Raw genomic sequence first — 44,505 nt, 5'->3', positions numbered from 1 at the left:
CTGTTCCTGATCGCCGAGCGCCTGCGCAACCTGGGCAAATACACCTTTGCCGACGTGGTCTCCTACCGCCTGGAACAAACCCCGGTACGCCTGACCTCGGCCCTGGGCACCTTGACCGTGGCACTGATGTACCTGGTGGCGCAGATGGTCGGCGCGGGCAAGCTGATCGAGTTGCTGTTCGGCATCAGTTACCTCTACGCGGTGATGCTGGTCGGCGTGCTGATGGTGTTCTACGTGACCTTCGGTGGCATGCTCGCCACACCTGGGTGCAGATCATCAAGGCTGTGTTGCTGCTCTCGGGTACCAGTTTCATGGCGTTCATGGTGCTCAAGCATTTTGGCTTCAGCACCGAAGCGATGTTCAGCGCCGCCACGCAAGTGCACGCCAAGGGCACCGCGATCATGGCGCCGGGCGGGCTGCTGTCCAACCCCATCGACGCGATATCCCTGGGCCTTGGCATGATGTTCGGCACCGCCGGCCTGCCGCATATCCTGATGCGCTTCTTCACCGTGAGCGACGCCAAGGAAGCGCGCAAGAGCGTGTTCTACGCCACCGGCTTCATCGGCTACTTCTACCTGCTGCTGATTCTGGTGGGCTTCGGCGCCATCGTGATGGTCGGCACCGACCCGGCCTACCGCGACGTCAACGGCGCGATCATCGGCGGCGGCAACATGATCGCCGTGCACCTGGCGCAAGCCGTGGGTGGCAACCTGTTCCTGGGCTTCATCTCGGCCGTGGCCTTCGCCACCATCCTGGCGGTGGTCGCCGGCCTGGCCTTGTCCGGTGCCTCGGCGGTGTCCCACGACCTGTATGCCTGCGTGATCCGCAAGGGCCAGGCCAGCGAGAAAGAGGAGATGCGTGTATCGCGTATCGCCACCCTGGTGATCGGCGTGCTGGCGATCATCCTCGGGTTGATGTTCGAGTCGCAGAACATCGCGTTCCTCTCCGGGCTGGTGCTGGCGATCGCCGCGTCGGTGAATTTCCCGGTGCTGTTCCTCTCGATGTACTGGAAGGGCCTGACCACCCGCGGCGCGGTGATCGGCAGCATGAGCGGGCTGGTCTCGGCCATCGTGCTGCTGGTGCTGAGCCCGGCGGTGTGGGTCAACGTGCTGCACAACGAAAAAGCCCTGTTCCCCTACAGCAACCCGGCACTGTTCTCGATGAGCCTGGCGTTCCTGGGGGCGTGGCTGTTCTCGGTCACCGATACCTCGGCGCGGGCCGCCGAAGAGCGCGGCCGTTACCTGGCGCAGTTCATTCGCTCGATGACCGGGATCGGTGCCGCAGGCGCCAGCAAACACTGAAAACAACCACACGATTGTCGGGTATAAAAATAATGAACCACATTCGCCTTACACCGGCGTCGCTGCTGGCAAGCCTGGCCTTGCCGCTGGTCGCCACACCGGCCATGGCCGACTTCATCGGCGACAGCCATGCCAGGGTCGAGCTGCGCAACCACTACATCAACCGCGATTTCCGCCAGGACAACGCGCCGCAGTCCAAGGCCGAGGAATGGGCCCAGGGCTTCACCGCCAAGTTCGAGTCGGGCTTTACCGAAGGCCCGGTGGGTGTCGGTGTGGATGCCATGGGCCAACTGGGCATCAAGCTCGATTCCAGCCGCGACCGGCGCGGCACTGGCCTGTTGCCCTATGGGCGCAACAGCCTGGAGCCGGCCGACGACTACAGCGAACTGGGCCTGACCGCCAAGCTGCGCGCCTCCAAAAGCGTGCTGCGCCTGGGCACCCTGCAGCCGACATTGCCGGTGGTGGTGTACAACGACACGCGCCTGCTGGCCGCAAGCTTCCAGGGCGGCCTGCTGACCGGCCAGGAAATCGACGGCCTGACGGTCAATGCCGGGCGCCTGACCAAGGCCAACCTGCGTGATTCCTCCAGCCGTGACGACATCGGCTATGGCGCCGCCAGCAGCGATCGCTTCGACTTCGGCGGCGGCACCTATGCATTCACCCCGCAGCTGAACCTGACCTACTACTACGCCCAGCTCGAACAGATCTACCGTCAGCAGTTCGTCGGCCTGGTGCATACCCAGCCGCTGGGCGAAGGCCTGAGCCTGCGCAGCGACCTGCGCTACTTCGACAGCCGTGGCGATGGCGCCGAGCGGGCAGGGCGCATCGACAACCGCAACGCCAACGGCATGTTCACCCTGGCCAGCGGTGCACACAAAGTCAGTGCCACCTTCCAGCAGATGTCCGGCGACAGCGCCTTCCCGTTCCTCAACGGCGGCGACCCGTACACCGTCAACCTGGTGACCTACAACACCTACACCCGTGCCGGTATCGATTCGTGGCAACTGCGCTACGACTACGACTTCGTTGCGCTGGGCGTACCGGGCCTGACCTTCATGACCCGCTACACCGATGGCCGGCATGCCAGGACCGCGACGGTAGACAACGGCCGTGAGCGTGAGCGCGACACCGACATCACCTACGTGGTGCAGAGCGGCCCCTTAAAGAACGTCAGCCTACGCTGGCGCAACGTCACCTTTCGCTCGGGCAACGGGTTGACCACCGACCTGGACGAAAACCGCCTGATCATCGGCTACACCCTGGCGCTGTGGTAAGCGCGCCCCTTAAAAGAACCGGAGGACACCCCATGTCTGTTGCCCCAACCTTGCAAAGCTTCATCGCCGGCCGCTGGCTCGGCCAGCATGGCGCGCAACCCTTGCGCAGCGCCCTGGACGGGCATGTCCTGGCCTACAGCCATGAAGAGCGTCCCGACTTTGCCGAGGCCATCGAGCATGCTCGCCAGCAAGGCCTGAAGGCATTGATGGCGATGGACTTCCAGCAGCGTGCGGCGCGGCTCAAGGCGCTGGCACTGTACCTGGCCGAGCGCAAGGAGCAGCTTTACGCCCTGTCCCATCACAGCGGCGCGACCCGCGCCGACAGCTGGATCGACATCGAGGGTGGCAACGCCACGCTGTTCGCCTATGCCGGCATCGGCAGCCGCGAGCTGCCCTCGGGCAACCTGCTGCACGAAGGCCCGGCATTCCCGCTGGGCAAGCAGGGCACGTTCGCCGGCAGCCATATCCTGGTGCCGCGTGCGGGGCTTGCGGTGCACATCAACGCGTTCAACTTCCCGATCTGGGGCATGCTCGAGAAGTTCGCGCCGACCTTCCTGGCCGGTATGCCATGCATCGTCAAGCCGGCCACCTCCACCAGCTACCTGACCGAGGCGGTGGTGCGCCTGATGGACGCGTCCGGCCTGTTGCCGGTGGGCAGCCTGCAACTGGTGGTGGGGAGCACGGGCGATCTGCTCGACCGCCTGCAGGGTCAGGACGTGGTGACTTTCACCGGGTCTGCCGACACGGCGGCCAAGTTGCGCGTCAACCCGAACCTGATCCGCAACTCGGTGCCATTCACCGCCGAAGCCGACTCGCTGAACTGCGCCATCCTGGGCCCGGACGTGCAGCCGGATGATGCCGAGTTCGACCTGTACATCAAGGAAGTGGTGCGCGAGATGACCACCAAGGCGGGGCAGAAGTGCACCGCCATCCGCCGCGCCATCGTGCCGGCCAGGCACCTGGATGCCGTGGCCACGCGTTTGCGCGAGCGCCTGAGCAAGGTGGTGGTGGGCGACCCGTCGGTTGAGGGCGTGCGCATGGGCGCGCTGGCCTCGCACGACCAGCAGCGCGACGTGGGTGAGCGGGTGCGCAGCCTGCTGCAAAGCTGCGATCAGCTGTTTGGTGCCAGTGATGGGTTTGCGCCACGGGGCGAGGGCGTGGGGGAAGGTGCATTCTTTGCGCCGACCTTGCTGCACGCACGCGACCCGCATGCCGAGGGCGGCGCGCATGATATCGAGGCGTTCGGCCCGGTCAGTACGCTGATGGCGTATGACGACCTGGACGAAGCGCTGGCGCTGGCGGCACGTGGCAAGGGCAGCCTGGTAGCCAGCCTGGTAACCGCAGACCGCGAGGTAGCAGCCAAGGCGATCCCTGTCGCGGCGGCATGGCATGGCCGCCTGTTGATCCTGGACAGCGAGGCGGCGGTGGAGTCGACCGGGCACGGTTCGCCCCTGCCACAGCTCAAGCATGGCGGCCCTGGGCGCGCCGGTGGCGGTGAGGAGCTGGGCGGCCTGCGCGCGGTCAAGCATTACCTGCAGCGTGCAGCGGTGCAGGGTTCGCCGAGCATGCTGATGGCGGTGACCGGCGAGTATGTACGCGGTGCCCAGGTGTTCGAGAGCGACGTGCATCCGTTCCGTCGCCACTTCGAGGACCTGCGCATTGGCGAGTCGCTGCTGACCCATCGCCGCACGGTGACCGAGGCTGACCTGGTGAATTTCGGCTGCCTGTCGGGGGACCACTTCTACATGCACTTCGACGAGATTGCGGCAAAGCAGTCGCAGTTCGGCAAGCGCATCGCGCACGGGTATTTCGTGCTGTCGGCGGCGGCGGGGTTGTTTGTGTCGCCGGGGGAAGGGCCGGTACTGGCCAACTATGGGCTGGACACGTTGCGCTTCATCAGCCCGGTGGGTATTGGTGACACCATTCAGGCGCGCCTGACCTGCAAGCGCAAGATCGACCAGGGCAAATCCAGCCCGCTGGGGCAGCCCCAGGGGGTGGTGGCGTGGGATGTGGAGGTGACCAACCAGCTGGGTGAGCTGGTGGCCAGTTACGACATCCTGACCTTGGTGCTCAAGCGTCCGGTGTGACGGCGAGCGCTTTGCGCTCGTTCGCTGGCAAGCCAGCTCCCACAGGTAGTGCGCCGTCCTCAGGGGCTGCATTGTTCATGTGGGGGCTGGCTTGCCAGCGAAGGGGCCGGCCCACTGCACGCACCTGCTGCAATTTGTTGTGGTTATTTTTCTCATTGGTTGTACGATAACGTATCTCTAAATGAGACATCTGTCACACCACAATAAAAACAAGTGCCCGGCTGGACCGGGCCTATTGCACCAGGAAGGCGCTATGAAACTGCGTTACCGACTCGCGTTGATGGTTTTTTGTGCTGTGCTCGGTCTGCTGCTGATTGCCGGGTTCAGCTTGAGCGCGTTGCGCTCGAACATGGTGGAAAACAAGCGTAGCGAAATCTATACCGTGCTCAACCTGGCGGCGCAGCAGGTGGCGTACTTCCAGGACCTGGAGCAGCGCGGCACCCTCAGCCGTGAGGTGGCGCAGGCCAAGGCCATCGAAGCCCTGTCGAGCCTGCGTGACGGCAAGAAGACCTACCTGTGGGCGCGTACCGAGGGCGCTTTGGGCCTGGTCCATCCCAACCCCGACGTGATCGGCAAGGTCGATGTCGGCGTCACCCTGCCCGACGGGCGCAGCAAATGGCAGGGCTACCTGGATGGCCTGAAGAACACCCGCCTGGCGTATTTCGATGACCTGGCCAAGTATCCCGGTGCCGATCAGCCGGTGCCTAAAATCAACGGCATCGTCAAGATCGAGGGCTGGAACTGGTTGGTAGGCTTTGGCATTTTTGTCGATGACATCGATGCGGCGTTCTGGCGCCTGGCCTGGCAGATATTCGCGGTTGGCTTGCTGGTGGTGCTGGTGACCACGGTGCTGGCGGCCAGCCTGTCGCGGGGCATCTATCGCAGCCTGGGCGGTGAGCCGACGTACGCCACCGAGGTGGCGCGGGCCATTGCGGCGGGTGACCTGAGCCGGCCGGTGCAGGGCAGCTTTGGTGCGCAGAGCCTGTTGGCGGCGTTGGCGACCATGCAGGCCAGCCTGCGTGAGATGATCGTGTCCATCCAGAGCGGCTCGGTGCTGCTGGGCGAGGCTGCCAGCGGCCTGACCGGGCAGATGGGCCAGATCGACAGCGCTTCGCACAGGACCTCCGAGGCGACCACGGCAACAGCGGCGGCGATCGAGCAGATGTCGGTGACCATCGATCATATCTCCTTCAGTGCACGGGAGACCGAGACCAATTCTGCGCGCTCTTCGCAGTTGGCCGCCGAGGGCGAGCAACTGGTCAGCCAGGCGGCGGGGGCGATCCAGCAGGTGTCTGCGCAGGTGCAGGACGCGTCGTGCGCATTGCCGGGCTGGTCAAGCGCACCCATGAAATCGACGGCATCACCAGCGCTATCAGCAACATTGCCAGCCAGACCAACCTGCTGGCGCTCAATGCCGCCATAGAAGCGGCACGTGCCGGCGAATTCGGCCGCGGCTTCTCGGTGGTCGCCGACGAAGTGCGCAAGCTGTCGCGCCTGTCGGCCGAAACCGGCCAGTCGATGGATGCGAAAGTCGGCGAGATCAACCACGCGATCCAGTCCAGCATCGATGCCGCCACCGTGCTGGGCGCCGAGGAGCAGGCCAACCTGCAAGCGCTGGAGCAGGTACTCGATGAGGTGATCAGCGACCTGGGCACCAACCTTGATGCCCTCGACGGTGCTTCGCGTGCCTTGCAGCAGGACGCCCGCGCCACCCAGGCCGATATCCACGCGATCATGGTCGGCTTGCAGTTCCAGGACCGTGCCGACCAGATGCTCGATCACCTGCAGACCGACCTGCTGCAACTGCTCGACGCCCTGGCCCACGACGACACCCGCCTGCACGACCCACAGGCCTGGCTGCAGCAATTGCGCCAACGCTTTACCACGAGCGAAGAGCGGGCCGGCCACAGCCAGTCGACAAGCAACAGCGACGTGACCTTTTTCTAACTCCCGGAAGCCCTGAACATGGCCAAGACCATCCTCATCGTCGACGACTCTGCCTCGATGCGCCAACTTGTGAAAATCAGCCTTGCCAGCGCCGGTCATCAGATCATCGAAGCCTGCGACGGGCGCGACGCGCTGAAAAAGCTCACCGGCCAGAAGATCAACCTGGTGATCAGCGACGTGAACATGCCCAACCTCGATGGCATCGGCCTGGTCAAGGCACTCAAGGCCCGCAACGAGTACCGCTTTACCCCGATCATGATGCTGACCACCGAAAGCGAGCAGGCGAAAAAGGCCGAAGGCCAGGCTGCCGGCGCCAAGGCCTGGATCGTCAAGCCGTTCCAGCCGCAGCAGTTGCTCGCTGCGGTCGAAAAGCTGATTGGTTGACGGGCATGTTCAGCCTCGTCCCGGCCACCCCTGAAACGCCTGCCAGGTTGCGCCTGGACGGCGACCTGACCATCTATGAGGTGCGTGGGGCACGCGAGCAACTGCTGGCCTTGCTGCCCACCCAGCCCGTGCCCTGGCAACTGGACCTGGGCGGCCTGGACGAACTCGACAGCGCCGGCGTGCAACTGCTGCTGAGCCTGCAGAAAACCCTGTGCGCAAACGGCCACAGCGCCGAGGTGATCGCCCTGCCGGGCAACGCCCGTACGCTGCTGGAGCTGCTGCGCCTCCCCTCGTTATGCCCGGCCGGCCTGCCCGTGCCGTGCGAGGAGTAAGCATGTTCGACGCCGAACAATGGAGCCAGTTGCTACAGGGGTTTCTTGAAGAAGCCCGCGACCTGCTCAAGGAAGCCGAAGACAGCCTGCTGCACCTGGAAACCCGCCCCGACGACGAGGACGCGATCAATGCGCTGTTTCGTGCGGTGCATACGCTCAAGGGCTCGGCGGGGATCTTCTCGCTCGATCCGCTGGTAGCCCTGGCCCACCAGCTGGAAAACCTGCTGATGGGCGTGCGCGACGGGGTACGCACACTGGACGCGGCACTGACCTCGCTGATGTTGCAGTGCATGGACGAACTGGGCGTGATGCTCGACAGCATCGACCCGCAGTCGGCCAGCATGCCGCCACACACCGCGCGCCAGGCCGCGCTGTTGGCGGCACTGGCAGCGCAGCAGAGCACCCCGCCCGCAGTACCGGATCAACCGGTGCACGCCAGCCCGGTGAGCGGCGAACCGCTGACCTGGTACCTGTCGATTCGCTTCAGCAGCGAGTTGCTGAGCAATGGCTTCGACCCGGCAGCGTTTATCCGCTACCTGGCCCGGCTGGGCGAGATCCTCAGCCTGCAGACCCTCACCTGGGCGCTGCCCGACCTTGAAGCGCTGGACCCGGAAGCCTGCTACCTGGGCTTCGAACTGAGCCTGCGCAGCGATGCCAGCCGCGAGCAGCTGGAAGATGTGTTCAGCCTGGTGCAGGACTTCTGCACCCTGCGCCTGCAAGCCACGCAGGCACCTGATGAGCCCTCCACGGCCCCTTTGCCCGTGCCGACGCAAACGTTGGCGCCCCCGCCGGCACTCGCCCCCGCACCACCGGTACCGGCCGCACTGCCGCCCGCCACCAGCGACAGCCGCACGGCCCCCAGCAGCATGGTCAAGGTGGCGGCGCACAAGCTCGACGAACTCATCAACCTGGTGGGCGAGCTGGTCATCAGCACCGCCGGCGCTCAGATGCAGGCCTTGCGCAGCGCCCACGGCGCCTGTATCGAAAGCGTGCAGGCAGTACAGCAGCACGTCGAGCAGATCCGCGAGCGCGCGCTGAAGCTGCGCATGGTCGAGGTGGGCGAGACCTTCAACCGCTTCCACCGCGTGGTGCGTGATGTGAGCCAGGCGCTGGACAAGCAGATCGCACTGAGCATCCACGGTGGCGACACCGAACTGGACAAGACCCTGATCGATCGCATTGCCGACCCGCTGGTACACCTGGTGCGCAACGCCATCGACCATGGCATCGAAGCGCCTGCCGAGCGACGCGCGGCGGGCAAGCCGGAACAAGGCCAACTGCGCCTGAACGCCTACCACGACTCGGGCATGATCGTGCTGGAGATCCAGGATGACGGGCGCGGCCTGAACACCGCCAAAATCCGCGAGAAGGCCATCGCCCGCGGCATGCTCGACAGTGACACGCTGATCAGCGACCAGGATATCCACATGCTGATCTTCGAGGCCGGTTTCTCGACCGCCGAACAGGTGTCCAACCTGTCTGGCCGCGGCGTGGGCATGGACGTGGTGCGCAGCGCCATCGACCAGTTGCGCGGCGTGATCGAGATCGACTCAACGCCAGGGCTGGGCTGCACCTTCCGCATCCGCCTGCCGCTGACCCTGGCGATCATCGACGGCTTCCTGGTGAGCGTGGGGCCGGAGCACTTCGTGATCCCGCTGGACATGGTCACCGAATGCATGGAAGCGCCTGAAACCCAGGCCGAGCAGCACCACCTCAACCTGCGCGGCCGGCCGCTGCCGTGCATCGACCTGCAGCAGCATTTCGGCCTGCCACGCAGCGCCAGTACACGCCGCAACATCGTGGTGGTCAGCCAGGGCCGGCAGCACGCCGGGCTGATCGTCGATCAACTGCACGGCGAACTGCAAACCGTGATCAAGCCCCTGGGGCAACTGTTCCAGCACCTGAGCGGTATCAGCGGCTCGACCATCCTCGGCTCTGGCCAGGTGGCCCTGATCCTCGACATCCCCAGCCTCTTCCGCCAATCGCAGCACCGCGCCGAAGGCGAGACGCCGCACCTGTTGCCAAGCCCTTCCGGAGAATAACCATGCAAATGATCAGCAATATGAAGATAGGCGTGCGCCTGACCCTGGGTTTTCTGGTGGTGGTGGCGTTGACCGCGCTCATCGGGTTCATCGGCGTGCGCAACCTCAACCAGGTCAATGAGCTGTCGGACCGCATGTACGACTACGACGTGGTCGGCCTGAGCACCCTGCAAGAGGCCAATATCCAGCTGCTGGCGGCCAACCGTGCGGTACGCCAGAGCCTGCTGGCTACCTCCGTCGAGGAACGCGACCAGGCCGCCGCCACAGCACGCGCGTCGATGGAAAAGACCCGTGAGCTGCTGGTCAAGTCGCGCGAGTACTTCCTGACCAAGGATGGCCGCGCACAGGTGGAAAAAATCGAAGGCCCGCTGCAGGACTACATCAGCGTTGCCAACCAGTTGATGAACGTACACCGCCAGTCTGGCGAACTGCAGACCCTCACCGACGCGCTGGCACTGATGCCGAAAAATGTCGCAGCGGCAAACCTGGTGGACGAACTGCTGGGTGAAGCCAGCTCAGGCAAGCAGGCCCGCGCCGGCGAGGCCAACGCCGATATCACCGCCATTGCCGAAAGCTCGCGCCTGCAGATGATCGCCCTGGCCGCCGCCGCGACCTTGATCGGCATGCTCATCGGCGTACTGGTCACACGCAGCATCACCCGCCCGCTGGCCGGTGCGGTAGAAGCAGCAGACCGCATGGCCGCCGGTGACCTGAGCCAGGACCTGGTGGTGACGCGCAAGGACGAGACCGGCCAACTGCTGACCGCCATGCAGAACATGACCGTACGCCTGCGCAGTATCCTGGGTGACGTGCGCAGCGCCGCCGACGCGCTGTCGTCGGCCTCCGAGCAGGTCAGCTCGACCTCCCAGTCGCTGAGCCAGGCCGCCAACGAACAGGCCGCCAGCGTCGAGCAGACCAGTGCGTCGGTCGAAGAGATGTCGGCCTCCATCGCGCAGAACACCGAAAGCGCCAAGATCACCGACGGCATCGCCGGCAAGGCGGCCAACGACGCGGTACAAGGCGGTGGCGCCGTGGGCGACACCGTACTGGCCATGAAGCAGATCGCCGACAAGATCGGCATCATCGACGACATCGCCTACCAGACCAACCTGCTGGCCCTGAACGCGGCGATCGAAGCGGCGCGCGCCGGCGATCACGGCAAGGGCTTCGCGGTGGTGGCCGCCGAGGTGCGCAAGCTGGCCGAGCGCAGCCAGGTGGCCGCACAGGAGATCGGCCAGGTGGCCTCCAGCAGCGTGCGCCTGGCCGAACAGGCCGGCAGCCTGTTGAGCGAGATCGTACCGAACATCCAGAAGACCTCCGACCTGGTCCAGGAAATCACCGCCGCGTCGCAGGAGCAGAGCAGCGCCGCCGGCCAGATCAACATTGCCATGGGCCAGATGAACCAGATCACCCAGCAGAACGCCTCGGCCTCCGAAGAGCTGGCGGCCACCGCCGAAGAAATGAACGCCCAGGCGGGCCAGTTGCAGGAACTGATCGGCTTCTTCCGCTTCGAAGCACACAGCGCCAATGCCCGTCCGCTGCCACGCGTCGCGAGCTGCAAGGCGCCGCCTACAAGCCCACCCACAAGGCGCTGATCGATGAAGGCCAGTTCGTCAGCTTCAATTGAACGAGGCGCAGCCATGAACACGCTAGAACTTGCCACGCAGTCGCCGGACACGCCCGCCAGCATCCAGCACCTGACCTTTCGCGTGCGCCAGGCCGGCTACGCGCTGCCCATCGAGCTGGTGCGCGAGATCATCGAGTACGCCGAAATCACCCGCGTGCCGATGATGCCCGCCTACATCCACGGTGTGCTCAACCTGCGCGGCAATGTGGTGCCGGTACTGGACCTGGCCGCACGCTTCGGCATGGACCTGACCGTGGCCGGCAAGCGCACCTGTATCGTGATCATCGCCTTGCCGCTGGAAGACGGCGTGCAGCGCATCGGCCTGGTGGTGGACGCGGTGGACGCGGTGCTCGACATCGACCCGCGCGTGGTGGTGCCGGCGCCGCCGTTCGGCACCGGCATCCGCGCCGACTTCATTGCCGGCATGGCCCAGCAGGAACAAGGCTTCCTGATCATCCTGAACATGGCCCAGGTGCTCTCGCTGGAGGACATCCGTCACCTCAGCCAGGCGGCGAAGGTCTCCTGAGATGCCCTCGACCTTCAAACTGCCCGTGCTCGGCGAGCCAGAGTTTCGCCGCCTGCAGGCACTGATGAGCAGGGCCTCCGGCATTCACCTGGCAGACAACAAGCGCTCGCTGGTGGCCGGGCGCCTGATGAAGCGCTTGCGCCATCACCGTGTGGACAGCTACAGCGACTACCTGCACCTGATCGAGTTGCCTAACCACAGCCGTGAGCGGCGCCTGGTGATCGACCTGCTGACCACCAACGAGACGTACTTCTTCCGCGAGTTTGCGCATTTCGAGTTTCTTGGCCAGTGGCTGGAACGACGCCGGGGGCCGCTGCGGCTGTGGAGCGCAGCGTGCTCCTCGGGCGAGGAGCCCTACAGCATGGCCATGACGGTGGCCGAGCATGCCAGCGCCGGCGACTGGTCGATCCTGGCCAGCGACCTCAGCCAGAGCATGCTGGCGCTCGCCGAGCAGGGCATCTACGACATCGCCCAGGCGCGCTACTTTCCGCAGGACTGGATGCACCGCCACTGCCTGTGCGGGGTGGGCGACATGCACGGGCGAATGCGCGTGCAGGCGCATCTGCGGGCGCGGATAACCCTGCGCGAGATCAACCTGGTGCAAGCGTTGCCCGAAGGGCTGGGGCCGTTCGACGTGATTTTCCTACGCAATATCCTGATCTACTTCGACACCCAAGAAAAACAACGCATCGTGCAGCGCCTGGTCAGCCAGTTGCGCCCAGGCGGGCTGCTGTTCATCGGGCATGCCGAAAGCATCCACGGTTTCGACCTGCCGCTGCGGCTGGTGCACCCCTCGGTGTTCGAACGCACATGACCGAGCGCCCTGCTGCACCGATCCGGGTATTTATCGTCGACGACTCCGCGCTGGTACGCCAGGTACTCAACCAGTGCCTGAGCAGCCACCCGGGCATCCGCGTGATCGGCATGGCCGCCGACCCGCTGTACGCTATCGAAAAGATGCGCCGAGACTGGCCCGACGTACTGGTGCTGGACATCGAGATGCCGCGCATGGACGGGCTGACCTTCCTGCGCCAGATCATGGCCGAGCGCCCGACGCCGACCATCATCTGCTCGACCCTCACCGAGGCCGGCAACGACCTCAACCTGCAGGCACTGGCCGCCGGCGCCGTGGGCGTGTTTACCAAGGCGCGCCTTGGCCTGCGCCAAAGCCTGGAGAGCCTGGCCACAGGCTTGATCCGCAGCATCGAGGAGGCCGCCCGCACGCGGCCGGTCATGCTACCCGTGTCGCACGCAAAAGAAAAAACCAGTGCGCCGGCTGCAACTGTTATCAAAACCACCGATCGAATCGTTACACTTGGCTGCTCGACCGGAGGCACCCAGGCGCTGGAGTTCATCCTGCGCCAGTTGCCGCGTGATTGCCCGGGGATCGTGATCGTCCAGCACATGCCCGAGAAATTCACCGCCGACTTTGCCCGACGCCTCAACAGCCTCTGCCAAATCGAGGTACGCGAGGCCAGGCATCTGGATCGCGTGCACAGTGGCCTGGCGCTGCTCGCGCCCGGAGGCTTGCACATGCAGCTCAAACGCAGCGGTGCGCACTACCTGGTCGAAGTGCTCGACGGTCCCGCCGTCAACCGGCACAAACCTTCGGTCGATGTCCTGTTTCGCTCTGCTGCCCGGCACGCCGGGGGCAATGCGCTGGGCATCATCATGACCGGGATGGGCGATGACGCGCGCGTGGTTTGCTCAGCATGCGTGAGCACGGTGCTGTCACCGTGGCCCAGGACGAAGCCAGTTGCGTGGTGTTCGGCATGCCCAAGGAGGCGATACGGTTGGGCGGCGCCCAATCGGTTGAGCCGCTGGTCAGGCTGCCGGCGCTGATTGCCCACTTCGGCGATAACGTGCGTCACGGCTAGCCCGACACCGCCCCCTTATTTCGCGACACAGGCCAACCTATGCTTTGCCGATTACTCCTTGCAGACGAGTCGCCCCTGTTCAGAGCAGGTTTGCGCGCGCTGCTCGAACAAAAACAAGATTACGCAGTGGTGGGTGAAGCGAATGACGGCCTGAGTGCTGTCGAGCTTGCCGAACAGCTCAAGCCCGACATCATCATGCTCGACATGGCGCTGGACGCACTCGAAAGCGACGAGATCCTGCGCGAGCTGTGCCTGCGGGTGCCGGCGAGCATGGTGCTGATGCTCTCGGCGCGCTCGGAGCTGGAGTTCGTGATGAAGTGCCTGCAACAGGGCGCCCACGGCTTTCTGCTCAAAACCGCTACCGTGCTGGAGCTGGAGCTGGCCTTGCAGGCCCTGAAAAACGGCGGCCAGTACCTGTCGTCGGCGGTGTTGCCGCTGGTGATCGGTCAGGCGGTCAAGCACAGCCGCAAGCGGCATTCAGGCAACAGCAGCATGCAACTGACTGCGCGCCAGCTGGAGATCCTGCGCCTGATCGCCCGCGGCGAGTCGACCCGCTCGATTGCCGATGGCCTGGGCCTGAGCGTGAAGACCGTGGAAGCACATCGCTCGCAGATCATGCACCGCCTGCAGATTCACGACATACCGGGCCTGGTGCTGTTTGCGGTGCGCGAAGGGATCATCCGCATCAACGACTGAGGCGGCGCCTTTTCAGCCTTGCAGTGCCTGCAGGGCGCCTTGCAGGGCCACTGGCAGGCTGGCAGGCTGGCCGGACGCACGCTCGACGAACACCTGCACCATGCGCCCGGCCGCGCTGGGCTGGGCTTCGCCGACCTTGAACAGGGCCAGCTCGTACTCCACCGAGCTGCCGGCCACGCGCGCGACACGCAGGCCGACTTCGAGGCACTCGGGAAAGGCTGCCGAAGCGAAGAAATCACAGCCCGAACTGACCACGAACCCCACCACTTCCCCGTCTTGCGGGTCGAGACCGGCTTGCTCGATCAGGTAGCCCTGTACCGCGCTGTCGAAGAACGCATAGACCGTGGCGCTGGCGATATGGCCGTTGATGTCGTTGTCCTGCCAGCGGGTGAGCAGGGGGTGGAAGTGAGGGTAGTGGTGGCGTTCGGGGAGGTGGGTCATGGCGGGCCTGTACCGGGCGGAAAAGGTAGAGAAGCTTCCCACACTTGTGCTTCAACCGCCTCGTTGCGATTTGCTGTCGAGCCAACAAGGCTGACAACGCCGATCCATCAGGCGATGCTGCGTTGCAGCACATGCAGGAGCGGGCTTGCCGATGAAGACGCCGGGTGTAAACGGCCTCCCCCGCAATGAAAAAGCCGCCCATTCGGGCGGCTTTTTCTCAGCAGGCTGGCAACACCTTAGTGTTGTGGGCCGGCTGCCTTGATCGCGTCGGAAACGTCGAACTTCTTGAAGTTCTCGATGAACAGCGAGGCCAGGCCCTTGGCTGCTTCATCGTACGCCGCGCTGTCAGCCCAGGTGTTGCGCGGGTTGAGCAGGACGGTTTCAACGCCCGGTACCAGCTTCGGTACGTCCAGGTTGATGATGTCCAGGTGCTCGGTTTCGGCACCCACCAGCGCGCCACTCTGGATCGCTGCAATCACCGCGCGGGTGGTCGGGATGTTGAAGCGCTTGCCCACACCGTAGCCACCACCGGTCCAACCGGTGTTGACCAGGTACACCTTCGAACCGAAACCACGGATACGCTTGATCAGCAGCTCAGCGTACTCGCCCGCCGGACGCGGGAAGAACGGCGCGCCGAAGCAGGTGGAGAAGGTCGACTTGATGCCGCTGCCCGAACCCATTTCGGTCGAACCCACCAGCGCGGTGTAACCCGACAGGAAGTGGTAGGCAGCCTGCTCTTCGCTGAGGATCGACACCGGTGGCAGTACACCGGTCAGGTCGCAGGTCAGGAAGATGACGGCGTTCGGCTCGCCGCCCAGGTTTTTCTCGGAACGCTTGGCAACGTGCTCCAGCGGGTAGGCGGCACGGCTGTTCTGGGTCAGGCTGACATCGGCATAGTCAGCATGCTTGGCGTCGTCGATAACGACGTTTTCCAGCACTGCGCCGTGCTTGATGGCTTTCCAGATGACCGGCTCGTTCTTCTCCGACAGGTCGATGCACTTGGCATAGCAACCGCCTTCGATGTTGAACACCACGCCTTCACCCCAGCCGTGCTCGTCGTCACCGATCAGGTAACGGCTTTCGTCGGCCGACAGGGTGGTCTTGCCGGTACCCGACAGGCCGAAGAACAGCGTCACGTCGCCCGCTTCGCCAATGTTGGCGGCGCAGTGCATCGGCAGTACGTCGGCAGCCGGCAGCAGGAAGTTCTGCACCGAGAACATCGCCTTCTTCATCTCGCCGGCGTAACGCATGCCCGCGATCAGGACTTTCTTCTGGGCAAAGTTGAGGATCACGCAACCGTCGGAGTTGGTGCCGTCACGCTCTGGCACGCACTCGAAGTTGGCCACGTTGAGCACCTGCCACTCATCACGGCCCGCCGCGTTGTACTGCGCCGGGTTGATGAACAGGCAACGACCGAACAGGTTCTGCCAGGCGGTCTGGGTAGTCATGCGTACCGGCAGGTAGTGCTCGGCGGCCGCACCTACGTGGACGTAGGAAACGAAATGCTCTTGGGCGTTGTTGAACGCCTCGACGCGGTCCCACAGGGCATCGAACTTGTCGGCCGGGAACTTGCGGTTGATCGGGCCCCAGGCAATCGCGGCCGACGTGGACGGCTCGTCGACGATGAAACGGTCAACCGGCGAACGACCAGTACGGTGACCGGTTTTCACGACCAGCGCGCCAGTATCGGCCAGCTCGCCTTCACCGCGGTTCAGCGCTTCTTTTACCAGCTCATCGACGCTCAGGTCGGTGTACACGGTGTTTTTGGCTTGCGTCATGAGATTCCCCATCCGGCCTGCGGCCGAGTGCTCCAAACGTTTTGTAGTAGAGCTTTGAAAACTACTACAGCGAAAAAAGTGGCCGGATTATGCCAGAAACGCCCAAAAAAAGTAGGGCCCTCCTGTCAGAACGGCGTGTTTCCGGCGTTCGACAGGAGATTTACCTGAACTGAAACGTTTCAGTGACGAGTATCTGACGGCGAGTCAACCCCGCCTCCGGCGAACAATTGCGTGATATCGGTGCCATCGAACAGGTAGCGTTCGTTGCAGAACTGGCAATCGATCTCGACCTTGCCGCCGTGCTCGAGCAGCAGCTGCTGCGCGTCTTCCAGGCCCAGGCTGACCAGCGCATTGGCCGAGCGCTCGCGCGAGCAGCTGCAATGGAAGTGCAGCGACTGGATATCGAACAGGCGCAACGCCTCCTCGTGGTAAAGGCGGTGCAGGACCGTCTCGTTGTCCAGGCCCAGCAGCTCTTCGGCGGTCAGGGTGGTGGCCAGGGCGGTGACGTGCTGCCAGCTTTCAGCGCGCTCCTCGTCGTCCTTCTGGCGATCGGCCGGCAGCTGTTGCAGCAGCAGGCCACGGGCACGGCGGCCGTCGGCGTTGAGCCAGAAGCGTGTGCCGACCTGCTGCGACATCACGAAGTAGTTGGTAAAGCACTCCGACAGGTCCTTGCCATCCAGGTCCACGATGCCCTGGTAGCGCTGGCCACGGGTCGGGTCGATGGTCAACGCCAGCTGGCCATCTGGCATCAGGTCGGCGAGGCTCGCGCCCGCCTCGATCTGCGCGCCGTCATAACGTGCCAGGCCACGGATTTCGCGATCGCTGGAGCATTCGATCATCAACAAGGGGATCGGCCCTTGCGAGCGCGCCTGCAAGATCAGCAGGCCGTCGAATTTCAGCGCGCCCACCAACAGCGACGCCGCGGCCATCAGCTCGCCGAGCAGTTGCGCCACCGGCTGTGGGTAGGCATGTTTGGCCAGCACTTCGGCATAGCTGCGCTCCAGCGAAACCAGCTCGCCGCGCACATCGCGCTCGTCGAAAATGAAGCGTTGGGTGAAGTCGGTATCCGGCAAATCGTGCATGGCTTTGGCTTTCTGAAAAGGTGGCGGAACAAGCGCGTATTTTAGGGCTTAACCCGCGCTGTCGTGCAACTGGTGCAATTGGCGACGCTGTTTCTTGCTGGGCCGGCCGTCGGTACTGACGCCCAGGGCACCCGCCTTGCGCAGTGCCGCCGCCTGTTCGCGGCGCGCGACGCTCTGCGCGGTTTCTTCGTACAACGCCTGGGCTTCAGGGGCGCCACGCCGCACCACGGACAGCGCCTTGACCACCACGGTGCGCTCGTCGAAGCCGGTGCGCAAGACGAACTCGTCGCCCAGGCGCGGCTCCTTGCCAGGCTTGCAGCGCTCGCCGCGACAGTGCACCTTGCCACTTTCGATGGCAGCCTTGGCCAGGGCGCGGGTCTTGTAGAAGCGTGCCGCCCACAACCATTTGTCCAGGCGAACCTTGTCGTCCTCTTCCGGCTTTTGTGCCATAGCATTTCCCCGTTCCATTTCTTTCATGGAACTGTACTACCGTAACTGGCGGATGCAAAAAGTACGCAGCGTGCTTACAGTTCACCGACTTACTCGCAGGTTGTGCATTTTGAAGACATTTGACCATTTGAGCGTGATCGGCCTGCGCGAGTGGGTGGCCCTGCCCGACCTTGGCGTAGCCGGCCTGCGCGCCAAGATCGACACCGGCGCCAGCACCTCCAGCCTGCACGCCACCGAAGTGGAAACCTTCGAGCGCGACGGCGAGACCTGGGTACGTTTCAATGCGCACCTGGGTTCGGTGGTACAACTGCGCCACCGACGCTGTGAAGCGCCGCTGGTGACGATGAAGACCATCAAGAGCTCCAACGGCCACGCCCAGATCCGCTACGTGATCCGCACGCCACTGGCGTTGGGTGACCGGGTGTGGGAGGTTGAGTTCACCCTGGCCTGCCGCAAGGCCATGCGCTATCGCTTGCTACTCGGCTCCAAGGCCCTGGTGCACGGCCAACTGGTCGTCAACCCGGGCCTCAAATACGTTCAGGACAAGCCGGCATTCCCGGCCACCATTACCCCCTCCACAGGTGTTGCATGAAGATCGCTGTGCTGTCGCGGAACCCGCGTCTGTATTCCACTCGTCGTCTGGTCGAAGCCGGTACGCAACGAGGCCATGAAATGGTTGTGATCGATACCCTGCGCGCCTATATGAACATTGCCAGTCACAAACCGCAGATCCACTACCGCGGCCGGCCGTTGGAAGGCTTCGATGCGGTGATCCCGCGTATTGGCGCGTCGGTGACCTTCTACGGCTGTGCGGTACTGCGCCAGTTCGAGATGATGGGTGTGTTCCCGCTCAACGAATCGGTGGCCATCGCCCGCTCACGCGACAAGCTGCGCTCGCTGCAGCTGCTGTCGCGGCGTGGCATCGGCCTGCCAGTCACCGGCTTTGCGCACTCCCCCGACGACATTCCCGACCTGATCCAGATGGTCAACGGCGCACCGCTGGTGATCAAGGTGCTCGAAGGCACCCAGGGTATCGGCGTGGTGCTGTGCGAGACGACCAAGGCGGCCGAGTCGGTGATCGAGGCGTTCATGGGCCTCAAGCAGAACATCATGGTGCAGGAGTACATCAAGGAAGCCGGTGGCGCCGATATCCGCTGCTTCGTGGTCGGCGACAAGGTGATCGCCTCGATGAAACGTCAGGCCAAGCCCGGCGAGTTCCGCTCCAACCTGCACCGCGGCGGCACCGCCAGCCTGATCAAGGTCACCCCCGAAGAGCGCATGACCGCCATTCGCGCGGCCAAGGTCATGGGCCTGAGCGTGGCCGGGGTGGATATCCTGCGCTCCAACCATGGCCCGTTGGTGATGGAGGTCAACTCCTCGCCTGGCCTGGAAGGCATCGAGGTGACCACCGGCAAGGATGTTGCCGGGATGATCATCGAGCACCTGGAGAAGAACGGCGGGCCGAACCTGACCCGCACCAAGGGCAAGGGCTGACCGCCCAGGTGTGCCCTAGACCGCGTCGCGTGGCAGCAGCAGGCCCAGCGGCAAGCGCACCCGCGCCTCGATGCCGCCACCGGAACGGTTGCGCAGCTCGACATTGCCGCCGTGCTGGGCGGCAATGCGCTTGACGATCGCCAGCCCCAGGCCGGTGCCCTTGCCGCTGCGCGCCCGGTCGCCGCGGATGAACGGGTTGAAGATCGCCTCCAGCTCGCCCGGGTCGATGCCCGCACCGCGGTCGAGCACGCTCAGCACCACGTACGGCGCATTGCTGTCACCGGACACGTAGGCCGCCACCTCCACGCCCTTGCCGGCGTGGTGCAGGGCATTGCCGATCAGGTTGTTGAGCAGCCGCTTGACCGACACGCGCCGCAGCGGGAACGGCGGGATCGGCTCCAGGCACAGGCGTACCTGCTCTTCGGGCTGGTTGAACGGTGCAACCACCTCGCGCACCAGGTCGCCCAGGTCGACCTCCTCCACCGGCTCGTCACGGCCATCGCGGATAAACGCCAGGAACTGGTCGAGAATCGCGTCCATGTCTTCGATATCGCGCACCATGTCGTCGGTCAGGTCGCTTTCGTTGGCCAGCAGCGACAACGACAGGCGCAAGCGCGTCAGCGGGGTACGCAGGTCATGGGACACCCCCGCCAGCATCAGCTCGCGCTCACGCCCCGCCTGCTCGACGTCTTCAGCCATCTGGTTGAAGGCGCGGTACACCTCGGTCATTTCGCTCGGTGTATCGCTGATCGGCAGCCGCACGCTGCGCCCCTGCCCCAGTTGGCGGGCAGCGAACACCAGGCGCTTGAGCGGCTGGTTGAGCTGGCGCACGAAGATCCACGCCGAAGCGGTCGACAGCAGGCCGATGGCCAGGAACCAGCCCAGCACGTTCCAGATCTTCTGGCCACGCAACGGGTGCGGGTACAGCGGCACCTTCAGCCAGCCATCGCCCAGGCTCGGCGCCTGTACCCACAGCGCAGGCGGCGCATGGATGCGCAAGCGCACCTCGGTGTCCTCGCCCAGTTCGGCCTGCATCTGGCGCTGGTAGATCTCGCTGTAGGGCCAGTGCTGCTCACCCTCCGGCACGCCATCGCCGACCACCCGCTTCAACCCGGCGGCTTCGGCGATCTTCTCGCGGTTCTGCTCGTCGGCCGCCCAGTACGCGCGCAGGGTCAGCGCGACGCCGTGGCTGTACTGGCGGTCGACCAGCACGTCCTCGTTCATCAGCAGGTACACCAGGGTCAGCGCCTTGGAGAACAGCACCACGGCCAGCACCAGCCAGAGGGTGCGGGCGAAAAAGCTTTGGGGGAACCACAGTGGCGTTTTCATGGACGAGGGCTACACACTTGGCAGAAACGAGCGCGGCTCGCAGGCGTTGCGGATGCAGGCACAGGCTAAAGCAGGGCGACCCGAGGGCCGCCCTGCAGCTACCGACCGGTGCCTGCACGGGACATCACTTGCCGGCATTGCCGTCCGGCACGAAAACATAACCCACACCCCAGACGGTCTGGATGTAGCGCGGCTTGGACGGATCGGGCTCGATCATGCGGCGCAGACGCGAAATCTGCACGTCGATGGAACGCTCCAGCGCATCCCACTCGCGGCCACGGGCCAGGTTCATCAGCTTGTCGCGGGTCAGCGGCTCGCGGGCATGCATGACCAGCGCCTTGAGCACGGCGAACTCGCCGGTGGTGAGCATGTGCACTTCGTCGCCACGCTTGAGTTCGCGGGTGGCCAGCGACAGCGCGTAGTCGCCAAACGTGACGGTTTCGTCTTCGCTGCCCGGTGCACCCGGCACGATCGGTGCCTGGCGACGCAGCACGGCCTTGACCCGCGCCATCAGCTCATCGGGGTTGAACGGCTTGGCCAGGTAGTCGTCGGCGCCCAGCTCCAGGCCCTTGATGCGGCTGAGCTCGTCGCCCTTGGCGGTGAGCATGATGATCGGCACCTGGTTCTTCGCCGCGCGCAGGCGCTTGCAGGCGGTCAGGCCGTCTTCGCCGGGCAGCATCAGGTCGAGCACGATCAGGTTGAACACCTCACGTGCCAGCAGGCGGTCCATCTGTTCGGTATTGGGTACGGCGCGGGCACGATAGCCCTTGCTGGTGAAGAAACGCTCCAGCAGGCTGCTCAGGCCCGGGTCGTCATCGACGATAAGGATTTTCTCGCCTTCGGCGGGTTGTGCAGTGCTGCTCATGGGTAGCTCCTTTAATCACGGCGGGCATTATGGCTTAGCCGCCAATTGTCCGTGCCGTGTGCATTGTTAGCAGATTTTTCCCAAGGTGCCAGCGGCATCCCCCGACAGGCTGGCCTGCCGCTATCACCGCAAGCCCGGCACGCTGGGTATAATGCGCCGCTTTCATCCAGAGTCGCCCTGCTCAAGCGCCCTGCAGCGCCAGCCTGCGGCCTTTGCATTCACAATTTGTCAGGTGGTTTTATGGACAGCATCAACAGCCGCATCGCCGAGGAACTCGGTGTCCGCCCGCAACAGGTCGAAGCGGCCGTGGCTCTACTTGATGAAGGCTCCACGGTGCCTTTTATCGCCCGTTACCGTAAAGAAGTGACCGGCAGCCTGGACGACACCCAACTGCGCAACCTCGAAGAGCGCCTGCGCTACCTACGCGAACTCGACGAGCGTCGCACCAGCATCCTGGCCAGCATCGAGGAGCAAGGCAAGCTGACCCCGGAACTGGCCCGCGAGATCAAGCTGGCCGACACCAAGACGCGCCTCGAAGACCTCTACCTGCCGTACAAGCAGAAGCGCCGCACCAAGGGCCAGATCGCCCTGGAGGCCGGCCTGGGCGAGCTGCCGACAGCCTGTTCAACGACCCGCAACTGAGCCCGGAGACCGAAGCGGCGCGCTTCGTCGACGCCGAAAAGGGCGTGGCCGACGTCAAGGCGCGCTCGAAGGTGCCAAGTACATCCTCATGGAGCGCTTTGCCGAAGACGCCAGCCTGCTGGCCAAGCTGCGCAACTTCCTCAAGCAGGAAGCGGTGCTCAGTGCACGCCTGGTGGCCGGCAAGGAAGAGGAAGGGGCAAAGTTTCGCGACTACTTCGAACACGACGAACCGCTCAAGAGCGCGCCCTCGCACCGTGCCCTGGCGATTTTCCGCGGGCGCAACGAAGGCGTGCTGTCGGCCAGCCTCAAGGTCGGCGAAGAGTTGCCCGGCACCCTGCACCCGTGCGAAATGATGATCGGCGAGCACTTCGGCGTGAAAAACCAGAACCGCGCCGCCGACAAATGGCTGAGCGAGGTGGTGCGCTGGACCTGGAAGGTCAAGCTCTACACCCACCTGGAGACCGACCTGTTCGGCGAACTGCGCGACAACGCCGAAGGCGAAGCCATCAACGTGTTCGCGCACAACCTGCACGACCTGCTGCTGGCCGCGCCGGCCGGCCCGCGCACCACCCTGGGCCTGGACCCGGGCCTGCGCACCGGCTGCAAGGTGGCCGTGGTGGATGCCACCGGCAAGCTGCTCGACACCGCCACCGTGTACCCGCATGTACCGAAAAACCAGTGGGACCAGACCATCGCCGTGCTCGCGGCGCTGTGCGCCAAACACCAGGTGGAGCTGATCGCCATCGGCAACGGCACCGCCAGCCGCGAGACCGACAAGCTGGCGGCCGAGCTGATCAAGAAATACCCAGCCCTGAAAATGACCAAGATCATGGTCTCCGAAGCCGGCGCCTCGGTGTACTCGGCGTCCGAGCTGGCAGCGAAGGAGTTCCCCGACCTGGACGTCTCGATCCGCGGTGCGGTATCGATTGCCCGGCGCCTGCAGGACCCGCTGGCCGAGCTGGTCAAGATCGACCCCAAGTCCATCGGGGTCGGCCAGTACCAGCATGACGTGTCGCAGCTCAAGCTGGCACGCGGCCTGGACGCGGTGGTCGAGGACTGCGTGAACGCCGTGGGCGTCGACGTCAACACCGCCTCGGTGGCGCTGCTGGCACGCATCTCGGGCCTCAACGGCACCCTGGCGCAGAACATCGTCGCGCACCGCGACGCCAACGGCGCGTTCAAGACCCGCACCGCGCTGAAGAAGGTCAGCCGCCTGGGCGAAAAAACCTTCGAGCAGGCCGCCGGCTTCCTGCGCGTGATGAACGGCGACAACCCGCTGGACGCCTCGGCCGTGCACCCCGAAGCCTACCCGTTGGTGCAGCGCATCGCCGCCGACACCGACCGCGACATCCGTTCGCTGATCGGTGACAGTGGCTTCCTCAAGCGCCTGGACCCGAAAAAGTTCACCGACGCGACCTTCGGCCTGCCGACCGTGACCGACATCCTGCAAGAGCTGGACAAGCCCGGCCGCGACCCGCGCCCCGAGTTCAAGACCGCCGAGTTCCAGGAAGGCGTCGAAGACCTCAAGGACCTGCAACTGGGCATGGTGCTCGAAGGCGTGGTGACCAACGTCACCAACTTCGGTGCCTTTGTCGACATCGGCGTGCACCAGGACGGCCTGGTGCACATTTCGGCGCTGTCGGAGAAGTTCATCAAGGACCCGCGCGAAGCGGTCAAGGCCGGTGACGTGGTCAAGGTCAAGGTCATGGAAATCGACATCCCGCGCAAACGCGTGGGCCTGTCGATGCGCATGGGCGACACCCCCGGCGAGAAGATCGACGGTGCCCGTGGCAGCCGCCCCGGCTCCGCCCCGCGCCAGCCGCAGGCGCCACGGGTCAAGGACACCCCGGCACCGGCCAACAACGCCATGGCCTCGCTGTTCGCCAACGCCAAGCAACTGAAGAAAAAGTGATGGACGTGCCTGAAGACCTCGTCCAGAGCGCATTCAGCCACTTGCTCGGCTGCCGCCTGCAACGCCTCGACCAGGGCGTTGCCGAGGTGGCCCTGGCACTTGCGCCGCACCTGCGCAACCGTGGTGGCAAGCTGCACGGCGGGGCGATCTTCAGCCTGGTCGACATCGCCATGGGCCTGGCCTGCTCCAGCGCGCATGGTTTCGACCAGCAGAGCGTGACGGTGGAATGCAAGATCAACTACCTGCGCCCCGTCAGCGACGGCGAGGTGCTGTGCGTGGCCCGGGTGCTGCAGGCCGGGCGACGCATACTGGTGGTCGACGCCGATGTGCTCCAGGGCGACAAACTGATGGCCAGGGCGCAAGGCACCTTCGCCACGCTCTAGCCGCAAATACCCAATGTGCGGTACTTTCGGCAGTGCGCGGGCCCTGCCGGAACCCTGCGAAAACCAGGCGACCACGCCAGTTCCTCTGTCCACCCTTGTAGACCGTCATGTCCACCCCCATATTGGGGCGACTGACGCGTGAAGGAATCCATCTTGAGCGAACTTCTCAACCGCCGCCTGAGCCTGCTCGGCCAGGGCGACAACCTCTCCCTGCTCAAGCAGTGCCTGCACGGCATCGAGCGTGAATGCCTGCGCGTGACCGAAGACGGTCGTCTGGCCCAGACCCCGCACCCCGAAGCCCTCGGCGCGGCGCTGACCCATGCGCAGATCACCACCGACTATTCCGAGTCGCTGCTGGAGTTCATCACCCCGGCCCTGCCCGACCCGGCGCAGACCCTGGAAAGCCTCGAGAACATCCATCGCTTCGTCTATACCAAGCTGGGCACCGAGTACCTCTGGAGCCCGTCGATGCCCTGCCCGCTGCCGGCCGAGGAAGACATTCCGATCGCCTGGTACGGCAGCTCCAACATCGGCCAGCTCAAGTACGTGTACCGCAAGGGCCTGGCCCTGCGCTACGGCCGCACCATGCAATGCATCGCCGGTATCCACTACAATTTCTCGCTGCCAGAAGCACTCTGGCCGCTGCTGCGCCAGGCCGAAGGCCAGGCGGGCGACGACCGCGACTACCAGTCGTCGGCGTACATCGCGCTGATCCGCAATTTCCGCCGCTACAGCTGGCTGCTGATGTACCTGTTCGGTGCCTCGCCGGCGCTGGACGCGGGCTTCTTGCGCGGCCGCGCGCACCAGCTCGAGCAGTTCGACGCCGACACCCTGTACCTGCCGTATGCCACCAGCCTGCGCATGAGCGACCTGGGTTACCAGAGCAACGCCCAGGCCGGCCTCACGCCCTGCTACAACGACCTCAACAGCTACACCGACAGCCTGCGCAAGGCCGTGGCCACACCCTACGCGCCGTATGTCGAGGTCGGCACGCACAAGGATGGCGAGTGGGTGCAGTTGAACACCAACATCCTGCAGATCGAAAACGAGTACTACTCCAACATTCGCCCCAAGCGCGTGACCTACAGCGGCGAGCGGCCGATCCAGGCGCTGATGGCGCGCGGCATCCAGTACATCGAAGTGCGCTGCCTGGACATCAACCCGTTCCTGCCCACCGGCATCGACCTGCAGGAGGCACGCTTCCTCGACGCCTTCCTGCTGTTCTGTGCACTGCAAGACAGCCCGCTGCTGGGCAACGGCGAGTGCGGGCAGTGCACCAGCAACTTCCTCAGTGTGGTCAAGGAAGGCCGTCGACCAGGCCTTGAGCTGCAGCGTGACGGCCAGCCGGTGGCGCTCAGGCAATGGGCTGACGAGTTGCTGCAACGTATCGCGCCGCTGGCCGCACTGCTCGACCGCAGCCACACCGGCGACGAGCATGCCAAGGCCCTGGCGGCGCAAGCGGCCAAGGTCAGCGACCCGTCGCTGACACCGTCTGCCCAGGTGCTGGCGCGCATGACCGAGCACAAGCAGAGCTTCAGCCAGTTCTCCCTGCGTCAAAGCCAGGCGCATGCCGCGTTCTTCCGTGGCCAGCCGCTGAGCAACGAGGCGCAGCAACGCTTCGAGAACATGGCGCGCGAGTCGCTGGAGGCCCAGGCCACGCTGGAGCGCGAAGAGGACAAGGTCGACTTCGACCTGTTCGTCGGTGCGTACCAGGCCAGCATCCTGGCAATCAGCAACTGACATGACGCGTACCGCCCCACCCCGCAAACCGCGCGCGGCCAGCCAGGCGCGGATCGATTCGATCCTGCAGGCCGCCCGCGCGCTGCTGGCCAGCGAAGGCGTGGCCAGCCTGTCGATCTACAGCGTCGCCGAGCGTGCGCAGATCCCGCCGTCGTCGGTGTATCACTTCTTCGCCAGTGTACCGGCGTTGCTCGAAGCCCTGACTGCAGATGTGCACAGCGCGTTTCGCGCCTGCATCCAGGCGCCGATCGAGCCGGGCAGCCTGCAGCACTGGCGCGACCTGTCGCGGCTGGTGGAGCAGCGCATGCTGAGCATCTACAACCAGGATGCGGCGGCGCGCCAGCTGATCCTGGCGCAGCATGGGCTGAGTGAGGTGACGCAGGCCGACCGTCAGCACGATATCGAGCTGGGCGCGCTGATGCACAAGCTGTTTGCCGAGCATTTCCAGTTGCCGGTGCTGCCGGACGATGTGGATGTGTTTGCCCTGGCAATGGAGCTGGGCGACCGCGTGTATGCGCGTTCGGTGCAGCTGCATGGGCAGATCACGCCGCGCATGGCGGAGGAAGGGATGCGGGTGTTCGATGCGTATCTGGGGTTGTACCTGCCGCCATTCTTGCCTAAACGCTGACGGCCCTTTCGCTGGCAAGCCAGCTCCCACAGGTACCCCACTGCTCTGAAGATCAGTGATTAGCCTGTGGGAGCTGGCTTGCCAGCGAAGCCTTGCCAGGGGTTTCAGAGCTTGGCGATGGACACTTCGGTCGATTTCACGAAGGCAATCACTTCACTGCCGATGGTCAGCTCCAGCTCCTTGACCGAACGGGTGGTGATCACCGAGGTGACGATGCCCGAAGCGGTCTGCACATCGATTTCCGACAATACCGGGCCTTCCAGGATTTCTTTCACGGTGCCTTTGAACTGGTTGCGTACGTTGATCGCTTTGATGGTCATCTGCAGGTTTCCTTGTAGAGGCTAAAGATCAGTGGGCCCAACGCAGTTGCGTAGGCAAAGGTGCTACAGGCTCGGGCTCGGGCGGCGTGCCCGGTACCGACAGGACTCGGTTCAATACTTCGGTTTCCAGTGCCGCCAGGCGGTGTGAGCCGCGCGCACGCGGGCGTGGCAGGTCGACCAGCAGGTCCAGGCCGATCTCGCCGTCCTCGATCAGGATTACCCGATCGGCCACCGCCACCGCTTCGCTGACGTCATGGGTCACCAGCAACACGGTGAAGCCATGCTTGCGCCACAGGTTCTCGATCAGTTGCTGCATCTCGATGCGCGTCAGCGCATCCAGCGCGCCCAGTGGCTCATCCAGCAGCAACAGGCGTGGCTGGTGAATCAGCGCACGGGCCAGGGCCACACGCTGCTTCTGGCCACCGGACAACGCCGCCGGCCATTCATTGGCACGGTCGGCCAGGCCCACCGCCTCCAGCGCCTGCAAGGCACGCTCGCGCCAGTTGCCGGTGAGCCCCAGGCCGACGTTGTCGATGACCTTCTTCCAGGGCAGCAGGCGCGCCTCCTGGAACATCAGGCGGGTGTCTTCGCGGGCATCGCTCAGCGCCGCGGAACCGGCCCGCAGCTCACCGCCGCTGGGCTGGTCGAGGCCGGCCAGCAGGCGCAGCAAGGTGCTCTTGCCGCAGCCGCTACGGCCGACGATGGCGACGAACTGGCCCGCCGGGATGTGCAGATCGATATCGCGCAACACCTGACGTTGGCCAAAGGTCTTTTGCAGCGTGTGCACGGCCAGCGGTATTCCGCGCAGCAGCCGTGGCGGTTGTTCCTTGAGTACGGTCATGCGCCGTCTCCTTTGACTACCTGATAAGCCGGGTGCCAGCGCAGCCACACCCGTTCAAGGCCGCGGGCCGCGAGGTCGGCAAGCTTGCCGAGCACGGCGTACAGCACGATCGCCAGTACCACCACGTCGGTTTGCAGGAACTCCCGCGCGTTCATCGCCAGGTAGCCGATACCGGCGTTGGCCGAAATGGTCTCGGCCACGATCAGCGTCAACCACATGAAGCCCAGGGCAAAACGCACCCCCACCAGGATCGAGGGCAGCGCCCCCGGCAGGATCACCTGACGGAACAGCGCAAAGCCGCTCAGGCCATAGCTGCGGGCCATTTCCACCAGCGCCGGGTCGACGTTGCGGATGCCGTGGTAGGTGTTGAGGTAGATCGGGAACAGGGTGCCCAGCGCCACCAGGAAGATCTTCGCCGACTCGTCGATACCGAACCACAGGATCACCAGCGGGATCAGCGCCAGGTGCGGCACGTTGCGGATCATCTGCACCGAACTGTCGAGCAGGCGTTCGCCCCATTTCGACAGGCCGGTGATAAAGCCCAGTGCCAGGCCGATGCTGCCGCCGATGACAAAACCGAGCGCGGCGCGCCAGCCACTGATGGCCAGATGGGTCCAGATTTCGCCGCTGCGCACCAGCTCGACACCAGCGCTGAACACCGCGCTCGGCGCCGGCAGGATGCGCGTCGACAGCCAGCCGGCGCTTACCGCCAACTGCCACACGGCCAGCAGCAGCACTGGCAGGGCCCACGGCGCCAGGCGTTGCGACAAGGGGATGGAGGATCGACTCATGATTCGATCCTCACGCCTTGGCCGCAGCTTTGGGCAGGATGTCGTTGGCGACCATTTCGCCGAACGGGCTGACGTAGTTGGCGCCGGTCGGTACTTCAGGGCGCTGGATATCCAGGTGCGGGAACAGCAACTCGGCCACCCGGTACGACTCTTCCAGGTGGGGGTAACCGGAGAAGATGAAGGTATCGATGCCCAGGTCCGCGTATTCCTTGACCCGCGCGGCAACAGTCGGGCCATCGCCGACCAGTGCCGTGCCGGCCCCACCCCGCACCAGGCCTACGCCGGCCCACAGGTTGGGGCTGACTTCCAGGTTGTCGCGGTTGCCGCCGTGCAGTGCCGCCATGCGCTGCTGGCCGACCGAGTCGAAACGCGCCAGCGAGGCCTGGGCACGCGCAATGGTGTCGTCGTCCAGGTGCGAGATCAGGCGTTCGGCGGCTTGCCAGGCCTCGGCATTGGTTTCACGCACGATCACGTGCAGGCGGATGCCGAAGCGCACCGTACGGCCCTGCTTGGCGGCCTTGGCACGCACCTGCGCGATCTTCTCGGCCACGGCGGCCGGTGGCTCGCCCCAGGTCAGGTACAGCTCGACCTGCTCGGCGGCCAGGTCTTGCGCGGCTTCCGAGGAGCCGCCGAAGTACAACGGCGGGCGCGGCTGTTGCACCGGCGGGTAGAGCAGCTTGGCGCCCTTGACCTGGATGTGCTGGCCGTCGTAATCGACGGTTTCGCCTTCCAGCACGCGGCGCCAGATGCGGGTGAATTCCACCGAGGCCTGGTAGCGCTCTTCGTGGCTGAGGAACAGGCCGTCACCGGACAGTTCCTCGGGGTCGCCACCGGTCACCAGGTTGAACAGCGCGCGGCCGTTGGACAGGCGGTCGAGGGTGGCGGCCTGACGCGCGGCCACGGTCGGCGAGATGATCCCCGGGCGCAACGCCACCAGGAACTTCAGGCGCTGGGTGACCGGGATCAGCGAGGCGGCCACCAGCCAGGAGTCTTCGCAGGAGCGCCCGGTGGGGATCAGCACACCGCCGAAACCGAGGCGGTCGGCGGCCTGGGCGATTTGCTGCAGGTAGCCATGGTCGACAGCGCGGGCGCCCTCGGCGGTGCCAAGGTAATGGCCGTCGCCATGGGTCGGAAGAAACCAGAAAACGTTCAGGCTCATCGGAGTTGTCTCCTAAGGGTGGCGCAAAACCGGGGCGGCGCCCCGGCGCGGGCAAATAGTCAAGGCGCGGTAGCGACCTTGGCCGGTGGCGTCCAGATCACATCCTTGATGCTCAACGGTTTGGGAATCAGCTTCAGGGTGTGAAAGGTGTCGGCAATCTTCTGCTGCGCGGCGACCACTTCCGGGGTCAGGAAGTGCGCGCCGTAGCCCTGGCGTTTCACCGACGTCAGGGTGATGTCGGCCGGCAGGCCCAGCAGCGGTGCAACCTGGTCGGTGACCTCCTGCGGGTTGGCCTGCGACCACTCGCCCACCGCGCGCACTTCCTCGACCAGCGCGCTGATCACTTCGGGGTGCTGTTGTGCGTAGGGTTTGGTGGCCAGGTAGAACTGGTGGTTGTCGACGATGCCCTTGCCGTCACGCAGGGTGCGTGCCTGCAACTGCTGCTCGGCGGCCGCCTGGTACGGGTCCCAGATGACCCAGGCGTCGACGCTGCCGCGCTCGAACGCGGCGCGGGCATCGGCCGGCGGCAGGAATACCGGGGTGATGTCGGTGTACTTGAGGCCGGCGTCTTCCAGCGCGCGTACCAGCAGGTAGTGCACGTTGGAGCCCTTGTTGAGGGCGACTTTCTTGCCTTTGAGTTCTTTTACCGACTGGATCGACGAGCCCTTGGGCACCAGGATCGCCTCGCTGGTCGGCGCCGGTGGCTCATAGGCGACGTAGAGCAGGTCGGCGCCGGCGGCCTGGGCAAACACCGGTGGGGTTTCGCCGGTCACGCCAAAGTCGATGGAGCCCACGTTGAGCCCTTCGAGCAACTGAGGGCCACCGGGGAATTCGGTCCACTGCACCTGCACACCTTGGGCGGCCAGGCGTTTTTCCAGCGAGCCCTTGGCCTTGAGCAGCACCAGCGTGCCGTATTTCTGGTAACCGATGCGCAGGCTTTCAGCCTGGGCTTGAGTGATGGCGCCGAAGGACACAGCCGCAGCAAACAGAGCGACCAGACCGCGACGCAAAACGACAGTGCGCATAGCGCTCTCCTTTTTGCTGTGGGGGTTCAGGCTGCACCTGCTTGCCCGTTGGCGGGCGAGTAAGGTGGGGTAAGACGGTAAAGCCGGTGATGCGGGTCAGATGCTCCAGCGCGCACTGATCAGGCGTTCATTGAGCAGGCCGGGGGCGACCGGTTTGGGGCGGCGCGCCAGGGCACTGTAAAACTGTTCCAGCGATTCGTTCAGGCGCTGTTCCAGCGCCGGGGCCAACTGGGCCGCTGCGCTGCCTTCGCCGTAGGCGATCTGGCTGTCGTCGGCGAAGATCCCTTGCAGGGTCTCTTGTGCCTTGAGTGCCGACAGCACCGGCTTGAGCGCGTAGTCCACCGCCAGCATGTGGGCGATGCTGCCGCCGGTGGCGATGGGCAGTACCACCTTGTGTTCCAGGGCGCGTTCGGGCAGCAGGTCGAGCAGGGTCTTCAAGGCACCGGCGAACGACGCCTTGTACACCGGGGTCGCCACCACCAGGCCGTCGGCCTGGGCCACCAGTTGCAGGAAGTGCTGCACCTTGGGGCTGTCGAAGCGCGCATGCAGCAGGTCTTCGGCAGGGAAATCGCGCACCTGGAAGGTCACCACTTCCACGCCTTGGATGTGCAGCCAGTGCCTGGCACGGTCGAGCAGCACGCCAGAGCGTGAACGCAAACTTGGGCTACCACCGAGAGAAACCACCAGCATTGGAGCACTTCCTTGATCGTGTTCTAGAGGGCCGCGAGTTCGGGTCTCGCTGGAGTGGAGTGACCTTAACAGCTCGACACATATACCGATAAATCATATTTTTTCATTTGTTTATTCTTTTATTGTCTATGAAGAGTTTCGCTGGCAAGCACCGACCCAATAAAAAAAGGGCCGTCGAAACGGCCCCAAAACCCTGGTGTGGCTACAACAAGACTATTCAGCGATTGGGCTGCGGGGTCAGGCGCAGGTAAGGCTTGACCGCCCGATAACCCTTCGGAAAGCGGCGTTTGATCTCTTCCTCATCCTTGAGCGACGGCACGATCACCACCTCGTCACCGTCCTGCCAGTTGGCCGGGGTGGCAACCTTGTGGTTGTCGGTCAACTGCAACGAGTCGATCACCCGCAGGATCTCGTGGAAGTTGCGCCCGGTGCTGGCGGGGTAGGTGATGGTCAGGCGGATCTTCTTGTTCGGGTCGATCACGAACAAGGAACGCACGGTGAGGGTGTCACTGGCATTGGGGTGGATCAGGTCGTACAGGTCCGACACCTTGCGATCGGCGTCGGCCAGGATCGGGAAGTTGACGGTGGTGTTCTGGGTTTCGTTGATGTCGTCGATCCAGCGGTGGTGCGAGTCCACCGGGTCGACCGACAGCGCAATGGCCTTGACGCCGCGCTCGGCGAACTGCTCCTTGAGCTTGGCGGTAAAGCCCAGCTCGGTGGTGCACACCGGGGTGAAGTCGGCCGGGTGCGAGAACAGCACGCCCCAGCTGTCGCCCAGCCACTCGTGGAAGCGGATCTTGCCCGCACTGGAATCCTGTTCGAAATCGGGGGCGATGTCGCCGAGTCTGAGGCTCATGGTGCGGCTCCTTGGCTGGGTGGTTTATGGGTTCAACTGTAGCCTGCCTGTGCATAAGGTTAAAAAGAATAAATATCGATTTATTTATAATTTTTGGATCTATAAGAATCAAGACGAAAAAAAGCCCCGCACCAGGCGGGGCTTCTTCATCAATCACACTTACATGAAGCTGTAGGTGTAGTTGAAGATCAGGCGGGTCTGGTCCTGGTCACCGATGCTCTGACCTTCGCCACGGTAGGAACCGTGACGCAGGCTTGCGCCCAGGCCTTTGAGAGTGCCTTGCTGGATCACGTAGTCGATACGCGCATCGCGCTCCCACTCGTGGTAGGTACCGCCACCCACAGGGTTCTTCACGTCATCGCCACGCAGGTAGGCGATCGAGGTCTTCAGGCCTGGAACACCCACACGGGCGAAGTCGAAGGAGTATTGACCGAAGGTGGTGTTCTCACCGGCACGGGCAAACTGGTTGATCATGCTGTCGGTGAACAGGTAGAAGCTGGCACCACCAGCGCCTTCCTGACGGCCGTTGCCATTACGCACCGAACCTTGGTTCAGCCAGACGAAACCACCGTCATCACCCACCTGTTGGTGACCCAGCAGGATTGCATGGCCGCCGAGGGTGTACGTGAACATGGCGCTCCAGGTCTTGTTGTCGACCTCGCCAGCATGCTTGGCATAACCGCCGTTGTTGTTGAAGCCATAACCTGCTTCGCCGCTGCTGTTCTTGCCGTCGCTGCTGCTGTCGAAGTAGCGCAGGTCGGTCTTGAACGATTGGTCTTCACCGATTGGCAGGACGTGTACCAGGCCCAGGAAGTGCTGTTTGTAGAAGTCTTCCAGGTTCGAGTAGTAGTACTGCAGGGTCAGATCTTTGGTGACCTTCCAGTCGCCACCGGCAAACTGGAACTTGTTGCTGTCTGCGCTGGCGCCGTTGACCGACAGGCCGGTACGGTTGCTCGAAGCACGGCCCATGGCGTGGGTCAGCTGGCCGCCGTTGAGGGTCAGGTTGTCGATTTCCTTCGACTGGATGGTGCCGCCTTCAAACGTTTGCGGCAGCAGACGACCGTCGTTGGAGACCAGGATTGGCAGGTTAGGTGCCAATGCGCTACCGAAGTGCGCTTCAGTCTTGGAGAAGCGTGCTTTGGCGTTACCGCCGATGCGCGCCCAGTCATGTACAGCCGAACCATCGGTATCGCTTGGGAAGAACGAGTTGTTGGCGTTCTGACGGTGGCCTTTGCCGCCGTCCAGGTGGATACCCCACACCGCTTGCACGTCAACGCCGAAACCTACAGTGCCGTCGGTGAAGCCGGACAGATAGTCCAGCTTGAAGCCTTGGCCCGATTCGCGCTGGTCGAAACCACCGGTTTCACGCTCATCGTTGTTGAAATACATGGTACGGGAACTGAGCGACAGCTTGCTGTCCTCTACGAAACCGGCAGCACCTGCCTGTTGGGCCAGAACGCCAACGGCCACGGCCAGGGCCAAGGTGGACTTGTACATGTTTCACTCCTTTCGATTTCTAGTTTTTATGTCGCTAGTGGCAGAATCTGTCGTTGCGCGCCAAGACGAATGGCGATTAGCACCAAAGCGTGACTGACAAGTCAATCGTAACTTTTGATTTCACGACTTTGGTCTAAGGCCCCGTTCCTGGTGCGCAGGATAATGACAATCCTATAAATCAAAAAAGACAATTTTATGAATTGTTCAGATTATTACGGAATATATTCCGAATATTTCTGTCCTGAGGCTGTCGGCGCATAAGCTAATTCCTAAAAGGAATTTTAAATTTATTTTTTAGATCGTTTAGCTTGAAGGCACCGCCTCCCCTTCAGGACAACCCCATGGCCCTTCCCTTCGCGCTTCGATTGTTCACCACCCTGGCCTTGACCGGCTTGACGCTGGTTAGCCAGGCGACCGAGTTGACCGTGGGCTACCAGACGGGCGTCGACCCAAGCAAAGTGCCCCAGGCCGACGGCGCCTATGAACAGGCGCTGGGCCAGAAAATCGCCTGGCGCGCTTCAACAGCGGGCCCGAGGTGATCACCGCGATGGCCTCGGGCGACGTGCAGATCGGCAACCTGGGTTCCAGCCCGCTGGCTGCAGCGGCCTCACGCAAGCTGCCCATCGTGGCGTTCATCGTATCGGCGCAGATCAACGCCGCCGAGGCGCTGGTGGTACGCAACGGCAGTGGCATCAACACCCCGCAGGACCTGGTCGGCAAGACCATCGCCACACCGTTCGTGTCCACCTCGCACTACAGCCTGCTGGGCGCGCTCAAGCACTGGAACCTCGATACCCGCCAGGTGAAAGTGGTCAACCTGCAGCCGGCCGAAATCGCCGCCGCGTGGCAACGCGGCGACATCGATGGCGCGTTCGTGTGGTCCCCGGCGCTGGGCGAGATCCGCAAGAGTGGCAAGACCCTGACCGACGCAGCCGAGGTCGGCGGCTGGGGCGCACCGACGTTCGAGGTGTGGGTGGCGCGCAAGGATTTTGCCCAGCAGCACCCGCAACTGGTGGCCGCATTTGCCAAGGTTACGCTGCAGTCGTTTGCCGACTATGCGGCCAACAAGGCACAGTGGACGGCCGATTCGGCGCCGGTACAGAAGATTGCCAAGCTGACCGGCGCGAATGCGGCGGATGTGCCCGAACTACTGGGCGGGTCGGCGTTCCCCGATGCACAGGCACAGTCGACACTGCTGAGCACGCAAACCCCCAAGGCGATTGCCGAGACGGCGCAGTTCCTGAAGGCACAGGGCAAGGTTGAAAGTGTGCTGCCTGACTATGCGCCGTTCGTGAGTGCACAGTTCATCCAGTGACACCGCGGTGCAGCATTCGCTGGCAAGCCAGCTCCCACAGGGTGGAACGCCGTCAGGCAGATCTGCAGGGTACCTGTGGGAGCTGGCTTGCCAGCGAAGAAGCCACTGCGAGTTCCCCTGCCTTAAATCGATTGGCTCCTAAGCTAATGCAAAAAAGTTATTTATTTTTAATTTCTTAGATCATCTAGTCTTCTCGTCATCCCATCCCGACTACCGCCTGACGAGGAGTTTTCCATGACCCTGCCTGCTCCGCTGCGCCTGTTTTCCGCCCTGGCCCTGGCTGGTGCCAGCTTCTTCGTCCAGGCCGCCGACCTGACCGTGGCCTACCAGACCACCGTCGATCCGGCCAAAGTCGCCCAGGTCGATGGCACCTACGAAAAAACCAGCAAGGCCAGCATCGACTGGCGCAAGTTCGACAGCGGCGCCGAGGTGATCACCGCCGTCGCCTCTGGCGACGTGCAGATCGGCTACCTCGGCTCCAGCCCCCTGGCGGCCGCCGCGACCCGCAAGCTGCCGGTGCAAACCTTCCTGATCGCCACCCAGATCGGCGCCGCCGAAGCCCTGGTGGCCCGCGACGGCAGCGGCATCCAGTCGCCCCAGGACCTGATCGGCAAGAAGATCGCCGTGCCGTTCGTGTCCACCGGCCACTACAGCCTGCTGGCCGCACTTAAACAGTGGAACATCGACCCGGCCAAGGTGCAGATCCTCAACCTCGCGCCCCCCGCGATCATCGCCGCCTGGAAGCGCGGCGACATCGACGCCACTTACGTATGGGACCCCGCCCTGGGCGTGGCCAAGGAAAACGGCAAGGTGCTGATCACCTCCGGCGAGCTGGCCGAGAAAGGCGCACCGACCTTCGACGCGTGGATCGTGCGCAAGGACTTTGCCGCCAAGCACCCCGAGATCGTCAAGGCGTTTGCCAAAGTGACCCTCGACGCCTACGCCGACTACCGCAACGACCCGCAAGCGTGGCTGGCCAACCAGGCCAATGTCGACAAGCTGGTGAAGCTCTCCGGGGCCAAGGCCGCTGACATACCGGCGCTGCTGCAGGGCAACGTGTTCCCGCTGGCCGCCGACCAGGTCGCGGCCCTCGGCGCACCGACCACCCAGGCCATCACCGACACCGCCACCTTCCTCAAGGAACAGGGCAAGGTCGATGCCGTGCTGCCCGACTACGCGCCATACGTCAGCGCCAAGTTCATCACCCACTGAGCCCGGAGCCCGCCATGGCCCTGTTACAACTGGAGCGCATCAGCGCACAGTACCCCGGCGCCGCCGCCCCGGTACTGGCCGACATTTCCCTGAGCCTGGGCCCACAGCAGTTGCTGGTGGCCCTCGGCCCGTCCGGCAGCGGCAAGACCTCGCTGCTCAACCTGATCGCCGGCTTCGTGGCGCCCAGTGCCGGGCGCATCAGCCTCGACGGCCAGGCGGTGCAAGGGCCCGGTGCCGATCGCGGCGTGGTGTTTCAGGATGACGCCCTGCTGCCCTGGCAGGATGTCCTGGCCAACGTCGGCTTCGGCCTGGAACTGGCGGGCGTGCCGCGCCCCCAGCGCGAGCAGCGGGCGCGGGAAATGCTCGCGCTGGTGGACCTGGCCGACTTCGCCAAGCGCCGTATCTGGCAACTCTCGGGCGGGCAAAAACAGCGTGTGGGCCTGGCCCGCGCGCTGGCTGCCGACCCGCGCATCCTGCTCATGGACGAACCCTTTGGTGCGCTGGATGCGTTCACCCGTGAACAGATGCAGGAGCTGCTGCTGCAGGTGTGGCAGCGCACCGCCAAACCGGTGTTCCTGATAACCCACGACATCGAAGAGGCGGTGTTCCTCGCCACCGAACTGGTCTTGCTGGCGCCCAACCCGGGGCAGATCGTCGAACGCCTGCAACTGGACTTCGGCCAGCGCTACGCGGCCGGCGAGTCGGCGCGGGCGATCAAGTCCGACCCACGCTTTATCGAAACCCGCGAGCACGTGCTGTCGCGGGTGTTCTCTCAACGCAGCGGCGTGCCGCGCCAGGAGCTTGCATGAGCAGCCTCGACCTGCCGGTAGCGGCCAAGCCCGCTACCGCCTCGCGCCCTTCTATAAAAGTGCGACGTAGCCTGAGTACCCGCTGGATCAGCGTACTGACGCTGGCCACGCTGGTGTTGCTGTGGTGGGCCGTGACGGCCGCCGAGTGGATCGAGCCGCTGTTTCTGCCCGCGCCCGAGGCGGTGCTGGCCAAGGCCTGGCTGCTGGTGACCCAGGGCTACATGGAGTCGACCCTGTGGCAGCACCTGGGCGCAAGCCTGGGGCGCATAGGCCTGGCCCTGGGCGCGGCGATCCTGAGCGCGATCCCGATCGGTATCGCCATCGGCCACAACCGCATTGCCCGCGGCATTTTCGACCCGCTGATCGAGTTCTACCGGCCGATCCCGCCGCTGGCGTACCTGCCGCTGATCGTGATCTGGTGCGGTATCGGCGAGTTGTCCAAGGTACTGCTGATCTATCTGGCGATCTTCGCCCCCATCGCGATTGCCACCGCGACCGGGGTACGTACCGTCGACCCGGCCAAACTGCGCGCCGCGCAGTCGCTGGGTGCCACCCGGGCGCAGCTGATTCGGCATGTGATCCTGCCCAGTGCGTTGCCCGACATTCTCACCGGCGTGCGCATCGGCCTGGGGGTAGGCTGGTCGACGCTGGTGGCCGCCGAGCTGATCGCGGCCACCAGCGGGCTGGGCTTCATGGTGCAGTCGGCCGCGCAGTTCCTGGTGACCGATGTGGTGGTGCTGGGGATCCTGGTGATCGCCCTGATCGCCTTTGCACTGGAAATGAGCTTGCGTGCGCTACAGCGCAAACTGGTGCCCTGGCATGGCCAGAGCCATTGAACATCGGAATCGAGACTGACATGAGCCTGACCATTACCCCGCTGAGCCCGGCGCTCGGCGCCCAGATCAGCGGCATCGACCTGAGCCGCGAGATCAGCCGTGAACAGCGTGATGCCATCGAACAGGCACTGCTTGAACACCAGGTGCTGTTCTTTCGCGAGCAGCCGTTGAGCCCCCAGCAGCAGGCGGATTTTGCCGCGCGCTTCGGCGACCTGCACATACACCCGATCTACCCCAACGTACCGCAGACGCCACAGGTGCTGGTGCTCGATACGGCGGTGACCGACGTGCGCGACAACGCCATCTGGCACACCGACGTGACCTTCCTGCCAACCCCGGCGATGGGCGCGGTACTCAGTGCCAAGCAACTGCCGGCGTATGGTGGCGATACCTTGTGGGCCAGCGGGATTGCTGCGTACGAGGCGTTGTCGGCGCCGCTGCGTCAACTGCTCGACGGGCTGACGGCGACCCATGACTTCACCCGCTCGTTTCCGCTGGAGCGCTATGGCAACACCCCGGCAGACCTGGCGCGCTGGGAGGCGGCGCGGCGCAACAACCCGCCGTTGTCGCACCCGGTGGTTCGCACACACCCGGTAAGCGGGCGCAAGTCGCTGTTTGTCAGCGACGGGTTTACCGCGCGGATCAACGAACTGAGCGAGGCGGAGAGCGAGGCCATCCTGACGTTCCTGTTCGCCCATGCGACACGGCCGGAGTTCACCATTCGCTGGCGCTGGCAGCAGGACGATGTGGCGTTCTGGGACAACCGTGTGACCCAGCATTACGCGGTGGACGACTACCGACCGCAACGGCGGGTGATGCACCGGGCCACGATTCTGGGGGACAAACCCTTCTAAACCGTGGTGCGCCCTTCGCTGGCAAGCCAGCTCCCACAAGGATCATCGCTGCCTTTGTGGGAGCTGGCTTGCCAGCGAAGGGCCGCGACAGCGGCCCCTCCTAGGGCAACGCCTTGCTCACGTCGACCCGCCTGGGCAGCAACCGATTTTCAAAAAACAGGTCCGCCGTGGCCTGCTGCGCCGCCACCACCGCCTGGGTAATCGGCAGTACCGGTGACGGCGGGCGGTTGTCCACATAGCGCGCCACCACCGCCTGCGGCAACCCCATCGAACGCGTCAGAATCTGCAGGCTTTGCTCGCGCTGGCTGCGCGTCAACGCCTCCGCCGCCGTCAGCTCGGCCAGCAGGTCCTGCACAAACGCCGCATTGTCCTTGGCATACCCGCGCCGCGCCGTGTAGATCGGCCCCGACAGTCCCAACCCCTCGCCATTGGCCAGCAGGCGGCTGTGCCCCTCGCTCAGCATCAACGAGGCATACGGGTCCCACACGGCCCAGGCGTCCACGCTGCCATGCTCGAACGCCGCCCGCGCATCCGCCGGGCTCAGGTACACCGGCTGTATGTCGTTGAAGCCCAAGCCCGCCTTGTTCAACGCCCGCAGCACCAGGTTGTGGGCGCTGGAGCCCTTCTGCAACGCCACCTTGCGCCCCTTGAGCGCCGCCACCGACTGCACCGGGCTGTCGCTGCGCACCAGGATCACCTCGGCCGCAGGCTTGGCCGGCTCGGCACCGATGTACACCAGGTCGGCCCCCGCTGCCTGGGCGAACAGCGGCGGGATGTCACCGGTCGAACCCACGTCGAGGCTGCCGATGTTCAGCGCTTCGAGCATCTGCGGCCGGCCGGGAACTCGACCCACTGCACCTGCGTGCCGGCAAAGCGTTTTTCCAGCAAGCCCTGTTCCTTGGCCAGCACCAGGGCAATCGAGCCCTTCTGGTAACCGATGCGCAGGCTCGCCGGGTCTGCCTGTACGGTTGTCGCCAGGCCCAACAGGGCCAGGCCTGCACCAATCATTGCGAATACTTTCATCGGTCACTCCGCCGTGGACGGCTTTTCCCAGAGGTTGATGCCGCCCTCGACCGCGAACCGGTCGATCTCGACCAGTTCCTCGGCGCTGAACGCCAAATTGTCCAGCGCCGCGACGTTTTCGATGATCTGCTCGGGGCGGCTGGCACCAATCAGCGCCGAGCTCACCCGCGGGTCGCGCAGGATCCAGGCCAGGGCCAACTGCGCCAGGCTCTGGCCGCGGCGACGGGCGATCTCGTCGAGTGCACGCACATGCGCAAGGTTGGCCTCGGACAAGTGCGAAGGCAGCAACGAGCCGCCACCGGGGCGATTGACCCGTGCATCGGCCGGCACGCCATTGAGGTACTTGTCGGTGAGCAACCCTTGTGCCAACGGGGTGAAGGCAATCACGCCGCTGCCAATGTCTTCGGTCACGTCCAGCAGGTCTTTTTCGACCCAGCGGTTGAGCAGGTTGTAGGCCGGCTGATGGATCAGCAGGGGCACCTTCCAGTCCTGCAGCAGCCGCGCCAGTTCACGGGTCTTGACCCCCGAGTACGACGAGATGCCGACATACAGCGCCTTGCCCTGCTGCACCGCCGTGGCCAGCGCACCGGCGGTTTCTTCCAGCGGCGTGTCCGGGTCGAAACGGTGTGAATAGAAGATATCCACATAGTCCAGTCCCAGGCGCGCCAGGCTCTGGTCGAGGCTGGCCAGCAGGTACTTGCGCGAGCTGCCGCCCTGCCCGTACGGCCCCGGCCACATGTCCCAGCCGGCCTTGCTGGAGATGATCAGCTCATCGCGATGGGCCTTGAAGTCTTCGCGCAGCACACGGCCGAAGTTGCTTTCGGCACTGCCGAACGGCGGGCCGTAGTTGTTGGCCAGGTCGAAGTGGTTGATGCCCAGGTCGAAGGCGGTGCGCAGCAGCGCACGCTGGTCGCTCAGCGGCGTGCTGTCGCCAAAGTTGTGCCACAGGCCCAGGGACAGGGCGGGCAACACCAGCCCGCTGCGCCCGACACGGCGGTAGGGCATGCGGGCGTAACGCTGTTCAGCAGCGAGGTAGGTCATGACAGTGCCTCAGGAAAAGTACGGGTTGTTCGGGCGGGCCAGGCCCAGGTGTTCGCGCAAGGTGCTGCCCTGATAGTGCGTGCGGAACAGGCCGCGGCGCTGCAGCTCGGGCACCACGTGGCGGGCGACATCTTCCAGCCCACCCGGCAGGTGCGGCACCAGTACATTGAAGCCGTCGGCGGCGCGCTGCTCGAACCAGGCCTGCATCTGATCGGCAATCTGCGTGGGCGTGCCGATCAGGCTGTAGTGCCCGCGCCCGCCTGCGATACGCCGGCCCAGTTGCGCCAGGTTGAGGTGCTCGCGCTCGGCCAGCTCACTGAGCAGTTGCTGCCGGCTGCGCTGGCCGCTGTCGGTCAGTGGCAGCTGCGGCAGCGGGCCGTCCAGCGGATAGCCCGACAGGTCGAAGTTGCCGAGCATGCGCCCGAGCAATGCCACGCCCACTTCGGGCTCGACCAGTTGCTGGAACGCGTCGAACTTTTCTTCGGCCTCGGCCTGGCTCTGCCCGACCACGATGAACACCCCCGGCATGATCTTGAGCGACGCCTCACTGCGCCCGTAGGCCGCCAGCCGCCCCTTCAGGTCGGCATAGAACGCCTGGGCCGAGGCCAGCGAGGTCTGCGCGGTGAACACCACCTCGGCGGTCTGCGCCGCCAGGTCGAGCGGCGGGCGAAGAGCCGGCCTGTACCACCACCGGGCGCCCTTGCGGAACACGGGCTACATTCAAAGGGCCCTTGACCTTGAAGTGTTCACCCTGATGATCAAGATTTCGTACTTTTTCAGGGTGGTAGTACGTACCAGAGGCCTTGTCGCGGGCGAAGGCATCATCGGCCCAGCTGTCCCACAGGCCGCTTACCACCTGGTGGAACTCACGTACCCGCGCGTAGCGTTCGGCGTGGTCTACGTGGGCTTCAAGGCCAAAATTCAGGGCCTCGGCGGCGGCGTCCGAGGTTACCAGATTCCAGCCTGAGCGCCCACCCGAAAGGTGGTCCAACGAGGCAAATTTACGTGCTACGTGGTACGGCTCGTTGTACGTTGTGGTGACGGTTGCGATCAACCCGATGCGCTCGGTCACGGCGCTCAACGCGGCCAGCAAAGTCAGGGGTTCGAAGTGGTCGGAGCGGGCCATGCGGCTGGCAATCTCGCCGGTAGCCGCCGCCACGCTGTCGGCCACGAACACCGCGTCGAAGCACGCCGCCTCGGCCAACTGCGCCAGATAACGGTAGTGCTGGATGTCGAGCCGGCGTTGGCCGGCACCTCGGGGTGGCGCCAGGCGGCCACGTGGTGCCCGGTCGCCATCAGAAAAGCCCCCAGGCTCATGTGTCGTGCAGGCTGGCTCATGTCAGAAGTCCTTGCGCAGTTGAATGCCGAAGTAGCGCTCGTCGTCGCGCGGTACGGCGCGGTACACGTAGTTGGCGCCGCCGCTGGCCAGCAGTGGCGAGTACAACTTGTCGGCCAGGTTCTTGGCCAGCAGGGCCACGCGCCAGCCCTGGTTGTAGTCGGCCAGGGCCACGCTGGCGTTCCAGATGCCGTAGGCGCCCTGCCGGGTGTCGACGTTCTGGCTGATGTCGTACTGCACTTCGCTCTGCCAGCTGTAGTCGGTACCCAGTTCGATATCCAAGCCGTTGTCCAGCGGGATGCTGTAGTCGGCCCGCACGTAGCTCTTCCAGTCGGGGCTGTAGGGCAGCGGCTTGCCGTCGACGTTGCAGGTGGCCGCCGCGCCCGCCGGGCAGGCGAACTGGTCGATGCGCGCACGGGTGTAGGCCAGTGCGCCAGACAGCTTGAGCTGGGCGGTGGCCTGCAACGCGAAGTCCAGTTCGACGCCTTCGCTGCTGACGCTGCCGGCGTTGATCAGGCGGGTCACCACCTGCCCGGCCACGCTGTCGAAGAAGTTCGCCTGGTAGTTGTCGTACTCGCTGTGGAACACCGCCAGGTTGGTAGTCAGGCGGTTGTTGAAGCTGCTGGCCTTGATCCCGGCCTCCCAGGTGTTGGAGGTTTCGGGCTTGAGCGCATCGGTGTCGCGCGGCTGCATGTTGAAGAACACGTTGTAGGCCGGGCCCTTGTAGCCGCGCGAGTAGGTCAGGTAGGTGGTGACCGCGTCGCTCAGGTCGTACTGCACGCCCAGGCGCCCGGACCAGCCGTCCTCATCCACCGAGCCGTCGCTGCGGGTGCCGGGCTGAATGCCGTTGACTGCCGTGGCCGAGGTGGACACGCGGCGGTGGTCGTACTCCAGGTCGTCGTGGGTCCAGCGCAGGCCGGCGATACCGCGAAACGCCGAGGTGAAGTTGAGGGTGGTCTCGCCGAACACCGCGTAGCTGTCGTTGGTGGTGCTGTAGTCGGCGATGCCTTGCTGGGTGGCGGTCGGGGTAATCAGGGTGCGGCGGTAGGTCTCTTCGTCCTTGCCGTGCATGTAGAACAGGCCACCGACGTACTCCAGGAACTCGCCCTTGGGCGACGCCAGGCGCAGCTCTTGCGAGTACTGGTTGAACTGCAGGTCGCCCTTGTCCTGGATGCCGGGGAAGGCCGCGCTGATGCGGCTCAGGCGATCGCCATCCTGCCACTGGGTGTTGTCCCAGCCGCGCCAGGCGCTGATCGAGGTCAGGGTGTAGTCGCCCAGGCTCCAGTCCAGCTGCGCCGACAGACCTTTGTTGATGTCTTCGACGTGGCTGCGGTAGTCGCTGACGATGTCGCGGTTGTCGCTGCTGGCGCGCACCGGCGCCAGGGCCCCGGCGAAGGCCGGGGTGAGCGCCTTGCTGACCACGCCATTGGGCGCGTCGTCATGCGACTGCATGTAGTCGGCGGCCACCGTCAGCTTCAGGTCGTCGCTGGGCGTGAACTCCAGCTTGCCGCGCACGCCCTTGCGGTTGTAGCCGTTGACCTCGTGCCCGTTGGCCAGGTTGTCGACGTTGCCGTCATAGCTGCCGAACAGGGTGGTGACCGAGCCCTTGAGGGTGTCGGGAATCAGGCTACCGCCGATGCCGAAGCGGGTGCGGCTTTCGTTGCCGCTGTAGTAGGCCTGCTCGACGAAGCCCTGGGTCTGTTCGGTCGGCGCCTTGGTCACGATGTTGAGCACACCGGCCGAGGCGTTCTTGCCGAACAGCGTGCCCTGCGGGCCGCGCAGCACTTCGATGCGCTCAAGGTCGAGCAGGTCGAGGGTGGCCTGGCCGGGGCGTGCATAGACCACGCCGTCGATCACCGTGGCCACGGTCGGCTCGACCCCCGGCGAGGTGGAAATGGTGCCCACGCCGCGAATGAACAGCGACGTGTCCTTGTTCGAGGCGCCGGTGCGGAAGTTGAGCGTCGGCACCTGCTGGGCGATGCTGGCCACGCCGTTGCGGTTGTCGCGCTCCAACTGCTCGCCCTCGACCACCGAGACCGCCACCGGCACCTGCTGCAGCGAGG

General features: G+C 64.6%; 35 protein-coding genes and 7 pseudogenes. 24 read left to right on the top strand and 18 right to left on the bottom strand.

All coding sequences use genetic code 11. The annotated features are described in order from the left end of the window. The 13 genes and pseudogenes from G3436_RS00210 to G3436_RS00150 form a co-directional block, all read left to right on the top strand. A pseudogene (locus G3436_RS00210) lies at positions 1–1,301 on the top strand (sodium:solute symporter family transporter); the annotation flags it as partial. 32 nt (positions 1,302–1,333) lie between these two features. Beyond that, entirely contained in the window at positions 1,334–2,575 is a 1,242-nt protein-coding gene (locus G3436_RS00205; RefSeq protein ID WP_163940200.1) for an OprD family porin, read from the top strand. A gap of 32 nt (positions 2,576–2,607) precedes the next feature. Further along, positions 2,608–4,662 (top strand): phenylacetic acid degradation bifunctional protein PaaZ, encoded by a 2,055-nt coding sequence (paaZ, locus tag G3436_RS00200; protein WP_163940198.1) that lies wholly within the window; start codon positions 2,608–2,610, stop codon positions 4,660–4,662. A 181-nt stretch (positions 4,663–4,843) separates the two neighbouring features. Beyond that, positions 4,844–6,085 (top strand): cache domain-containing protein, encoded by a 1,242-nt coding sequence (locus tag G3436_RS00195; RefSeq protein WP_420801160.1) that lies wholly within the window; start codon positions 4,844–4,846, stop codon positions 6,083–6,085. Beyond that, positions 6,034–6,609, top strand: a pseudogene (locus G3436_RS28665) (methyl-accepting chemotaxis protein); the annotation flags it as partial. The gene G3436_RS00195 and the pseudogene G3436_RS28665, both read left to right, overlap by 52 nt. Before the next feature lie 18 nt (positions 6,610–6,627). Continuing rightward, complete coding sequence (locus G3436_RS00185; RefSeq protein ID WP_163940193.1) at positions 6,628–6,993, top strand: response regulator; 366 nt, start codon at positions 6,628–6,630, stop codon at positions 6,991–6,993. Positions 6,994–6,998: 5 nt separating this feature from the next. Next, positions 6,999–7,325, top strand: coding sequence for an STAS domain-containing protein (locus G3436_RS00180; RefSeq protein WP_163940191.1), 327 nt, complete (start codon positions 6,999–7,001; stop codon positions 7,323–7,325). Between the two features lie 2 nt (positions 7,326–7,327). Beyond that, a complete protein-coding gene (locus G3436_RS00175) occupies positions 7,328–9,367 on the top strand; it encodes a chemotaxis protein CheA (RefSeq protein WP_163940189.1) in 2,040 nt (679 codons plus the stop codon). A 2-nt stretch (positions 9,368–9,369) separates the two neighbouring features. After that, the gene (locus G3436_RS00170) at positions 9,370–10,962 is read left to right on the top strand and encodes a methyl-accepting chemotaxis protein (protein WP_163940188.1); all 1,593 of its coding nucleotides are present in this window, start codon (positions 9,370–9,372) and stop codon (positions 10,960–10,962) included. Between the two features lie 45 nt (positions 10,963–11,007). Beyond that, positions 11,008–11,520, top strand: a complete 513-nt coding sequence (locus tag G3436_RS00165) for a chemotaxis protein CheW (RefSeq protein ID WP_163940186.1) — start codon at positions 11,008–11,010, stop codon at positions 11,518–11,520. A 1-nt stretch (position 11,521) separates the two neighbouring features. Next, positions 11,522–12,334 (top strand): CheR family methyltransferase, encoded by an 813-nt coding sequence (locus G3436_RS00160; protein ID WP_163940184.1) that lies wholly within the window; start codon positions 11,522–11,524, stop codon positions 12,332–12,334. Beyond that, positions 12,331–13,397 (top strand): annotated as a pseudogene (locus tag G3436_RS00155) (protein-glutamate methylesterase/protein-glutamine glutaminase). Before G3436_RS00160 ends, G3436_RS00155 begins: the two are co-directional and overlap by 4 nt. Before the next feature lie 39 nt (positions 13,398–13,436). After that, positions 13,437–14,093, top strand: coding sequence for a response regulator (locus tag G3436_RS00150; RefSeq protein WP_163940182.1), 657 nt, complete (start codon positions 13,437–13,439; stop codon positions 14,091–14,093). 12 nt (positions 14,094–14,105) lie between these two features. Here the strand turns inward: G3436_RS00150 and G3436_RS00145 are convergent, their stop codons facing one another. The 4 genes from G3436_RS00145 to G3436_RS00130 all read right to left on the bottom strand — a co-directional run bounded on the left by G3436_RS00145 (position 14,106) and on the right by G3436_RS00130 (position 17,844). Further along, positions 14,106–14,534 carry an acyl-CoA thioesterase gene (locus G3436_RS00145; protein ID WP_163940179.1) on the bottom strand — a complete coding sequence of 143 codons (429 nt, stop codon included), beginning with the start codon at positions 14,532–14,534 and terminating at the stop codon, positions 14,106–14,108. A 236-nt stretch (positions 14,535–14,770) separates the two neighbouring features. Then, complete coding sequence (locus G3436_RS00140; RefSeq protein ID WP_163940178.1) at positions 14,771–16,312, bottom strand: phosphoenolpyruvate carboxykinase; 1,542 nt, start codon at positions 16,310–16,312, stop codon at positions 14,771–14,773. A 179-nt stretch (positions 16,313–16,491) separates the two neighbouring features. Next, positions 16,492–17,394: an Hsp33 family molecular chaperone HslO gene (gene hslO / locus G3436_RS00135; RefSeq protein WP_163940176.1), complete on the bottom strand. Its 903-nt coding sequence runs from the start codon at positions 17,392–17,394 to the stop codon at positions 16,492–16,494. Between the two features lie 48 nt (positions 17,395–17,442). Then, positions 17,443–17,844 (bottom strand): RNA-binding S4 domain-containing protein, encoded by a 402-nt coding sequence (locus G3436_RS00130; RefSeq protein ID WP_163940174.1) that lies wholly within the window; start codon positions 17,842–17,844, stop codon positions 17,443–17,445. Between the two features lie 109 nt (positions 17,845–17,953). Here G3436_RS00130 and rimB point away from each other — a divergent pair, with 109 nt between their 5' ends. Continuing rightward, on the top strand, positions 17,954–18,436 hold the full coding sequence (gene rimB / locus G3436_RS00125) for a retropepsin-like aspartic endopeptidase RimB (RefSeq protein WP_163940173.1): 483 nt from the start codon (positions 17,954–17,956) through the stop codon (positions 18,434–18,436). Further along, the gene (rimK, locus tag G3436_RS00120; RefSeq protein ID WP_163940171.1) at positions 18,433–19,338 is read left to right on the top strand and encodes a 30S ribosomal protein S6--L-glutamate ligase; all 906 of its coding nucleotides are present in this window, start codon (positions 18,433–18,435) and stop codon (positions 19,336–19,338) included. The genes rimB and rimK overlap by 4 nt, the downstream gene beginning before the upstream one ends. Before the next feature lie 15 nt (positions 19,339–19,353). Here the strand turns inward: rimK and G3436_RS00115 are convergent, their stop codons facing one another. After that, on the bottom strand, positions 19,354–20,667 hold the full coding sequence (locus G3436_RS00115; RefSeq protein ID WP_163940169.1) for an ATP-binding protein: 1,314 nt from the start codon (positions 20,665–20,667) through the stop codon (positions 19,354–19,356). Positions 20,668–20,791: 124 nt separating this feature from the next. Then, the gene (ompR, locus tag G3436_RS00110) at positions 20,792–21,532 is read right to left on the bottom strand and encodes an osmolarity response regulator transcription factor OmpR (RefSeq protein ID WP_163940167.1); all 741 of its coding nucleotides are present in this window, start codon (positions 21,530–21,532) and stop codon (positions 20,792–20,794) included. 240 nt (positions 21,533–21,772) lie between these two features. Here ompR and G3436_RS00105 point away from each other — a divergent pair. From G3436_RS00105 to G3436_RS00090, 4 genes and pseudogenes are all read left to right on the top strand, one after another. Continuing rightward, positions 21,773–24,086: pseudogene (locus G3436_RS00105) on the top strand (Tex family protein). Continuing rightward, entirely contained in the window at positions 24,086–24,469 is a 384-nt protein-coding gene (locus G3436_RS00100) for a PaaI family thioesterase (RefSeq protein WP_163940165.1), read from the top strand. The pseudogene G3436_RS00105 and the gene G3436_RS00100 overlap by 1 nt, the downstream one beginning before the upstream one ends. A 153-nt stretch (positions 24,470–24,622) precedes the next feature. Continuing rightward, complete coding sequence (gshA, locus tag G3436_RS00095) at positions 24,623–26,209, top strand: glutamate--cysteine ligase (protein ID WP_163940163.1); 1,587 nt, start codon at positions 24,623–24,625, stop codon at positions 26,207–26,209. Between the two features lies 1 nt (position 26,210). Then, positions 26,211–26,837 (top strand): TetR/AcrR family transcriptional regulator, encoded by a 627-nt coding sequence (locus tag G3436_RS00090; RefSeq protein ID WP_163940161.1) that lies wholly within the window; start codon positions 26,211–26,213, stop codon positions 26,835–26,837. 104 nt (positions 26,838–26,941) lie between these two features. Here G3436_RS00090 and G3436_RS00085 read toward each other — a convergent pair whose 3' ends face one another. The 8 genes from G3436_RS00085 to G3436_RS00050 all read right to left on the bottom strand — a co-directional run bounded on the left by G3436_RS00085 (position 26,942) and on the right by G3436_RS00050 (position 34,016). Next, on the bottom strand, positions 26,942–27,157 hold the full coding sequence (locus G3436_RS00085; RefSeq protein WP_009400132.1) for a TOBE domain-containing protein: 216 nt from the start codon (positions 27,155–27,157) through the stop codon (positions 26,942–26,944). A gap of 28 nt (positions 27,158–27,185) precedes the next feature. Continuing rightward, positions 27,186–27,998 carry an aliphatic sulfonates ABC transporter ATP-binding protein gene (gene ssuB / locus G3436_RS00080; RefSeq protein WP_163940159.1) on the bottom strand — a complete coding sequence of 271 codons (813 nt, stop codon included), beginning with the start codon at positions 27,996–27,998 and terminating at the stop codon, positions 27,186–27,188. Further along, a complete protein-coding gene (gene ssuC / locus G3436_RS00075; protein ID WP_163940157.1) occupies positions 27,995–28,789 on the bottom strand; it encodes an aliphatic sulfonate ABC transporter permease SsuC in 795 nt (264 codons plus the stop codon). The genes ssuB and ssuC overlap by 4 nt, the downstream gene beginning before the upstream one ends. Positions 28,790–28,799: 10 nt before the next feature. Then, entirely contained in the window at positions 28,800–29,948 is a 1,149-nt protein-coding gene (ssuD, locus tag G3436_RS00070) for an FMNH2-dependent alkanesulfonate monooxygenase (RefSeq protein ID WP_163940155.1), read from the bottom strand. A 59-nt stretch (positions 29,949–30,007) separates the two neighbouring features. After that, positions 30,008–30,973 (bottom strand): sulfonate ABC transporter substrate-binding protein, encoded by a 966-nt coding sequence (locus G3436_RS00065; protein WP_163940153.1) that lies wholly within the window; start codon positions 30,971–30,973, stop codon positions 30,008–30,010. A 96-nt stretch (positions 30,974–31,069) separates the two neighbouring features. After that, positions 31,070–31,663 (bottom strand): NADPH-dependent FMN reductase, encoded by a 594-nt coding sequence (gene ssuE, locus G3436_RS00060; protein WP_163940151.1) that lies wholly within the window; start codon positions 31,661–31,663, stop codon positions 31,070–31,072. Positions 31,664–31,880: 217 nt separating this feature from the next. Next, positions 31,881–32,519: a peroxiredoxin gene (locus G3436_RS00055; protein ID WP_163940149.1), complete on the bottom strand. Its 639-nt coding sequence runs from the start codon at positions 32,517–32,519 to the stop codon at positions 31,881–31,883. Between the two features lie 159 nt (positions 32,520–32,678). Then, positions 32,679–34,016 carry an OprD family porin gene (locus G3436_RS00050; RefSeq protein WP_163940147.1) on the bottom strand — a complete coding sequence of 446 codons (1,338 nt, stop codon included), beginning with the start codon at positions 34,014–34,016 and terminating at the stop codon, positions 32,679–32,681. A gap of 341 nt (positions 34,017–34,357) precedes the next feature. Between G3436_RS00050 and tauA (G3436_RS00045) the strand changes: the two are divergent. The 5 genes and pseudogenes from tauA (G3436_RS00045) (at position 34,358) to tauD (ending at position 39,042) form a co-directional block, all read left to right on the top strand. Further along, positions 34,358–35,331, top strand: a pseudogene (gene tauA, locus G3436_RS00045) (taurine ABC transporter substrate-binding protein). 234 nt (positions 35,332–35,565) lie between these two features. Continuing rightward, the gene (gene tauA, locus G3436_RS00040) at positions 35,566–36,543 is read left to right on the top strand and encodes a taurine ABC transporter substrate-binding protein (protein ID WP_163940145.1); all 978 of its coding nucleotides are present in this window, start codon (positions 35,566–35,568) and stop codon (positions 36,541–36,543) included. 14 nt (positions 36,544–36,557) lie between these two features. Then, the gene (gene tauB / locus G3436_RS00035; protein WP_163940144.1) at positions 36,558–37,352 is read left to right on the top strand and encodes a taurine ABC transporter ATP-binding subunit; all 795 of its coding nucleotides are present in this window, start codon (positions 36,558–36,560) and stop codon (positions 37,350–37,352) included. Continuing rightward, positions 37,349–38,188 (top strand): taurine ABC transporter permease TauC, encoded by an 840-nt coding sequence (tauC, locus tag G3436_RS00030; RefSeq protein WP_163940142.1) that lies wholly within the window; start codon positions 37,349–37,351, stop codon positions 38,186–38,188. Before tauB ends, tauC begins: the two co-directional genes overlap by 4 nt. Before the next feature lie 20 nt (positions 38,189–38,208). Continuing rightward, positions 38,209–39,042: a taurine dioxygenase gene (gene tauD, locus G3436_RS00025; protein ID WP_163940140.1), complete on the top strand. Its 834-nt coding sequence runs from the start codon at positions 38,209–38,211 to the stop codon at positions 39,040–39,042. Positions 39,043–39,142: 100 nt separating this feature from the next. On the opposite strand, the pseudogene G3436_RS00020 reads toward tauD, so the two are convergent. From G3436_RS00020 to G3436_RS00005, 4 genes and pseudogenes are all read right to left on the bottom strand, one after another. Next, a pseudogene (locus G3436_RS00020) lies at positions 39,143–40,065 on the bottom strand (aliphatic sulfonate ABC transporter substrate-binding protein). A gap of 3 nt (positions 40,066–40,068) precedes the next feature. After that, entirely contained in the window at positions 40,069–41,106 is a 1,038-nt protein-coding gene (mgrA, locus tag G3436_RS00015; protein ID WP_163940137.1) for an L-glyceraldehyde 3-phosphate reductase, read from the bottom strand. Between the two features lie 9 nt (positions 41,107–41,115). Next, positions 41,116–42,444 (bottom strand): annotated as a pseudogene (locus G3436_RS00010) (LLM class flavin-dependent oxidoreductase). 1 nt (position 42,445) lies between these two features. Further along, on the bottom strand, positions 42,446–44,505 hold a 2,060-nt coding region (locus tag G3436_RS00005), incomplete at its 5' end, for a TonB-dependent receptor (protein ID WP_163940135.1).

Source organism: Pseudomonas brassicae (assembly GCF_010671725.1).
Taxonomy (GTDB): Bacteria; Pseudomonadota; Gammaproteobacteria; order Pseudomonadales; family Pseudomonadaceae; genus Aquipseudomonas; species Aquipseudomonas brassicae.
The sequence above is the reverse complement of the archived record's forward strand: the minus strand, read 5'-3'. Positions and strand labels throughout refer to the sequence as shown.

Excerpts from the sequence above, each read along its gene's own strand:
- hslO (WP_163940176.1), bottom strand. The coding sequence starts at position 17,394 with ATGCACGATTTGCCGGATACCGACTTCACCCAACGCTTCATTTTCGAC.
- G3436_RS00160 (WP_163940184.1), top strand. The coding sequence starts at position 11,522 with ATGCCCTCGACCTTCAAACTGCCCGTGCTCGGCGAGCCAGAGTTTCGC.
- ssuE (WP_163940151.1), bottom strand. The coding sequence starts at position 31,663 with ATGCTGGTGGTTTCTCTCGGTGGTAGCCCAAGTTTGCGTTCACGCTCT.
- G3436_RS00115 (WP_163940169.1), bottom strand. The coding sequence starts at position 20,667 with ATGAAAACGCCACTGTGGTTCCCCCAAAGCTTTTTCGCCCGCACCCTC.
- ssuC (WP_163940157.1), bottom strand. The coding sequence starts at position 28,789 with ATGAGTCGATCCTCCATCCCCTTGTCGCAACGCCTGGCGCCGTGGGCC.
- mgrA (WP_163940137.1), bottom strand. The coding sequence starts at position 41,106 with ATGACCTACCTCGCTGCTGAACAGCGTTACGCCCGCATGCCCTACCGC.
- G3436_RS00055 (WP_163940149.1), bottom strand. The coding sequence starts at position 32,519 with ATGAGCCTCAGACTCGGCGACATCGCCCCCGATTTCGAACAGGATTCC.
- ompR (WP_163940167.1), bottom strand. The coding sequence starts at position 21,532 with ATGAGCAGCACTGCACAACCCGCCGAAGGCGAGAAAATCCTTATCGTC.
- G3436_RS00065 (WP_163940153.1), bottom strand. The coding sequence starts at position 30,973 with ATGCGCACTGTCGTTTTGCGTCGCGGTCTGGTCGCTCTGTTTGCTGCG.
- G3436_RS00050 (WP_163940147.1), bottom strand. The coding sequence starts at position 34,016 with ATGTACAAGTCCACCTTGGCCCTGGCCGTGGCCGTTGGCGTTCTGGCC.
- G3436_RS00145 (WP_163940179.1), bottom strand. The coding sequence starts at position 14,534 with ATGACCCACCTCCCCGAACGCCACCACTACCCTCACTTCCACCCCCTG.
- G3436_RS00165 (WP_163940186.1), top strand. The coding sequence starts at position 11,008 with ATGAACACGCTAGAACTTGCCACGCAGTCGCCGGACACGCCCGCCAGC.
- G3436_RS00140 (WP_163940178.1), bottom strand. The coding sequence starts at position 16,312 with ATGACGCAAGCCAAAAACACCGTGTACACCGACCTGAGCGTCGATGAG.
- G3436_RS00195 (WP_420801160.1), top strand. The coding sequence starts at position 4,844 with ATGAGACATCTGTCACACCACAATAAAAACAAGTGCCCGGCTGGACCG.
- G3436_RS00100 (WP_163940165.1), top strand. The coding sequence starts at position 24,086 with ATGGACGTGCCTGAAGACCTCGTCCAGAGCGCATTCAGCCACTTGCTC.
- tauB (WP_163940144.1), top strand. The coding sequence starts at position 36,558 with ATGGCCCTGTTACAACTGGAGCGCATCAGCGCACAGTACCCCGGCGCC.
- G3436_RS00205 (WP_163940200.1), top strand. The coding sequence starts at position 1,334 with ATGAACCACATTCGCCTTACACCGGCGTCGCTGCTGGCAAGCCTGGCC.
- tauC (WP_163940142.1), top strand. The coding sequence starts at position 37,349 with ATGAGCAGCCTCGACCTGCCGGTAGCGGCCAAGCCCGCTACCGCCTCG.
- G3436_RS00150 (WP_163940182.1), top strand. The coding sequence starts at position 13,437 with ATGCTTTGCCGATTACTCCTTGCAGACGAGTCGCCCCTGTTCAGAGCA.
- G3436_RS00185 (WP_163940193.1), top strand. The coding sequence starts at position 6,628 with ATGGCCAAGACCATCCTCATCGTCGACGACTCTGCCTCGATGCGCCAA.
- paaZ (WP_163940198.1), top strand. The coding sequence starts at position 2,608 with ATGTCTGTTGCCCCAACCTTGCAAAGCTTCATCGCCGGCCGCTGGCTC.
- tauD (WP_163940140.1), top strand. The coding sequence starts at position 38,209 with ATGAGCCTGACCATTACCCCGCTGAGCCCGGCGCTCGGCGCCCAGATC.
- G3436_RS00170 (WP_163940188.1), top strand. The coding sequence starts at position 9,370 with ATGCAAATGATCAGCAATATGAAGATAGGCGTGCGCCTGACCCTGGGT.
- ssuD (WP_163940155.1), bottom strand. The coding sequence starts at position 29,948 with ATGAGCCTGAACGTTTTCTGGTTTCTTCCGACCCATGGCGACGGCCAT.
- rimK (WP_163940171.1), top strand. The coding sequence starts at position 18,433 with ATGAAGATCGCTGTGCTGTCGCGGAACCCGCGTCTGTATTCCACTCGT.
- G3436_RS00180 (WP_163940191.1), top strand. The coding sequence starts at position 6,999 with ATGTTCAGCCTCGTCCCGGCCACCCCTGAAACGCCTGCCAGGTTGCGC.
- tauA (WP_163940145.1), top strand. The coding sequence starts at position 35,566 with ATGACCCTGCCTGCTCCGCTGCGCCTGTTTTCCGCCCTGGCCCTGGCT.
- G3436_RS00130 (WP_163940174.1), bottom strand. The coding sequence starts at position 17,844 with ATGGCACAAAAGCCGGAAGAGGACGACAAGGTTCGCCTGGACAAATGG.
- G3436_RS00175 (WP_163940189.1), top strand. The coding sequence starts at position 7,328 with ATGTTCGACGCCGAACAATGGAGCCAGTTGCTACAGGGGTTTCTTGAA.
- G3436_RS00090 (WP_163940161.1), top strand. The coding sequence starts at position 26,211 with ATGACGCGTACCGCCCCACCCCGCAAACCGCGCGCGGCCAGCCAGGCG.
- ssuB (WP_163940159.1), bottom strand. The coding sequence starts at position 27,998 with ATGACCGTACTCAAGGAACAACCGCCACGGCTGCTGCGCGGAATACCG.
- G3436_RS00085 (WP_009400132.1), bottom strand. The coding sequence starts at position 27,157 with ATGACCATCAAAGCGATCAACGTACGCAACCAGTTCAAAGGCACCGTG.